The organism is Serratia sp. PL17, assembly GCF_017832355.1.
Classification (GTDB): domain Bacteria; phylum Pseudomonadota; class Gammaproteobacteria; order Enterobacterales; family Enterobacteriaceae; genus Serratia.
In genome coordinates this window covers 56,292-104,764 of record NZ_JAFIBY010000012.1, presented here as the reverse complement: position 1 = coordinate 104,764, position 48,473 = coordinate 56,292, and the positions used below count along the sequence as shown (strand labels likewise).

Below are 48,473 nucleotides of genomic sequence, written 5' to 3'. Positions count from 1 at the left end.
TCCAGTTCAAGATGAAGGTGCTTCCATGACCTCCCAGGTGACCGACGTTCTAGAAGCAGTCCAGTCATTCATCGCCAAAGGCTATGACCGCGAATACCGCGTCAAGGACGGCAATCTCGTCGATCTCGAACTAGGGTCAACCCTCGATGCAGGGGTTTGAGAGCCAATGGAACGAAAACGTACGCTAAGAAGTTAATTCATTGTTTAAATTGAAATTTAGTTCTCTCAGTTCCCCCTTCAAAATATCCTCCGGTAGCGTAAACGTATAATGCCCCAGCATATTGATATGCCCGTGCATCAGTGGGGACAACCGGGCGATATCTTCAACCCCGATTTCTTCTCCATTACTGCGTATCCAGCTCAGGGCTTCCTGCATATAAAGTGTGTTCCACAGTACCACTGCGTTAGTGACCAGGCCCAGTGCCCCCAGCTGATCTTCCTGACCTTCACGATAGCGCTTTCTGATCTCACCGCGCTGCCCGTAGCAGATCGCCCTCGCCACAGCATGGCGGCCTTCCCCCCGGTTTAGCTGCGTCAGGATCCGCCGACGATAATCCTCATCATCAATATAATTAAGAAGGTACAGCGTCTTGTTGACGCGCCCCACTTCCATGATCGCCTGTGCCAGCCCTGATGGGCGCGAGCTTTTCAGCAAAGAGCGAATGAGTTCTGAAGCATGAATGGTGCCCAGTTTCAGCGAACCGGCGGTTCGCATCATCTCATCCCACTGATCCTCGGCTTTCGACAGATCGGCACAACCACGTGCCAGTTCGTCCAGTGCACCGTAATTTGCCGATTTATCCACTCGCCAGAATACCGCTTCACCGGCATCGGCAAGCCGGGGGGAAAACTGGTATCCCAGCAGCCAGAAGAGGCCAAAAATAATGTCGCTGGTACCGGCTGTGTCTGTCATGATCTCAACCGGATTCAGCCCTGTCTGCTGCTCCAGAAGGCCTTCCAGCACAAAAATGGAATCTCGTAATGTGCCGGGGACAACGATGCCGTGGAATCCAGAGTACTGATCAGAGACGAAGTTGTACCAGGTGATGCCACGTCCGGAACCAAAATATTTTCTGTTAGGTCCTGAATTGACGGTTTTCACCGGCGTGACAAAGCGCATGCCATCAGCTGAAGCCACTTCGCCACCACCCCAGCGGCCAGCAAGCTCCAGTGTGGACTGAAAATCAACCAGGCGGGCATTGGCGCTGACCAGCGTTTCTGCCCGGAGGTAATTCTGTTTTACCCAGCTAAGCCGGTGGCGCGTCAGCGCCGGTATATTGTGCTTTATCAGCGGTTCCAGCCCGATATTGCAGGCCTCTGCCATCAGGACCGCGCACAGGCTGATGTGCAGATCCTGTGCCCGGGCCCCGGATTCACTGACATGCGTAAACTCACGTGTAAATCCCGTTCTGGCATCTATTTCAAGCAACAGTTCCGTCAAATCTACTGGCGGGAGTAGCAGCCTTACCCGACTGTTGAGACGATGCAACGATGTTGGCTCCTCCAGTTTCTCCAGGCTGCTGATAGTCAGGGAAGGATGTTTACCGTCATGGCAAATATGAACCTCCGCATTTCCTTCAAAGCGGGATGCGACGGTTTTCCAGGTTTCATCTAGCTGGACCGCCAACTGTTGCACGCCTTTATGGGGTCGGTTCCGGCTGAGGGCGAAATGACACCCTAAGCTTTCGGTTCCTTGGGCCAAAGATATTCGCCAGTCAGTAGAATGTGCGCCCAGCCCAATGGGGATATGTGGGGAAGACATTCAGGGGGAACATCCAACCCTTCGTTCCGCCGCTCCGTGACGGCATGACCAAGATGGACGGTATTCCAGTAAATGATCACCGCAGTCAATAAATTGAGCCCAGCGATTCGGTAGTGCTGCCCCTCTGTCGTGCGATCGCGAATTTCCCCCTGCCTCCCGATACGGAGCGCATTTTTGAGCGCATGGTGGGCCTCTCCCTTGTTAAGACCGATCTGAGCACGCCGCTGCATGTCCGTATCCAGGATCCACTCAATAATGAAAAGGGTCCGTTCAATACGACCAACTTCACGAAGCGCAACTGCAAGGTTGTTTTGTCGTGGGTAAGAAGCGAGCTTGCGCAGGAGTTGGCTGGGCCTGATTTTGCCAGCGGTCATCGTCGCGGCACAACGGAAAATATCAGGCCAGTTCGCAACGATAAGATCCTCCCGGGCTTTTCCACCTACCAACTTGCGTAACTCCCTGGGGGTCGTATCGGGATTAAATACGTACAACCGCTTCAATGGCAGATCCCTGATTCGCAGAACGAGATTGTAGCCGAGCAGGCTACTGGCTCCGAACAAATGGTCGGTGAATCCTGCTGTATCGGCATACTGTTCGCGAACATGGCGACCGACCTCGTTCATCAGTAGTCCATCGAGAATATACGGTGCCTCGCTCACGGTCGCCGGGATCGACTGACAAGCGAATGGCGCGAACTGGTCGCTTACGTGAGTATACGCTTTGAGGCCGGGAACAGAACCATATTTGGCATTGACCATGTTCATGGCTTCGCCATGCCGCGCTGTCGGGAAAAACTGACCATCGCTCGATGCTGACGTGCCCATCCCCCAGACGCGTGACATCGGCAGTTTACCCTGCGCGGCCACCACAATTGCCAATGCCTGGTTCATGGCTTCGCTTTCAACATGCCAGCGGGCAAGGCGTGAGAGCTGCCAGTAATCATGCGTGTTTGTAGCTTCCGCCATCTTACGCAGGCCCAGATTGAGCCCTTCAGCGAGCAGGACGTTGAGCAGACCGATCCGGTCGCGACATGGAGCCCCGGTTCTCAGATGGGTAAACGCATCTGTGAAACCAAGGGCTGCATCAACTTCAAGCAGCATGTCGGTAATCCGAACGGACGGCATTCGGCGATACAGATCCAGTATGAGTGCCTCGGCACCATCCGGCACGTCTGCTGTCAACCTGTCGATCCGCAACGTTCCATCTTCTATGCTACCGTGCGGAATAGTGCCGTTACGGGCAGCCCGGGCCAGCCGCTTAAGAGCGATCGTGAGTCGCGCCTTTCTGTCTGCCAGCCAATCCTGTGGGTTGGAAGGCACGGCCAGTTTTGCATTTTCCTGCGCCGCGATCATCGGCACCAGTACCTGCTTGAGGTCACCATAGCGGCGCGAATGAGCGAGCCAGACATCTCCGGAACGAAAAGCATCCCGGAGGTGAAAGAGTACCGCCACTTCCCAAAGACGGGTATCTCCTTTTTCCTGAGCTCGTAAATGACGGTTCCATTTGGAGCTGGGCCGCAGGAAACGCCTTTCTGGCGATGCAACACCTTTCATCTCTCCGATCGACAAAGCTGCTGCTACCAATGGTCCGGCGACCGGCGCGGCTTCGAGCTTCAGACAGCGCAACATGCGGGGCGCATAACGACGAAAGCGATGGTATCCCTGCCCGACATATGCAAGAGGCTCATCGGCTAGCGTGTTGCTGAGTTGAGTCCCTGTCGCTACCAGTTGAGCGAGCCGGTCCCATGCAACCGAACTGGCGACAGCCATCTCCAGCGGGGTTCCGTCACTGCGGGCCTCAAGCAACGAAGCTCCCAGCGCGGTGAAGGTACGGATCGTATCCGTGAGTGTGGCTTTAGAGCCGGAAATTGTTTCGTCATGCTGGCGCTTCGCTTCCCGCCAGGTTTTTCCTACGATCCTGTCATGGGTTTCGACTATGGCATCAGCAATCGCCGCTTCCCACTCCACAACACAGACGGCAAGGATCGCCCAGCGGCGGTCCGAAGTGATGTCACGCAAACCGTCGGTGAAGTAGCGTTCACCCTGCCGACGCAGCCGGGCAATGCGATGGGCAGGTATGCTGGCCAAAGCACTATGATTGATATTCAGGGTACGCAGAAATTCGAGCCTGTCGAGCAAACGGTTAGCAGCAGCCGAGTTGTTACCAACCTCGAAGTTGCGAAGCCAGATGAAACGACTGATATTGCCGGCGAGCATTTCACTCAGAAGTTTGTCCAGGTGATCGCGAACATCCGCTGTTAAATTTTCCGCAATCCGCGTTTCAATCCGCCGCTCAGCGGCGACCAGAGCATCCGCGCACAAGCGCTCGATTGTCGATACTGCGGGCAGAATGGTGGAAGTTTCCCGACACCGCACAATAAAACGATGAGCAAGATCCTCGTTTGATCTGGCATCTTCGGCCTGGCCGAAAGTCCACTCCCGCAGATCACGGGCACCACGGCCCGTGAAGGTCTTGTAGCCGTAAATTTCGCGCAGCGTGTCCATGTGCTGCTGACGGGTTTGGCGCCGTGTGGCATAAGTGAGAAGCGCATCAGCCGGAACTCCAAGCTGAGCACCGACGAAGGAAAGGACTTCACGCGGGATCATCTCACCAGGAGCCAGTGCACGGCCCGGATATCGTAAGGCACAAAGTTGCAGGGCAAAGCCAATCCTGTTTTCCGGTCTGCGGCGCTGCCTAATGTTTTCCAGGTCATCATCGCCCAGCGTGTAGAACTTCAGTAGCGACAGTTCGTCCGTGGGCAGATCGAACAGCGCTGCTCGCTGCCGTTCGGTGAAAATATGGCGTCGTGACATACAAATTCGTCCCTTTTGAAGTATAGTCTGTTTTGGACAACAGCCAGCCCATATAAATCAGGGCGTTCCGATACAAAAATCCAGGAGGGTTCAATTGGGACATCGTGCCGCCATTTACTGCCGGGTTTCAACAGCGGATCAGTCTTGTGAACGCCAGGAATTTGATCTGCGAGCCTTCGCCGGCCGTGCCGGCTACGACGTGGTGGGAATATTTAAGGAAACAGGTTCAGGAACTAAACTCGACCGGGCCGAGCGAAAGAAAGTCCTGGCGCTTGCCCAGTCCAGACAAATTGATGCAATCCTGGTCACTGAGCTTTCCCGGTGGGGGCGCTCGACGCTCGATCTGCTCAATACGCTACGTGAACTGGAGAACTGGAAGGTTTCCGTGATAGCCATGAATGGAATGGCGTTCGATCTTTCGTCGCCGTATGGACGAATGCTGGCGACGTTTCTTTCCGGCATTGCGGAGTTTGAGCGGGATCTCATCAGCGGGCACTGTTGCAAAGTTAGCGATGAGGCAGCCTTTTGTCTTATTCAAAGGCCTTACATTTCAAAAACTCTGCTTACCAGGCGCATTTCGCCCAGGGGATCACCATAATAAAATGCTGAGCCCTGGCCTTTGCGTAGTGCACGCATCACCTCAATACCTTTGATGGTGGCGTAAGCCGTCTTCATGGATTTAAATCCCAGCGTGGCGCCGATTATCCGTTTCAGTTTGCCATGATCGCATTCAATCACGTTGTTCCGGTACTTAATCTGTCGGTGTTCAACGTCAGACGGGCACCGGCCTTCGCGTTTGAGCAGAGCAAGCGCGCGACCATAGGCGGGCGCTTTATCCGTGTTGATGAATCGCGGGATCTGCCACTTCTTCACGTTGTTGAGGATTTTACCCAGAAACCGGTATGCAGCTTTGCTGTTACGACGGGAGGAGAGATAAAAATCGACAGTGCGGCCCCGGCTGTCGACGGCCCGGTACAGATACGCCCAGCGGCCATTGACCTTCACGTAGGTTTCATCCATGTGCCACGGGCAAAGATCGGAAGGGTTACGCCAGTACCAGCGCAGCCGTTTTTCCATTTCAGGCGCATAACGCTGAACCCAGCGGTAAATCGTGGAGTGATCGACATTCACTCCGCGTTCAGCCAGCATCTCCTGCAGCTCACGGTAACTGATGCCGTATTTGCAGTACCAGCGTACGGCCCACAGAATGATGTCACGCTGAAAATGCCGGCCTTTGAATGGGTTCATGTGCAGCTCCATCAGCAAAAGGGGATGATAAGTTTATCACCACCGACTATTTGCAACAGTGCCTTTTTAAGTGGGAAAATGGTGAAACCGAGCCAAGGGGAAAGAACCTCTTTTCTCTCGGCCAAGTTCTTCGATGCTCTCCAACCTGGCTGCTTTACGGTGATGATTCCCAGCGCCCAATCCCCGTAGATGAGTTGCCCCTCCAGCTTGACGATCGGCAATCAAGGTTAATATCGCTCTTCAACTCCTTGCCTGAGTCCGAAAAATCACGCCATATCTCTGCACTTGAAGAACGCGTTAAGCACTACAGCGCATTGTTTGATGAGCTGAATGCTGCGAGAAAAGCCGCGAAGAAAAAGTAACCAGGCTTGAATTGGGGGAGTAAAGAAAAAAATGTTTTGTTAAACTAATATAGTGTTAGATGTATAATGATCATCGTAAATCATCGGGGGTTATTGTGTCTCAAATCCATACCTGCAAGGTTTTTAATTTGAACGGTCGCCGTATCTCATTAACGGCCGGCGTCAAGGCAGGAACCCCCGTGGTTGTATTAGGCGTAGAGCTATCCAATCACCCGGCCCTGCGTGATCTAGCGATCGATTACATCATGTCAAATATCGACCGTGCCATAGCATTTGTCGAGCTGGCAACTGAAGAGGTCGCGGCTCGGGGCATGGCCGATTGTGATGCAAGATTTGGGGCATTCATTTCCAGCGTGGCTGCTTCTTTTGAAGACCAATGCAGCCCCGTAGCCCCTTCCCGATTGAATTTATTTAAGGAACGTCAATGAAATACCGCTTGAATGAACACCTCACACTGACCACTACCGAACAAGGGTTGAATCATCTGGAAGCCTCAAACGCGCTGGCACTGATCGCCGGACTGACACACGACCATGTTGCAAGCCAAGGGCCAGCTAATGTGTTCGTTGCAAGTGATGGTTCACGTGCATGGATTCGCAAGCAGGTTGCTGATGGCACCGAGCCTGACTATTCGGCATTCCAAAATATGCCAGAACTGAACCCCTTCACTAATATGGCATTCTGCCAGAGTTTAATCCGCTCATTGGGCTTGGTTGTATCACCTATTCTCTTTGAGAATGGCAACCTGGTAGGCCAATGGCGTGTAGAACTAAACACCAATTATGGCGCCAACGACATGGCGAATAGTGGACTGAAAGTTGGTGTGAATGAGCCAGTTTCCGAAATGTCACACTCCATTATGCAGGCTGTGTGCTTTGCTGCTCTACGTGTTGCCGGCATCGGCCGTAAAGCGTACCTGCTTCGTCCTGAAGTTGAAGGGGAGCGGCCGTCGCTACAGTGGATGGGTGATCATACCTATGCTTGGATGCTGGCTAATACCGACATGGGCGACGACGTTGTTCCTGTACCTGAACTCGATGAATATGCAGTGACCGGCATTTCCCCAGAAGATGCAGCTACCAAAATTGAAGCCGCCCTGGCAGCATTGACCGAAGACTCCGCACCAAAACCGGAAACCCCAGCAGTGGCTGAAAACGCCGATGCTAACGGTGTTGAAAGCGCCCTCCCGAACGCTGCAAACGCAGAGTAATCCACAATGGTGGGCGATGGTAAATAACATTGTTATCGTCCATCTAATAAACTAATTATTGTGTAAACATTGAAAAACTACGGTCGTACACCTACAGCCGAAGAACGGCGGTTCATGGACAAAATGGGGAAGTTGCCTTGCATCGCCTGCTTACTTCACGGACAAAAATCATACGAGATCAGTCTTCATCACATAGATGGACGTGTAAAGCCCGGCGCCCACAAGCGAATACTTCCCCTTTGCGTTTGGCACCACCAGCATGCTGCTCCATTGGAATCCCGCCGGCGTTTCCCTTGGTTAATTCCGGTGCATGCCTGCGGTACAGTTGGCGGCAAAGCTGATTTTGAAAGGCGCAACAACACACAGGACTTTCTCTTAGAGTTGGCTATATCGCTGGCGGACAAAATCGAGTCCGACCAGTTGGTGATTTAAGTGCTTTACTTTTTAGTTGCGTAAAACTAATATAATTTTCGCTTAGGGCGGTTCGGTTTTGGGGTTTTGCTTTTCGACACGAAACCACAATTTCAGCGCGACAGCCGAATGCCCATGCAGAAATGAGCCGCCTCCGGGCGGTTTTTTTCTTTCTGCAAAAGGTGAATTATGGTTTTACCGATCTGCGTCGCCACTCTCTCAGGCCCAAGTGCCCAAATGCTTAGGGCTGTTTATAAAGATAACGTCCTGGTTATGGGAAACGTGACGAAATACTCCCCTAACCTAGCCGATATCAACGGTCAACTTGTCCCTTCTCTATCGGCTTACGTCAACAAAGGTATGGTTTCGCTCGTAGACGAAGTATCCGGTGACGTATCGAAAGCCACCGGCGCCAATCGCGTTCGACTCAGCGATAAGCATAACGGCGGTCACCCCGTAATATCTGTCGCTCTCGACCGGTACAACGAGCTAAAGCGCACCAATGCCATTATCACACCGAAAGATGGTGCCAGTCGGTTCGATATCCCTCACTCCATCGTCGACGTGTCCTACAACTCTAATGGGGAGCCAGTCTACAACATCGCATGGGCGGAGCTGCGGCCAGAACATATCCTGACGATCCTTTGTTGTTACGGCACTTTCTACCAACCGGTCGGCAGCGCCGGCTATTTCAAACGCATGATGAGTGCGCTCCATTCTGACAGGAGTGAAGCAAGACACGGCCCAGATTGGATCACCCAGTCAGTCCAGGCGAAGCATGAGCCGGCTAAAACCTTGGCAGGTCAAAGAATGGATGACAAGGACACGATTATCTTATGAGCACTTACAACCGATTGGATGATCGCTGCATCGAAGACCCTATCATCAGGGCTTATCTTCACAATGAAGTGATCCGCAAATCCACCAGCCAGGATATCGACCTACAGCGTTACGATATTAAACCCGATGAAGAATACCGCCCCGACCTTATCGCCCACCGTATTTGGGGTACTCATGAGCTACGGTGGTGTGTAAGACTATTGGCCGGAACTGAAGCTGAATACGAGGCACTACCAATCGGCGCCACACTGGCCGTACCGTCAATTGCGTGGCTTCGTGACCGGATTCGCCATTACGTGGATTCCGGCGAATTACCCGTAACCCAAACGTTATAGCAGGGGGAAACGGTGGCCGATTTCAAGAAAGACGACAACGGGCGATACATCACTGATGGCTTATCGCCGAAACAATTTACCCGCCTATTTGACCAGATCCAGAAAGAACGTGCACAGGCGCGCCGGCGGAGAAATGGGAGCAAGCACCTCACACCATCCTTACTGAAGAACAAACACTTAGAGGACGTCATCGGGCTTGGAAAAAAGAAGGACGGCACTTTCTTCACCCTGGATGATTTGAAAGGATTTGAGGCTAGTCGGGGCGAGGCTAAGAAAAAGTTCACCAATACTCAGCCTGGTATCACATATGGGCAGCTGGTGGCCCACTCCCAGGCGATCGACGTTAAGAGGGCAAATAACAATGTTGATGATGGCTCAGGCATTTCGTCTGCCTCCTTCATTGGCTTGAAACATAACATAGCCCAAATTCGCGTGACCGCTTCCAATCGTTCTTTGGACTCCAGCCACCTGGTGCAGCTTAGATTTGAAGAATGGGAGGATGCACTCGAAAACGTAACCAATGATCGGGCCACCTTAATGCGCCTGGTTCGGAAATTGGTGGCCGGCCGTGCCTCCGTTAACTGTGACTGCGGCCGCTACATGTATTGGTATCGCTATATTGCCACGGCCGGCAACTTCACTATCGCGCCTCCTAAAGAATACGTCTTCCCCAAAATTAAGAACCCGAACCTGCGTGGGGTAGCTTGTAAGCACATCATTCACGCATTCACCCGTATGCAAGGTGCTGGTTGGCAAACACGCATTATCGAATCCCTGATCAAGGCATCAAAGGGCCACCACTTCGGTGACGATAGCAAAAAGACCCACGAATACTTTAGCGAGAGCGAAATTAAGCAACTCAATCGCAATAGGAAAGGTAAAACCAACCAAGCCGCTGTCCGCGCTGAATACCAGCGTTATCAGAAGCGCATTGACGCACTGCAAAGCAAGCTCACCGACAAAGACAAAGCCACCCTCAGCAATGCCCGGACAAAGCTGGCACGTGCCCGCCAGGTAACTGCGCAAGAACGCGCTCGCAGGAAGGTAGCCGAAGCCAAGGCGAAGCAGCGCTCGGACGAATTGGAGCAATACAAGCGCCAGGTAACTGACCTACTAAAGCTGCAACGACAGATTTTTATCGACGCCCAGGTAATGGCAGGCAAAACACCAGAGGCAGCCGCCAAAGCCTTCGAGCACCACATTAAGACCACATTGGGGAATAAGCATTGAGCCGCTTTAGTGAATTTTTCGAACCAGAAAATGAAGAAGAATTGCCAGAGAATCTGCCGATCGAGGCAAATCCTATTCCCGAGGCGCCCACCAGTGCGCCAGAACCAGAACAGCAGGCCTACACGGACATCAGTGATGCTGCTGGCGGCATTGATGACAGCGGCCCCACAGCGGCGGCTGAGGGCGCAGATTTGCCATCTGCTGCCACTATCCCCAATAGCATTTCTACACGCCCAGCCCAGGCATTAAAAAGTCGCTACTCCGGCCACGCTGCGTTTAACGACATGGTGCGACGAGACTGGCAACGGGCCATTGCGGCCGACCCTTTCGCTTTTGATGCATTGTTGTTCGTTCCAAGTGATGCCGAAGAGGTTGAGCTTGACGATGAAGGTCAGCCATTAGAGCCGAGTTTTACCGAGTTAAATAACAACCAGAAGACGCTGACCTATGGCGATCCCGTAGCCGTGGCTGTATTGGATTGTCCCGATGAACGTGCAGGCCTGAATGCAATGGATAACGACGGCGAGCAAGACGGCGGTGTTGATGACGTTCTACTGCTCCGTATAGCGCCACAAATGGAGGCTATCGATACCGGCGAAGATGAAAACGGTAAACCCCACCCTGCGGCCCGCGCCTTTGTGCCTGTAGGTTCTATCCTCGAATGGAACGAGTCGCTGTCTGAAGGAACCACAGTACGCTGCTGGTGGTATGTCCACCGAATATTCACATACGGAACCGCAGCTGTCGGTTCGTTGTATTACTGTATCCCTGCCCGCAACTTTGAGGGAACGCCGGAGGTGGCCCAATGATGGAACAACTTATCTCCCGCTTTCGCGAACTGAGACTGGAGCCAACGGGCGAATTTGAAATTTCAGGCTTCCAATCAGCTGATAACGCTATCGCTACCTACATTAGCCGCATGTTTGACGGCGCCTCGATTAACACAGAAACCCTTGAGAACGCGGCCTTTGTTCGGTTCATAGAAAGTCCACCAGCTGATCGCGTCGTTCTCGGTAAGTTTGACGATATAGTCGAATTTTTGCGTGCCCTCCGCAAAGCCGACAGCTGGAAAAATGCGCCAAATAAACCGGTTATGAATAAGCAGGCCTTACCGGTGATTAACGTTTCACGCTCTTTTGACACTGCATTTATGCCTATAGAGCAAAAACGGGATCTCAAGCATTCATACGGCTTTAACATCGTTGAGGATAAGGACGGTCAGCCTTACGCCGCGATCGATACCACAAACGCTTCTCTTACATACACAATTACTCTGCTGGCGGCGGAAAAGGAAACGCTATCCCTTCTGATCAACACGATAGGCGTACAGCTGCGCTTCTCTGAACACCGTTCATTATCGGCGCCGGTTAAACTGGCCCTCGTGGAGCTGGATCTGGATGTAACGCTTATCGATAGCCGCGATTTATCCTTTACCGATATTTCGGCGCCGATCGGTGACGACCGTATTTTCGCAGTACAGACGACACTAACAGCCTCGGTCGACGTGATACGGGCACTTGCCGTTGTCCCCCACCGTGCGCTAACTAACGTAATTGCCGCCGTGAAGGAGAACTGAGATGGCCGGACAGCTTAACCAGTTTTTCCTTCAGTCCGTTGTGATCGATGGTGCTGAAGTTCCCAGGGAAATGGTCACTACTTCGGCTTATGTTGAACACATGAATATGCAGTCGCCGGCGTTGGAATTGCATGTTCGTGACGTCAACAACCAGCTTATGAATGAGAAAAAAATGAAGGAGGGATCTCTGCTGGTGGCCGTCATGGGAGACAGCGATGGTGGTATGAGCTGGAGCGATGAAATGACCATCGTTTCCTGCCCTTACGCGAACGATACGGTACGCATTGTTGCGATTCCAAAGGCTTTGCATCAGCTCCATCAGAAAACGGTATCGCCTCGGTTCTTTGTCGACCAAAACCCTAAAGATATGTTAAGCGCGCTATCTGGTGAAAAACTGAAGTTGGTCGCAGATCCTTTTAACCGGATGACCACCTATCACCTTGTGCCTGGCGCCAAACCTTCGGCATTAATCGATAAGATAGCCCGCGACCACGGCGCCCGTGCCTGGATTGCTCGGGGTACCCTGAGTGTTAGAACATTGTCGGCACTGCAAAAACTGAAGCCAGTAGCCAAGTACGAAACCAACAACCCATCTGCGGAGAACCTTTTCACCAAGGCACGACATCTAACTCAGGATGAGGCCTATCTGAGTAAGGTTCGTTATCGATTTTCTGCATACAGTGAGACAGAGGGGTATATCGCGATTGGTAAAAAGGAGTTCCCAATCAAGATGATTTCCGATGCCAACCGTGAAGTTCTGATGAACCTATCTCTGACAATTATCCCGAAGCTCGATGTGGAATGTGAGGGTAATGCCAGTTTGGCTGTAGGCCAACAGATCACGGTGCTTATTCAGCGCTATGACACTGATAGCTCACTCGATGAGTCAGTAGAAAGCAGCATGGTGATAATGGGGGTGACACACTATGAAGACCGCCGCTCTTACGTTTGTCGGATGATATTGGGAGTAGTGAAAGGTGCATAACAAAATCATTGGAAAACGCCGAGCTAAAATCGTCAGTACCGTGCACCAGGGCGGGATGATGAAAGCACAGATACGCCTAATGCATGAGTGGGATGATATGCCCGATTCGGCGCTGCCTTGGGCTGAATACTTACTACCCATTGGGGGCGGTTTTGTCCCTACCATTGCAGGCGATCTAGTATGGGTAGAGTTTCCGTATGAAGGCGACTCACGACGGCCCATGATTATAGGTGCGGCACAAGACTGGCCCGGTGGTGTGCCTAACGTTCCTCCCGAGGCTTCGGGCCAGGGCGGCCAGTACACGCCCCCAGACGTTGAAGGCGCTCCACCAGCTCCAAAGCTCAACTCAACAAAGGACGCGGTACTGAAACGCAACGGCCTGCTTGAGGTGCGCTCTGTTGGTGGTGGTTATGCCATTACTCGTATCGATGATGGCTCTACCATTGGAATGAATGAGGCTGGTCAATCCTATATGATCAGCAGTAGCGATGCGTTTATCAGTGCGGGTGGCAAAGTGACGTTGGTCGCTGCCAGTGATGTGGACGTGAAGGCGGCTGGCAATATGGATTTTACCGCTGGTGGGAAGATTAGCTTCAAAAGTGCTCAGATAGCCTTTGACAAAGCTTGAGTACGATAAACCGCCGGCGTCCGGCGGTTATCAACAGAATTTGTGGATAACTTCTGTTCAGTCATGTGCCTGGATTTACAAATCAACCATTCCATCGTTAGGTTCGTATGGCGCCTTAACTTCCTCCTCAAAGGATTTTAGTTTTACAACAAGATGATGATTTTTAGTTATATTATCGTTTTCATTTTGAAGTATTTCTCGTTTGCGACTTGCTGCATGCATCGTTCCCTTGATCTGCTTCCTTTCGAAATCATATGTATCGCTCGGTTTTTCAACGGCGTCATATTCACTTTTTGCTCTGTCTTCCACGCTTTTCAAATGCTCAATTTCCTCGTTTATTGCTGAAATTTCTTTCCAAAGAGTTTGAATTTGCTCCGGCGTGTACAAAGCAGCTGCGAGCTGGATGATCATCATCTTCTCCTCGCTGGTATAGTTTCTTGGTTCGTTTTGCTGTGAGATGTAGTTATTTTGTTCCGCAGCCATAAAACCTTCCTTAAGTCTAAAAATTGCAGTTGTCCATTTAACTATCTATTTTAAAAGCCATTATAGGATAGTCCCTTTACTATCTTTGGCAAATTGCTTTGCCTCACCCCAAGCGCCCTTCTCCCAAATATGACCGTCGCATACCTGGTGACTTTTCACAGATCCACCAGCGCCACCCGCATAAAAATTGACGTGAACGAGCATTAACTCTGTTAAACTAATTTGAAATTAGTTTTACAAAACATCAAGGAGAAACCTTTGTTTACCCTGTTCAAAAATGCGGTGGTGTATCTGCATCGCTCCGGGGCAATAGCGCCGGAAAATCTCAATGAGCAGCTGAAAGCAATGGCATTCACGCCGTGCGGAGCACACGACATGAGCCGGAGCGGGTGGAAGGCTCTCGATGGCAAAGAACAATTCTCGCTTCAGATGAAGAACCACATCCTGATCACTATGCTGACCGAGAAAAAGGTCATTCCACCCGACTTCCTAAAATCCGAAGTTAACGAACGTGTTAACCAGTTAGAGCAAGAGCAACACCGCAGGCTAAAGCACGCAGAGCGCGCGACAATTAAAGATGAAGTCCTTCAAAACCTACTCCCTCGAGCATTCACCCGAAAGGTAGAGACACAGCTCTGGATTGACCAGGATAAGGGGAGAATCATCGTTGATACCACTAATGCTAAGCGCGCTGAAGATGTGCTGGCATTGCTTCGAAAAACGCTGGGTTCTTTGCCGGTAGTGCCAATCACCACCAAAGAACCTATCGAGCTGGTAATGACCGAATGGATGAAGGTAGGGGAAGCGCCTGCGCCGCTACACATGCAGGGGGAGTGCGATGCCCGCATGGTAAGCATTCTCTCTGAAGGTGGAACAACATCATTCCGAAATGAGCCATTGGGTAGCGACACCATCGAGTCCACAGTATCGAGCGGCAAACTGGTCACAAACCTCAGCATGTTCCACGCCACTAAATTCCACGTCAATTTCATGATGACCGATGACTGCTCGTTCAAGCGGCTGAAGTTCTCCGACTTGTTCTTGGAAATGAACGATGAAATGCAGGAGGAGGACGAGAGCGGCTCTGACGTTCGTAAACGCGCCGATTTCCTGTTGATGGCAGAAACAGTGGCAGAGGTAATCAACGACACATTAGCGGCGTTTGGGGGGGAATCGGAATGGAAGTAACCTACCCTTCTGCCATTACGTTGCCTGCACGCGCCCCACTCAGGGAAAAGCCTGTACGCTCTGTTTTTAAATGGGCCGGGGGCAAATCCTCGGTGTTACCAACCATCGCCCAATTCCTTCCAGCCGGCAAGCGCCTGATTGAACCGTTTGTTGGCGGGGGATCGGTGTTCATGAACTTCGATTTCCCTGAATATCTATGCGGCGATATAAACAATGACCTAATCACAGCCTACCATGTGATCCAGTCTTCGCCCGACGCGTTAATTACGGCGTTGATGGAGCTATTTGGTACCAAGAACACCGCAGAGGGATTCGCCGCAGTACGCCAGCAGTTCAATATTGAAAAGCTCAGCATGCCGCTGGTGGCCCGTGCTGCGCACTTTATCTTTATCAACCGACACTGCTTTAACGGGCTGATGCGTTACAACCTCGCTGGCGCCATTAACACAAGCTACGGCAAGTATAAGTCCCCTTATCTGCCGGTAGACGAGATAAAGGCGTGTCATTCAGTTTCAACGCGCTGCAAATTCTCACATCAAAACTTTCAGAGCACGATAGCCCAAGCTGGCGCCGGTGATGTGGTCTTTTGCGATCCACCTTACGAACCATTGCCCGGAAAGGAAGGGTTTACCACTTACTCATCGGGTGGATTTAGCTTCGCAGATCAAGAAGCATTGATGAATCACCTAGCAGCCGCCCACCAGCGCGGCGCAGCCGTCATTATCACGAATAGCCGTGCGCCGAACGTCATTGAGCTGTACGTCAAGCATGGAATGACCATCCACCAGCTTGATGCCCCACGTTCACTTAGCTGCAAAGGTGATACCAGGAAGAATGCCGCCGATCTGATTGCTACCTTCTAACCGCATGGAGGCACTGTGACTATTGAAATGGAACACTATTTAATCTGTATTTCGATTGCAGGCAGCACACTGGCCCCCGGCTTCCTTTTAGCCATTTATCTGATTGTTCGAGGGGCACTACCATTGGCTCCTAACGAACGGAAAATAATAGGAAATTAGAACATGCATACTAAAAACGGTTTGGACGTCATTGGGGAAGCTGTTGGCATCTCCGGGGATGAGATGCGGCAAATAGCCGCTCAAGTAAAAGCAAATTTCGATAAGCTCAAGTCTTGTCCCTACCATGAGTTTCAAGAAGACTCGCTTAAGGGAGGGCTTGGTCGTAAGCAGTATCGCTGCAAACATTGTCAGGGCACCGTAAGCAGTTCCTCATACATCTGGCATGAGATCGGTCGGCGACCAAGAGCGTGATGCCACCAGCTATGCAAGCCCACCAAGTGGGCTTTTTCTACGCAGCCATAAGATTGAGCCTCTATCGCGCGCCTGAGCTATAAAGCCAACCATCACTTCCCTTGCAGTTGCTGCCCCCGCACAACCAACATAAGATTAATATAAGCATTAACATAAGATAATGCTTGTATATCCTTATACAAAACCTTATATTGGTCGCATATCGCAAGGCGATGCTCTTTAAGAACGGGAAAGGTAAGGCGTATGGAGATAGTTTGGTCACGCCGCGCTGAGAAGCAGTTGGATAGCATCGATGTGCGGTATAGGCGAAAAATCTTTGAGAAGGTCGACCAGTTGACAGGGTTTCCCACCGTTAACCTCGATATCAAAAAGATGAAAGATGGCGATAACGAATACAGGATGCGGGTTGGTGATTACCGGGTGTTGTTTGAAGTTATCGACGGGGTGCCAACGGTCATCAAAATACTGATGGTCAAGCGCCGGACAACAAACACATATAGCTAAGCGAGTGAGGGGGATTCTCCCCCTCAATACCGTTAAATTAATACTTAATAAGTATGAAGTATGATTTATTAAGTTAGAATTATGAACTGTTCCTGAAGTCGAGGATTTAAATATGTCCGTCCAATTTCTGAAAGATAGCAACGACAACGTTGCTTACGCCGTAATACCGATCGATGACTATAAGCGCCTTATGGCAGCGGCCGAAAATGATGATGATGCGTTTGAAGATGTCCCATACTCAGCAGATAGCAGTGACGATGACGTAGTTCCTCATGCTGTCGTTGGGATCAAAGTCAGAGAAGACGTGAGCCTGCTGGCTGCATGGCGCATCTATCGCAACTTATCCCAAGCGGATGTTGCCGCAAAACTGGGGGTAAGTCAGGCTTCCGTGTCTCAATTGGAAAGCTCTAAGCGCCCACAGGCCGCCACACTAGCCAAGCTGGCGGAAATCTACAACTGCACCCCTGCTATGCTCCGATAAGACTTGTCTAACGCCCTCCTTAGTGAGGGCGTTTTCTATGGTGGTCTGCTGTATTTGTATAATTCGCTCCCGGCAATATATACTGTATATGCATACAGCATTACGGAAGCAATCATGAAACTAATCGAAGCCCCTTTCCCATTCCTGCGCCCCAACACCAGCGCGCCACAAATGCAAACGCCTCTTTTCGCGGAGCGCATACCTGCTGGGTTCCCATCCCCCGCACAAGGGTACGAAGATGCGACCCTGGATCTAAACGAGTATTGCATCGCCAAGAAGCACTCAACGTTTTTTGGCTGGGCTGAAGGTGACTCCATGATTGAGGCCGGCATTCATGATGGTGATCTGCTAATCGTGGATCGCGATCTGCGAGCAAAGCATGGTTCAATCATCATTGCGAAAGTCGACAGCGAATTTACAGTGAAAATGCTCCATACACGCCCTCGCCTGTGCCTCATGCCAATGAATGCTGCATACAGTCCAATTTACCCAGACCCAGACACTTTCGAAGTATGGGGGGTTGTCACGTTCTGGTTGCATAAGGCGCAGAAGTGATGTTCGCGCTGGCAGACGTAAATTCGATGTATGCCTCCTGTGAGCAGGTCTTTAGGCCCGATCTTGATAACCGCGCAGTTGCTGTGACGTCCAATAATGATGGGAATATCGTTGCCAGGAATCGACTCGCAAAGCTGGCCGGTCTGAAAATGGGAGATCCATTATTCAAAGTGAAGCACATCATTGAACGGCATCAAGTGGCTGTATTTTCTTCTAATTATGCCCTCTACGCGGACATGTCGGCACGGTTTGTCGCTACAGTGGAATCTCTCTCAGCTCAAGTGGAACAATACAGTATTGATGAGCTATTCATTGAGTGTGCAGGGATGGGGCAGGCTATGACCTACGAAGAGTTTGGCCACCAGCTGCGCGACACTGTTTACCGGGCCACAGGGCTAACAATAGGAGTTGGATTTGGCCCCTCGAAAACCCTTGCCAAGATAGCCAATCACGCAGCGAAAACATGGCGTAAAACCGGCGGCGTGGTCGTACTGGATGACGCCGCACGTCGTTATAAATTACTGTCTTTGTTGCCGGTCAGTGAGGTATGGGGGGTGGGCCGTCAGCTAACGAAGAAATTAACTGTGATGGGTTATAAAACAGCGCTGGATCTGGCCCTTGCCGATACCAAATATATACGGAAAAACTTTGGTGTTGTCATGGAGAGAACCGTGCGCGAATTACGCGGTGAACCCTGCTTATCGCTCGAGGAGCATCCGCCAACAAAACAACAGATCATCAGTTCCAGATCATTCGGTCAGAGAGTCACTGAGCTGGTGGATATGCAACAAGCTATCTGCGGCCACGCATCAATAGCAGCCGGCAAGCTGAGGCAGGAAAAACAGTATTGCAAAGCTATATCGGTGTTTATCCGTACCAGCCCATTCTCAAATGACGTGCAATACAGCAATCAACATTGCGAAATTCTCATCACACCTACGCAGGATACGCGGGATATTGTGGCGGCGGCCCAGCGGGCGCTTCTTCGAATTTGGCGCCCTGGGATCAGGTATGCTAAAGCGGGCATTATGCTGGCGGATTTTAGTGGCCGTGAAGCGCAGCTGGTACTCTTTGACGATGCTCCGCCACGGCCGAACAGTGAAAAGTTAATGGCTGTTATGGACAGGTTAAACAAAGACGCTCGAGGCACGCTATTTTTAGCAGGCCAAGGCATCGACACAGGCTTCCAGATGAAGCGGCAATGGCTTTCACCTGCCTATACAACACGGTGGTCAGATCTGCCTAAGTTTAAGGTGCGGTAAGCGCTTAGCTCCGGGCGTCCATCGCTTCAGCGTTTCTGCGCGCTTCCCAGGCTGTAAATTGTGCTGGCGTTGCCGCGTCAATCTCACCTTTGTAATCGCACTGATACACCTTGGCTTCCCGCTTAGGCTTATCATCAGCATCCAGCCAATCATTTGTTAAGTACACGCCTTCAGCCCGAATGATATACAGATTATACAGCCCATAAGAGCCACCAGCTTGGGCGCGTTCTACAAACGAAACCGTACTAACCTTTTTTCCTGAACGAGTTGAGAGCGACGTCTTTACATCATCTTGCCTAGTGCCGTTCAGTGTCACCACTTTGCGTCCTTTGGCGTCGTTCTGTTTGTACACCAGAATATTCAGCTGATCGCATTTGAATGACATTGCAGGTTCCTGTGCAAATGCCTGGGGCGCCAATAGAGCGATCGATGCCGATAACAGCAACGTTTTAAGTTTCAAACTAATTCCCTTTTCCTTCGATTATGGCGGCTACGTGCCGCCGGCGAAGCCATTGTACGTGTCTAATTTGCCAGGCATAAAGGCCAGGACGGCCATTAGCCCAAACTTCACCCGATCTTCCGCTAAAGAATGAAAACTCAGTTCGGATACGGTTAGCCCTCCCTTCATCCATTCAAACTCATTTCACGCTTTAGCTGAGAGGTATAAGCAATGGCAATTAGCTCCGGTATTTTTTCAAATCCTCACCTCATGGTGAAACTCACGTCTCAACAGCAGGATACGGTCGATGCCTTCTTCGCCCCCGGCAAAGATAAGCGCTTAATGCTGCTTGCCGGCCCCGTGTGTGGCTTAACGAATAACGTCACGAACATTGCAGTGGCTAACCTGATCGATAAGCGTCGATCAACACTCGTAGTTAGCCAAAACGCCGCAAAATACGCCCCATTCGTCATTTCAGCGGTTAACGAAATGCTCCCCCGCGATCAGCCCCTCGTAATTACTGGTAATCGCATTTATCAGCGCCATGAAGCCCGCACGTTTGTCGAATTCGTTGACCATAGCGCTTTCACTCCAGATTTCGTAGCGCTAAGGGCTGAGTTACCGATCGATATCATCATCGAGGGTTTGGCGCCATTCGCCTCAACCCAGGATTGGCAACAGTCAGCAGCTGCGATTAACCCTGATACGATCCTCATTTGCGATGAGCCTTTGGTAATGAATGGCGAAAAGCCATTGTGCTATGAATTAGCCACCAGCGAGCAGTACCAGGTAATGCACCACTCAACGTTGAAATCGTCATTAGTGAAGTCACGCTTCAATATCAGCTCACTGCGCAAGCCTGAAGAAACAGAAGAGGATTTTCAGGCCAGATTGGAAGGGGTGTTCCGTTAATGGCAAATATCTCTGTCAAAGGGGCTGTTTGCTCTGGACACGAGGGTTTCCCCCCTCGCCCATGTGTCGACGGTGACCCTTTGGTTACTATCAACGGTATACCGGTAATGGTCGATGGTAGCGCCTTTAGCGAACACACAGACGGTAACACAGTGCATAGCGGCACTGCGGTTTCAACCCGGCCTTGGATAACCGTCAATGGTAAAGGGATCGTCTGCAAAGACGATCCTGTTTCTTGTGGCTCCGTCGTAGCATCCGGTGACCCGCTGGTGGAGGTGGCTTGATGTTGGATAACCCGAAACAGGTCAATGCTTTCCGAGAGCTAAATAAATCAGGCTTCACACCGGCCGCCTCAGTAACCCTGGCTACAGCAGTAAGCGATCAGTCGAAGGATAAAGCCGATTCTCTGCTGGCTTTACTGCTCCCTGGTATCGCTTATCCCGCGAGTATCTCAGCACCGATCGGCCAAATTAAAGAAGTAGCCAGGGCGCTGGAGTCTGCCGAATCGAGCGGACGGGGTTTTGTAGCCGCCTTCGCCACCTACCAATCACCGTCGGAGCTGATCACCGTAAATATTGGTTGGGATTGTTACCTAAAGGGAGAAAGCAAGCCGGCCGGCTCGGCACCCGCGCTGGTAACAGCACTTGCCGACACGGTAATCGTCAAGGCGATGTCAAACGCAGTGACGAAAGTAAATCCGCAACCCGTGATCAAAGTAATGAACGACATTAACAAAATCCTGAACATCCCGCCGCCGGCTAGTGGGGCAAATGCACCAACGGCGCCACCAGCACCAACGCTAAGCGATGAATTGGTTAAAAGATTAATCACCGCATGCGGTGACATGAAAAACGCCACCAGCGGGCTTACAGGAGCTTATGAGGCAGTAAGTAAATTAACAGCTGATGGCGTTACTTCTGTTGCCCTGGCGGCTAAGGCGTTCAAAAACGCCGTAGGGATTGCAGTTCTGGACTCAATGGGCATGCGTTCACCTATGCATGGAGCCATAACGGCGATCACGCCCACCAGCGTTATTAATGCCCTATTTGGAGAAAAGTAATGTTCCCCCTATCCCTGTTATTCGAGGCCTTTAGCTTTTTGAAAATACCCAATATCCGTCAAGCGGCGTTAATCGGTGGTGCGGGGCTACTTATCATTGGAGGGGGGTGGCTTGCTTATACAGTCATACAGGAGAAATTTACGAGCCAGGCATCCGCGATAGAAACAGCAAGTCAAAAGCTAAAGGAAGCCAATGGACTAAATAAAAACCTGAGTCTGTCATTGGCTCAAACAGCAGAGGAGCGAGATGACGCAGAGCGCCGTCTGGTTCAACTCAACAACAAACACCTTCAAGAAGCCAAAGAATTAGAGGTATTCAAACGTGAGAACGCAGAACTACAACACAAACTCACTGAAGCAATGGCCAATGATCCTTGCTCTACTCAGCCTCTCCCTGATGCTGCTATCCGGCTGCACAGCGAAAGCATCAAGTCCTTCAATGCCAGATACAGTGCTGAAGGAGAAACACAGCAAGCCAATACTTCCAGCGGAAATGTGCCTGTTGCCAGAGGAACTTATAACTAAGTACGGAGATTACCCGATGGTGTTTCTACCTTTGGTACTCGCAAGCTTGGCTAAAACCAATAATCATAACCTAACGGTTAACCAAGTGAATGGGGCCAGTGAAAAGTGACAAGGTAACAACCTGAATTCCAAGGGACTAAATACACGAAAGCCCCGCCTTATAGGCAGGGCTTCTAATTTTTAGCGTGCTAAGCCGCTAAGATATGCTGAATCGCCAAGAACATCGGCACAGCCCCAAAGCTATTTGGTGGCATATTCAGTTGAACAAACCCAAGGCGAGCATAGAAACTCACTACGCTTGGGTCGGCATCAAGATAGACACCTTTGACAGGCAACGCCTGGTGGATAATCTTTACCTGCTCGAAGAAGTCGCGTAACAGATCCAGACCGTAGCCTTGTTTTTGATACTTAGTGGCTACCCCAAGCATTACCAATCTCACAGCCCCAACTTCTCGAGGAAGAGAGCCTGTGATCACCCCGTTCAATGCCTGTTTGGCTAGGCTGTATGCAGTAAAGCTGCATACCCCTATCAGTTCGCCAGTTTTCGCATCGATTAGAGATTTTGCAGCACAATTCCCATCAGCAACGCTTTTCTTTAGGGAATTACGAACAAAACTGTTCACAACGTCGTTTCCACAGTCAAATTTCTTCTGGCCGGGATACGTGATATCCGCCTGATAAGTACAGGCCATTACTGCTGAACTACTTACATTGCTGGTGTTCCAAGTCCCCATGATTTTTCCTCCTCATCAAGGCTTGCAGGGCAAGCGTTGGTGCGGCCGGTTCAGATAGGAGCTGATTCAACTGGTGCCACGACTCTTCTGATAGCTCACGGCGACGCTGGTTATCCAGTACGCTTTCAGCTCTCTCTAAAGCCGCATTCAGTATAAATGCAGTCAAATCTAAACCAGCGACAGCCGCCGCTTCACGAAGTACATCTTTCAGATTGGCAGTAGTCTTCAACTCGACTCTTGCATTTTTGAAACCTTTAACCGCATCCACAGACATTTGGGTTACAGTAGTCATAGTTACCTCTCTATTTTTTCCCTTAAAATCTCCTATGTTAGGCAAAGTTACCTTTTTCCAGTAAAAGGTATTCCTTTGAAATTGTTTAAATTTTGTATTTTTTTAAGCGACATAATTGGATTCTCCAGGATAAATTTCTATTTAAATTGATGTTCGCATACGCGTTAGTTGGTACGGATATCATCCGTACTACAATGCAATAGTACACATCCTCGCCACAACCGTCAATGTGTACGGCTATTATCCGTATGCAACCCTTTCGTTGTAGATAGTCTCAGCAACTTTAGAGCCTAACTCAGTCAGAGTCAGATACAGACGTAGACTCTCATCCCTTTCAAGGATTACTAGCCCATTTTTTGCCATCGTTCGACACGATAGGCTGTAGTTATTGGGGTAAAGCTCTTCCGAACGGTTCGATCTGACGATGTTAAACAATGCTGTTTGACGGATACCGCCGGCGCGGCCTTTTAGCCGAAAAGCATGCAGAAGAAACAGGGTATCTTTTTGAATTGCCGATAATCTCATGTGTACAGCTCATGCTGGTGGAGAGGCATTAATCATATCATGTATGAATAGTGGATTTGTGGAAATGTGTTTATAAACGGGATGGATTACGAGGGCAGAGAAAGAGTGTGTATGCAAACTGGATACATAACCGTTAGAAGCAGGCGGTGTGTTTATAAACTGGATAAATTATGTCGGATGGCGCCCATAACGGGCAAAATGTGTTTGTAAACTGGATAAAAGGCAGGTTCTAACCCCAAGCACTTCAGAAATGACTCATGCTATCCAGTAAGCAAACACATTTTTGGGATTGCTTATCTGTGTTTCCAGTTTTCAAACACAAATTTAATCGTCGTCCAAACCTTCAATTAAGCTGGCGCCAACCGGTAGGTGACATTTTGGATTGCGTCCGTGGATAAGCACGTGCCAATCCTTATCGCGCTTTTGTATGGTTGCATCGAGATAGCCTGTCTCGATCAACTCCTCGACAGCCTTCTTGATAATTCGGTTTTGCTGGTTCTGCGGCGATGTCAGCACCAGACGCTGCTTAATTCTTTCAAAAGACAATGGGATAGGTTTGCGTGGAAGGCTTTCAATGAAAGTGTAAAGCGCTTGCGCAGTCCCTTTATTTGCCAACTTTCTCAACACGAACATTTGGAGAAGAACCTGGTTATCTACCTGGTAAAGCTCCCATAATGATTCGTCAGCTGTTAGTTTGATAACGTCAGCCTTCACATCCCAGTTCCCTTTTTGGAGAAGGCCTGTAACACTAAGCTTATCCTTGTTTTTAGAGGAAAGGCTCAGCGTGGTGCTACGAATCCGGGTTAGTGAACCGGAGATACGTTCGCGCAGGACACGAGTTTTTTCCTTGTCCGGGTAACCGGCAAAGCTCGCAAACTCAGAAAACGGTAATTCGATCGTGTTGGTGTCTCGGCCGTACTTTGAAAAAGATAAAATGACTGCGACCCAAACCTTGAAATCCGTCTCCATAGACAGCCGAGGGCCGCTTATCGTAATGTTCGAATAGCCCTCAGCCTGTGCTATTTCGAGCTTAGACAGCTCCTCAGACGCATCTATGGTGACGCTCTCAACGTTCTTCCCCTTGCGTTTCAGACTTGGCACGAACAGGCCGAGCCGCATTAACGCAACGGGCTGAACAGTGCTGTTGGAGTTGGGGGTAAGTTTTTTTTCACCTTTCGACGCCAGTACATCAATAAGACTTAATACGTTGTTTTTCATAGTCATAATTGGTTTCTTTTGATGGCCTGAGTTATGTGGACAAAAAGATCCTTTTTCCAGTTTATAAACACACTTAATCCAGTTTGCAAACACATTTATCCAGTAAGCAAACACAGATATCCAGTTTATAAACACACTTTTCCAGTTTATAAACACACGAACAGGGCTACAGGCCGCGTCATGACTGGCTTAAAGGGTTCCGGGATCTTTTAGGTTATTTCTGGATCTAATGGTTAATTTATTGGATCTACTCAGTTGATATGTGGATAACTTTTACTTCTTCGCTCGAATTGATGACCGGTTATCACCACTTGCCTCTTTTTTACCCATTCAATTCACGCCTAACAAATTCAACTCATTAACGACATCTCCAATCAACTCTACAGCTGAACCCAACTCAGCAAGCTTCATTTCAGGACGCTCAATCGTCAGAAGTAGCAACAAAGTCAGGATGCAATCGCAGGAACGAGGATTAATGAAATGTCTGTGTATAGCCGATATAACATCATGGTTACTTAGCTGTTTCGAGATCTCTTTACCCACTTCGGTTGCTCTCGGCTGATCCGTAGGATACGTCACGGGCCTCTTTACTATCACTAAGCCGAATAATTGATTATTATTCAAAATATTAACCTCCATTTGGTAGTATTGATGCATGCAGCTTTTTCCCGTTTCTAACCACATATACAACAGGCTTACCTACACCAAATCCCCATAACCGATAGTCCATTAAAAAAAATGGCCGATCAATTGATCGGCCTTTCCCAGGTGTTGCTTCGTGGTCTTTATGATGTTCTGTAATTCTGAACAACGTTGATGTTATGCAATGTTACACATGTCGTCAATCAATATGACGGCAATAATATGATCACTAAACGGCTGAAATCTGCGCGAACCCGCGCCGGGCTTACACAAGAGCAACTCGGCGTTTTAGCCGGCATTGACGAAAGCACGGCACGCGGCCGTATCTCATCGTATGAGACTGGAGCATATAGACCTGTCTTCGAGACAATGTGCCTGTTCGCTAAAGTGTTAAACGTCCCTGAGTGTTATTTTTATATCGTTGACGATCAGTTTGCTGAAGAAGTGTTACAACTCCACCTGCAACGAACTGAGCACGCCAAGTTATAAAAAAAGCCCCAATAAGGGGCATTAAGCGGGTGTTATGCTGTTGCGTTGGTCGCTCTTTCTTTGAGAGCCTTCAATTTTTCCTGTTCGAGTAGGTTTAACATCGAAACCGCTTTACGGATACCGTGTGTGAGACTTCCCTCTCCTAACGACTTCAAAAAGTCCTCTTCATTTGAAGCTAAAAATGCTGATACCGTCTTTCCATTTTTAACCTGGCGACGAGCACCACGCCGAGGCCATTGGATATCTTTAAATTCCGGTATTGGTTGGGCCGTGCGTAAGTCAAAGCGAAGTATCTCGCTGGTGGAGGATTTGATAACGCAGGCGGCTGCCGTGAGCAGGAGATCTTTATCTGCGACTAACTCAACAAAATTCCGATACGCAACTTCCTTAACGCCAGAGTGGGCTGGCGTGTTGATCGCGCCGTTCCGATATTCCACATAAACTGTATAACGCATTACTAATCCTGTATTAGTTTAATAGAACCAGTCTAACAAACCTCCATTAACAACCCCACACTTTTATCGTGACTCTCAATAACTCACTTTCGTTAATATCCCGCTTGTCGAGAAGCAAACCCCTGTCTGTGCAAATAGATAGGACGAAAAAGTGTCTGATACCAAAGCATTTCATGAACGTCAAAGAGACGTAAATTGTCGCGCTGGCCGAGTGCTGGCGTTTACCAGTAATGCACCTATCAACGCCGCAATGAGTGTTGAACAACAAGCAGAAACCATTTTCCAGACAGCGGCCCAAGATCCGATGTTTGAAGGTGTCGATCCAAAGGCAGTGCGCCAAATCGCCACCGCTTGGGCTGCTAGCGTTGCCGATTACCGTCGTATTAACGGATGTAACCCACCAGCCGATTTGCTGGCAAACGCCCAAAATGCCTGTGAAAACCTGATCTTGGAATCAGCCCCTAGCGCTAAGCGCAGCGGTGATGGCTCAGCAATGTTGGAGTCAGTATCCAGCGACATGCGCACGTCAGAAGGTGTTATGCGCCAGGCTATTTTCATGGCAATGATCCTACCTTCCGCCCTCGGCGCCGCTACGAGCGACATGTGTACTTTCATGCCTGCAACACGTGATGAGTCAGACTTCTATGAGGTTTACAACATCGCCGGTGTGAAAATGGGTTCGTTCGAACGTGGTGAACAAATGGATCACCTCAGCGCTGGCGTATTCTCGCAAATGGGCCGCATTTTCATGTTGAAAGACGATGTCGACGGCAAAACGAAAGAATTCACCATTTCGATCAAGGATGATGAAGGTCGCGACATGCCTGTTCGTCGTTCTCGCGTGCGTATCATTGTGAACCGCCGTCTTGGCAAACATTACGATGATGGCGAAAGCAACATCAACTACAACGAAAAAGACTCCAAAGGCAACAGCTTCCAAGTCACTGGCAACATCGATTACACCAAGGGTATTGTGAAGCTGAAGTTCGATGCCGAACCACCAGCAGGTACTCACATCGCAATGCAGGCAGAGCTGGACGTAGAGAATGCTCCAGACCTGATCCCCGTTATTAACCAGGCAATGCGTAAATGGACGATGAAGCCATCGCAATACATCCTGGCCGCAGAACATACTGTGCAATCTATGATGGATCTGCAACGTGAGTTCGGCCTTAACCTGGCATCAATGCAGTTTACCAGCCTCACTCAATGGTGCTCGCATGAGCAAGATATGAAACGTCTGCGTAAGCTCGCGTTCCATACTGTTCACGAATACAAATTCGACACTGCCTTACCGGAAGGTCAGCAATGGGAGCCTTGGTGCGCCTTGTTCCGTGGTGTTGTAAACCGTATCTCCACCGAGATGCGTGACCGTACTAAAAAATACGGAATCCGTGGTGGTTTTGCTGGTGGTGATGCTGCGGGCTACATCAAATCTCTGCCGGAAAGCATGTTCCAGTTGGCGCCGAACTACGTGCAAACGTCTTACGTTCACTTCATTGGTATCTTGTTCGGCTCAATCCGCATTTATGAAGTGCCTAACCCTGTATGCGAGCAGTTTAACAAAGAGGGTTACCCGTACTCTCCTAGCGACATTCTCTTCTACTCCCGTGGTGAAAACCTGGGTGAAGCGGGCATGGTCGCTGGTGATGCCGTTCCTGCTATCCCGTTTGTCCATCCAACTACTACAGCCCTGGTGAACCGTCAGACTCTGTGGGGTTCTGCAATCAATGAGATCCACCCACGTAATGGCGAAGACTATTTCTCTCGCCTGACGTTGGTTAACGAGAAAGTTGGTGCTATCGACCCAGGCACTGGGAAGTTCATCGAAAAAAAGCCTGAAGCCGGCGGCGAAGATACAGAAGCACCAGTCGTAGGTGTTGAGAGCGTTACGTTGACGCCGAAAACTTTGAGCGTCTCCGTCGGTGAAAAATTCAAGCTGACTCCTGCTGTTCTGCCTGAAAACTCAACCAACAAGACGTTTACGCTGACTTCTAGCGATGAATCGTTGGCAGTTGTTGATCAGAACGGCGACGGCGAAGCGAAAGCTGTAGGTGTCGTCAACATCACAATGACAAGTGAAGACGGTGCAAAAACCGCAGTTGCGAAGGTGACTGTGAAGGCCGCCGGCTAATCCTTTGATAAGGCGCCCCTCATGGGGCGCTGTTAGGAACAAAAATGAATAAAATCCCTTTTGCTCTTGGTACGGCTGCCGGCACGGCAGTTGCGCCAATCGATGCATCAGCAACAACCGGATCTACTTCTGGCGGTGCCTCAGTATTTGCGGGCCTGGTAATTGCTCGGAAAGGCAAGCCAAATAAAGTCCTGAAAATCACACAGAACAACGTCAAATCTGTACTGGGTGAAGCTCCAAGACCACAAGAAGGCCAGTTTTTTGAGCCTCTACGTCATGTGAATCAGGCTTTGGCTGGCGGTGACGGTTATGTAGTACGCATTCCTTTGCCTGGTATGTTGATCCCCGCAATCAACCTGACGGTAGAGACGGCCGGAACGCCGGCGGTTACCACGGTTAAGGCAACCACCAGCACAAGCGCATTTGGTGCCGATATCACTTTGCCTGCTAAGGCCGCTCTCACTTTCTTTGTCGAAGATGGCGATAAGTCTACCAACCGAAAGTTGAGTTTTGAGCCTGTCAAAACCAAGCCTGGCCTCTTCTCTTTGAAACTGGTGGCAACTGACTCGTTAGGTGCAGAAACCACGCTGGAAAATTACGACGTATCGCTTAATTCAGACGTGTTGGATGATATGGGGCTGTCCGCGTATATCCCTGATGTCCTCGAACGTAACGATTCACGGTTGCGTGTGCTGATCTCCGATACTCTCGCTCTGCCGGCGTCATTTACAGGTATCACCGGTCAAGCATTTGTCGGTGGCTCTGACGGCGATTTTAAGAAACTAACGTCGAAAGACTATGCAGCATCAATAGCGGTGTTAGATGGTTCGCTGGTGGAGTACACCGCTATCCTGTCTTTGGGAATTTATGACGCGACGGCGATCGGCAAACTTGCCGAACTGGCAAAGGCTGTTCGTGTTGATATGTTCGCAGATGTTGATCCCCGTTTAGCCGCTGATAAGGCGCTGGAGCAACTAACCGGGCTTGGCTTGGGTGGTAATGAAAATGTCACCGCCTATTACTTCCCATTCTCCTGTCGCGATCCATTGAGCCAATCGAATGTTGTATTCGGTTTATCTGGCGACGCTTTCACGGCTAAAGCGAAAGGTGTAGCCCTGGTACCTGATGTCGGCGGATGGCATTACTCCCCTGCCGGCGTGTCACGCGGCGTGGTTAATCGTCAAAACATTCAGCCTCTGCCTGCTGCTGCCAACATTGACCGTGAAGTCTTTGCAAAAGCCCATCTAAACGTAGTGACCAGTGTAAATGGCGCGATCGTTATTGATGATGCCCTAACTACGTGTGTCGAAAATAACTACAAGCAATATCAGCATGTTATTTCAGTGATGAACTCTATCGCGCGCGATTATTACTCCTTAGCTGCTGCCCTCAAACATGAACCTGATGGTTTAACCCGTGAAGGGCTTGAAAAGGGCATTCCCCGCCTTCTCGATCGCTATGTAGCAGCTGAGGCCTTGGTCAAGCCACGCGATGTCAGCCAGGGTGAGGCGCCTTATATCGTGACAGTTACCAATACAAGTTTCGATAGCTGGGAAGTGCGCTGGGAAGTGTGTGTGACGGGAGTATCCCGCCGCATTGTTGGTGTTCCTGTTCTAATGCGTTAATGGAGCCATAAGTGGATATTTTCAAACAAAACCAAGTTAACCCTTTGCTAGAAGCTGCGTTTGGCACAGTTGCGGTTGTATCGGCCTCTGACGCGTTGTTGGAGTCGAATAAGGGTAAGGACGAGCCTAAGAAAGAAAAAGGCAAGAAGGCACTGTCTGACGCCATTTTCGAGGCGGTATCTAAACGCTCTCGTCAGGATGAACGTTCGGTAGCTGCATCGTTCCTGATTGATTGGGCACGTTCCTCTAGTCCGACTAGTGAAGACATTGACGGTATCGCTATGGTCATTGCCGGCATTAGCGATGATGAAGAGGACGACGAAATCACCGATGCCCAAACTGATGAATACAACCGTGTGCTCTCCGTTCTGGCTGATGCAGCGGTTTCATTGGGCGCAGATCAAGACTCTGTCACTCAGATGATCGATGAAGAAGATGACGATGCCGCAATCATCGTAGCGGATGCCATTTCTGCCGCCAACGAAGACGATGACGAAGCAATCGCAATCTATGGCGTGTCTGGTGATAGCGATGATGACGCTATGTTGGAAGCAAACAAAAAAGTTGTTCGCAACGGTGAAGTTAAGCTGATCCGTAAGCGCCCTCGCCCTAAACGCATCACTGCATTGCAGCGTGCCTCAATCAAAAAAGCACAACGCAAATCTCACACTGCGTCGGCGAACATATCTCGTCGGAAATCGTTGAAAGTACGCAAAAAACGCGGCCTGTAAATCAATACGCCCATCCTGTCGGATGGGCCTTTAAGGGGGTTCTGTGATTTGTGGCGCAATAATGCCTGATGGCGTGAGTCCTTTCCTGAAGGCGTACATCACATCAGGTACCAACATGGTCGTTGGGTACATCGGGGAAGGCAGCGTTGCGATGCTCGAAAGCCTGTGGTCGTCGCCTTTTGAAAACAACTCCGTTGGCTCTATGGCCGGTGTGAGTACCCTCTCAAATGCGACTCAAGCGGCATCGACCACGACGTCAAAAGCGAAAATTAACAGCATGTTGGTGTGGGAAGGTCAAAAGCCACCTGAGTTTAATTTGTCGCTGCATTTCATGGCGAAAGTGGATGCCCAGATCGAGGTCAACTCCGCAATTATGGCGTTGCAGCAAATGGCGTCACCTGATTTGAAAAACTTCCTGCCTGGTGGCCGCCGGCCGAAGCCTGTTGTCCTGGATATTGGGCGCCGGCAAAAAATTATGCATGCCGTGATTCAGTCAGTTCAATACGAGTTGGACGCACCGCGCACGATAACGGGTATGTATGCCCACAACACAGTGTCCCTACACATCTCAGGTATGACGGCTTACAACGAGTCGGAAATACCACTTATGTACATTTGAGGTAGTTATGAGTGGATTTGGTAATACGAAGGCGGACGTTGGTTTCATGAAGAAGCGTTTCAACCAGAACCTAGCGGCCGGCGAAAAGCTGATTGGCTCGGAATACTGGATGGTAATTAAGGGGTATGAAAACCTCTCGATCTTGATCCGAACAGCTCAGCTTCCAGAAATGACCCGTGAGGACATGGAAGACGTGGCGCCTGGCGGCATGAAGTTCAACCAGCACGGTGCACTACGAAATAGTGGGGAAACACAGGTGCAGTGCGTCGAAACCATTACAGGCGACGTTCTGGCAGCTGTGAAAGATATGGTGTTCGGCAAAAAATACGTCGATATCACCATTAGTGCAGCGGCCGAGTCGAACGGCGGTGATCACAAAGGGCTGACCCGCTCATTGCTTCACTGCAAAGTCTACTCTGAAGCTGTGGATCTCTCATCTGAAGACGTCACTGTAGCCGTCCGCCCAAGCCTGCGCATCGTCTACAACTGGGTGGAGTAATTCGATGACACCTAACGAGCTGCTTGAGGGCGTTAAATCTCGGTTTACGCCCCTGCTGGTGGTTGAGTCAAAAGTGCTTGAAAGCCTATTGATTCAGGCTTTGGCGGCTTATCAGGATCGGGCTGGCTTGGTGCGTCGTATCAAGATAGAAAAAGAGGCAGGGATTTCCCTGCCTTATCCTGAAGATTATCTGGCTCTGGTACATGTAGTCGATAAGCGCGAAGTATTGGTTTATAGCGACGATTATGGCTCGTCGGTAGATCTCGAGCTAACTGGAAGAGAACTATACCCCCTAACCCTTTCCTACCTAGTCAACTTGCGCGACCGCCCATTAAGTGAATGGACGGTTCCCCCAACGATTGTCGGCCTTATTCAAGATTACCTTGAAGTATTAATCGCCATTCCTAATACCGAGCGTCAACGGCGCGTATCAATCGCAGGGAAACTTGATACATCTGCCCTTCCCGACGAAAACACGCTGACTCAGCGCAAGTTAGACCTGGAAGCCCAGATGTCGTCAAACCGGGCAATCATTGCCGGCGCAACACTATTTTAAACGGGGGGTGTCATGGGTATTTTTGATGGATTATCCAGCAGATCCAGCCTAAAAAATGCTGTAAACGGCATGTTTAATGACGCGATGGACTCTGCTACAAACCGCTTCCTCCAGGGGACAAATGATGTCGTAAAAGAAGCATTGAATTATGCACTGGGCGGCGGTTCATCCAGTGGTTTTGCCGGCGGTGGGATGGTTAACGGGAAAGCCGGGCACTCTGGTGAAGTTGCCTATGCCAAAAGCATTTTAGAAATGGCGATGCGAATCCAGTACGCACAGGGGTGGCAATGGGTTGTTGAAGCCGACGGGATGAAAGACCTTTTTATGTTTGTTCGCGATGTTTCGTACAGCGAAGGGACTATTGAAACAGATGCCAAAATTATTGGCGGTATCCAGTTTAATAAACCAACTCATATAACACCCGGCACCGTAACAATCACCGTTCGCGATGACCAGACCGGGCGTATTGCTAAATGGTTCGATGCCAGGAAGCGCCGCGTGATAAACCGTGATGGCACTATTAACCTCTCCCCCTACTACGTGATGAACATCCGTGTTTATCGCGTAGGTTTTAACGGCAGTAAAACGTTGGATGCTGAATATCCCGTGATCCCAACGGAGCGTGGCGCCACGACGCGTTCATATGACCAGGTTGGTGAATTCCTTTCATACCCGCTGACATTTGTATGCCACACATCAGCTGATGCCAGTTTAACTGGGCTTGCGTCATCGATGGCAACCGGCATGGCCGGTGATGCACTAAGCAAGGCCACCAGCATAATCAAATTTTAAGGCGAAATATGTTTATCCCTACCCTCTACCAACCCTCAAATCCAAAGAACGAAATCCAGTTTCGGGCGCCGGCGGTTAATGATGCTCTGGAGTTTTGCGGGACGGCGCCGGAACAAGAAGAACAGGCTACGACGCGATACCTCAATACAATGCAGATCGGAGATGTGCAGGATAGTGCTCGATGGACGGCTCAAGACCGCCGCACGGCGTTGTGGTGGATTCATACACATTCGCAACCAAACGGTGCAGAACAGACCGTAAGTTATCAATGTGGCCATTGTGGGGAGCTGCATCACTATGACTTTGACCTGTGCGATTTGGCTGAGGATTTAGAGCTGCTGACAATCCCCCCCTATGTCGAAGTAACCATTCCGGTTAAAGGTGTGCCACATCAATGGCACTTGAAACCTATCGATGGTCTGGGTATGGAGCATTTAGAAATGATGTATTCGAACCTACCGGCTCCAGGTGCACCTAATTATGAAACGGAATTAGCGAATTTACGGCTGGTGGAGATCACCTTGCAGGCTCATTTGGCCGAACAGCCCCAGGAGTTCCAAGAGGCAGCGGAAATGCGATACGAGCTGATTCGTAGCATGGAAGTCAATTCGGAGTTTGTGCCGCTGGCAGCCGGCGTAAGGAAGATGCAAGAAACCTTACGCCACGGGCTACCAATTACGATCCACAAGGGAAAAGCCCAGCTATATATCAAGCCGCATAACTGCCCAACTTTGGCTAAGGAGGGACAGGCGATTTCTACACGCCTTTTCTTTCAGTTTCGGGGTGTCAACTACCTTCCAGGCCATGTCGTTAAATTCCTGGGTGACCCTGATTCATGACCTTGCCTTATACGGAAAGCAGTCGATCGGTGATATAGAGCGCCTGCCCCAGTGGCGTGCTTTCAAGATGGTTGATGACCTGGTTCAAATGATTAAAAACTCGTCAGGTAAACGATAATGCCGGCACAAACTAAGCCAACAGAAATACTGTCTATCATCGAGGCGATTGAGAACGCCAGTGCGAAAGAACTCGATGTACTTACTGATATACACCGAGCAATCGTAAGCCGCTCACCAACAGGCCGCTCGAACGACGTTAAGTTACAGAAGTCTAATGCTTCTATCATTGCCCAGATCACTCGGCGTCAAGAGCCAGCTAATGACTCCTATCCCACTCATGGGCGCAATCAGTTACATGATATTCGCAATAGTAACGGCCGCGTTGAGCTATCTGTATCAGGCGAAAGATTTCAAATTGGTGATAATAAAAATCAAAAATCATCTTTTATCGGTAATTTTCCGCCAAAAAACGTCGCCATTGATAAAAGTCATGCTACTGGCAGTAAATTGCAATCAATTGACATGTTATCGCATGCGCATGACGGTAATCGGCCTTCTGAACTGGCTGGCGGCCCAATTAATGCAAGCGAAAACATTTATTCTGCAATCGGTAATACAGCTAGAAAATTGCATTTGCTAGATGATGGCGACTCATCAAAAACACAAGCAATACAAAGAAGTGAGGGAAAACTCGGTGCACGGGGAGAGAATGGACGATTTATATCAAAGGACACGGTTGAGTCTGACATTGAGGACGAAAAGGACAAGGATGAAAAAAGCCTACTAAAACGCTTGGCGTCATTTTTCTCCAGTAAGAATGGTGATGGGGAGGCTGCGGAGGTTGCTGGGATGGCAGCTGGAGGCGTTCTGTTTAGCGCAGGTAAAGAAGCGGCTGATCTGATCGGTGGCATTAACGACAAGGTGATAAGTCTCAAAGAGTGGCGGGATAAACGCAAAGACCTTCCAAATGCTACAACCCAGGCGCCGATAAAATTCCCGGATGTCAGTGCACCGACTAAATCGCAACAAGCCTACAGTGCGAGCACCACCGGTAAAGTGATCTCCGTTATGGAATCGCAGCAGGAACAGTTAGCAAAATCCGATGAAGAGATTATCCGCGTTCTGGGTGAAATCAGAGACAAGGACTCCAAGGGTAGCAAAGGTGGGCGCGGTATCCTTGGCGGGATTTTAGCGGGCCTGGGCGGGAAGGCTATCGGAAAGGCCTTGGGATCTCGAATTCTGGGGGGGCTATCGTTAGCGTTGGGCGGCGGGGTACTCGTAAAACTATTTAAACGCTTGGCTGGTGCAGGTGATATCAACGATATCATGCCGCGCCCTGGGCGTGGGCCGGTTACTACTGGTGGTATGCATGGGAAGCATATTCCATCCGCCGGATCGCCAAAGGGGAAAGGAGGCAGGCTGACGAAAGTGGCCGCTGGTGCAGGAGCTGTAGCTGTTGGTGCATATGGAGCTATTAAGGGGGTATTTGGCAGTAGTAGCGAAGTTACTGAGGCTGTTGGCGCCAATATCGAAAATCCAGCAGGAAAGAAGGGCGTTGAGGTACCAAAACAACCAGAGGACGTCAAAGCACAGCAAAAATCGCGTAAATCTCGCTCCAAGTCTAAGCGCGGCCGGAAAATGGCTCGCAATAGAGTTTCAGCTAAACCACCAGCAACGAACGCAGAAACCATTACGGCGTCTACTGGGAAGAACGCGAGTAAAAAGGGGGTAGAGAAAGCTTCTGTCACTACGGCAGAACATGCAGCAGAAAAAGCTGTAGGTGAAAAGGTTGCGGAAAAAGCCGCTGGCAAGCTGGCTGCAAAAGGTGCTCTGAAGGCGATTCCAATTGTAGGGACGATTATAGGCGCCGGCATCGATGCGATCGATGGCTTCAGTGATAGTGAAGCACAGAGAGGGGCGTTTAAATTGGCTGAAGGTCAGGATGTTTCCGGCCGTCATAAAAGCGAATATGCTGCCGCCAATATAATCGACATGGGTGGATTGGTGTCCGGTGGTGCCGGCTTCATGGCTGACGGCGCTCGCTGGCTCGGTATGGATGGTGTGGCGGATGGCCTAACATTTAGTACCAGTGATATTGCACAGTCCTTAGACAATGGCGTCAGCAGTGTAAAAGAGTTTTTTGACTCGGGTAGCGATAGCCAGGTCGACGCAATACGCGCAGGTGCGAAACAAACTACAGAAGCAATTAAAGACCTGGATAGTTCTCTTCAGTCCGTAATGCCTGGCATGGCCGACCCATCACTCGCATCTGGCATATCTGCAACTGATGGATCAGCTCCGGCGTTTAATAATGTTTCGAATGAATTAAATATAGGTGGCGCTAATGCGCATACCAGGGCGTTTAGGAATAACAACTTTGGCAACCTGGAGTATGCGGGCCAAGCCGGTGCTGAGTTAGAGAAAGCCAATGCAAAAGGTGAACGTCGTTTTGCTAAATTTGACTCTCCTGAAGAGGGATTTCGTGCGCTAGCGAATCAGCTTAGCAGTTATGCAGAAGGAACATCAAAAGCAATTGGATATCAAAAAGTAGACACCGTAAGGGGGATTATCTCTAAATATGCCCCAAGTGGCGAGAATGATACCGAGGGCTATATTGCTCAGCTGTCGAAGTCCTTGGGCGTGAGGGAGAGCGATCGGCTTGATCTGCGCAATGCGGACGTCATGACAAAAGTAATGCGGCAGATAGCTACTATCGAAGGTGGGGCGCCGCAGGTTTCTGATCAATTTATAAAAACAGCAATTGGCGAACGTTCCGGTAAAAAGTGGGTTGGTCAATTTAACCCAGAAACGCTGTCAATCATTAATCAGCAGCGCCAGGCTGATGGCCTTGAAGCCATTTCCAGCAGCGCGCAATTCTCTCGTCCGGAAAAGCAATCTATGGGCGCGCGCGTCACCGAGGCAGCCACCGAAGCATATGACACTGCCGCGACGTATTTGGGCGAACTTGGAGGTAAAAGCGACGCTGCATTGACTGGAATGTTTGATGTAGAAGGCCTGACTGTACCCGCGCCAGATCGTGGCCTAACAGTGCCGATAAACGACAAGTTACCGGGTGCCTTACAACAGGCATCAAATTCACCGGATGCTATTGCCGCACTCCAGCGGAGGGCCACCAGCAGGATCGGGAGTGGAGTCGAACAAGGTGCTGAATCTGGCGCAATTATGCCTCCCCCCGTTAATGGCGCTCAAGAGCAACCGATGCAGATTGTACCCGCCAGCGAAGTAAAAAAAGCCCGCAAAGTTCTACCTGGCTCGAGTCCGTCACAGCAGGATAACGCTGCTAATGGGGATACCAGCTGGTGGGATGAGACAAAAGATATGGCTTCAGGTATTGGCAGCGTAGCTATGGAGTCGGGGAAAGGGGTGATGGAAGATGCTGCACGTAGTGCCCTCCAGTCGATTGGGGTTGATATTGATAACCCACTATCCTCATTCGCAGTGACGGCCGGTGATACTGTTGGCGGAGGTGTTTCATCAGTCATATCTGGCCTGATGGCCGATACGCCGTTTTCATTCCTGAGCGATACAGTTGCTAACGCTATCGGAGGAAAATCCAACAGCCTTACTCAACAGGCTGTTTCGGCATTTCAAACGTCTCCGCCGCCACCGATCCCAAACCTGGCGGCCAGCGGCGTGGCGCCAGTCTATCAAAGAGATAATGAATCCCGCAGCAGCGATGATGAAACTCTGTCTTGGCTTGAACGTATTGCCAAAGCCGTTGAGAAACAACTCAATGTGAAGCCTGAGCCAAAAGACGCAAATATCAACATGACTACTCACAGCCCGCAACCTGCGCCGCGAACTGAGGTGCCAACTGCGATATCAGATCGCGCCCTCGAAAAACTCTTCGGCTAACGATGAGTGCGGCATCCCTGCCGCACTCATTAACTCACTTCGCCTAAATTATCCTCCTTGCTCCCAGCATAGGTATTCAAATGAACGAGATAGATAGCCTCCTGCGCGTTACCGGGGAAGGCGTGACCATCAAATTGGGTGATGTAGAGGCAATGGAAGCGCGTATAGAGGACTGGTTACACACACCGGAGGGCAGTGTTTATGGCCTTCCAGAGTACGGAAATCCCCTGGCACGCTTTAAACATGAGCCTCTGGACAGCGTGCACACGCTGGTAGCCATTGAAAATGAGATCATCATCAAAATGATGAGCGATATAGCTGATCTGAAGTTGGAGGGGATCAGGATAGAACCAGCTGAGATTGATGTGTTTGTCCTGACTATTGGGATACCTAACCAGGAACTTACCTGGGCAATGAAAAAGGAGTAACGTAATGACCTCGCAAGATATATTGGATAAGTTCACGGCTCTCATTCAGCAAAATGTATGGTGGAGTCGATTTGTAAACAGCCAGTTTATGAAAATGCTGGCGATTATGGTTAGTCAACTCATGTATGCCTGTCAGACTGCCGCCGAGAAGGCATTAACTGAAGGTTTTATTAGTACAGCGACAAAACGTTCATCAATTCTTGCTGCTGCTGAGGATAGAGGCTATGTGACTCGACAGATAACCCCATCATACGGGACTTCCACGGTAATTAATAAAACTCAGAAACCACAATCATTAGCTATCTATACTGATTTGATATCCGACGAGCAAAAACGTTACATGCTTGTTGAACCGGTTATATTGAAGCCTGGCGAAACAAAACATGGTGTTCAAACAAAACAGCTTGAGCGGGAAAGGCTGATATTTGATGTTGAAAACGAAACTGAGTTTTTGTCTTTCACACTAACTAAGGCTATGACAAAAAGATGCGTGAATATTGATGTTTCCGTTACCGATAATGGTGTTGCCCGCCGATGGGAAGAAAACCCTCAGTTTCGACTTTCAAATAAGAATAGCCTTCATTACGTGAAGTTCTATCGGCCAACGGAACAGATTGGTGTTCGCTTTGGTGATGGTTCTATTGGCAAGATGCCGGCCAGCGGTGAACAGGTGATTTTAGATGTTTGGCTGAGTGATGGCGACATAACACTGGTACAAGGCCAGGCATTGACACCGTATGCAGATTCGTCGGAATTATCAGGCCAGATAGAGATCAAGACTGAGACACCAATCACGAACGGCGCCGGGTATGAAACGACAGAGGAAACGAGAAGCAGAGCGCAATATTTTACCGCTTATGACGGCCAGGTAGTGTGGGGGGCGGACTATAAATTTTATCTTCGCACACAGATCCCTAATATTAGCTGGATCAATGCTTGGGGCGAGAAGGAACAGGAGCGTTCAACCGGCGTTAAATCTCTAAAGAATATCAACACTGTATTTTTTTGCGGCCACAAGAAGGGGTTGACGCAGGCACAAATGGAAACGATGGTTTTAGACACTTTCAAAGGGATTCCAAACGAATTAAATAAGAATTTTGTTTACGTTAAAACTAATGAAAGACCATTTACAATTTCCGTTTCCGGTACGGTTAAGAAAAGTGAAATAATTTCAGAAGCTGAGAGAAAAATTCGTGAAGCGTTAGAGGCTAAAGCAGGAAAAGACTCTAGCAACTTCGAACGTGATGAATCAGGGGAGTTCGCACGAGTTTCTCACAATGAAATCTGGGCAATAATTGAGTCAACAGGGCTGCTTTCAAAATTTAATCTTGACATCAAGAATATGAGTGATGCCGCCGCGCTAAACGATTTTATTTTCTTGGATGTAACAAAGTCGATATTTGACCTTAAATACTGAGGCAGGCGATGAAAGATAATTGGTTCAAGGAGCAAATGACGTCTGCCAAGCAAAACTCAGGTTTGTGGGCGGGCTTTGCAGATGTGGTGCAGTCTATGTTGAATAGCATTGTGATGCCATTAATAGAGCGCACCGCCAACAGAAAGTCTCTTTATTCAATGGATAAAGATGATTTGCGAAAACGTATGGGGGAGCTGGGGAAATTCTTTTATATCGATGGGAAGAATAGCGCCTCACTGCCAGTATTGCTTTCCCAGCGCCTGGATGAGATCCATTTCAAGGGGACAAACCGTCCGATCGAGGCAACGCTATGGCGTGAGTTCAAAAACCTTGCTGCCACCTGGGCACCGCTTTATGCACCGGTAGACCAGGCTAAGTTCCCATATGGTTCGTATTTCGTCACCAGGGACGAGCTGGAGACGGCAAAGGGGAAGTATGGTGATTTCTTCCTTACCTCACGCGGACGCATCAGCGTAGCGCTGAACGACGTTTACGACGTATATTCGGATACTGACCCGTCCAAAGTGCTAGACGAGTTCATGCGTCAGTTCAAAATGGTCATTGAGCCATTGATACCGCTTCACATTGTGTTTGACGGCATGGGATATCATTTGCGCTTTGAGCTGGTGGAACGAAAAATCGTATTCACTCTCGCCGGCGCTAGCGCAAAGATCCAAAGCGGTACCTGGTATATCGAATCACTCCAAACAGAGATCTCCGCCGAGTCGGTATCCACTAATCTGAAGGTAACTCAAACGCTCAGCAATATTCCCCGACCCCTCGAGACTGTACTCGTCCAGATGGACGATATGCGGCTCGATGCCTGGGCGCTTGATGTGGTGCCTGTACCAATGATACGCCCGACGCAGGGAGCAGACGCACGACTTGTTGTCGCGGACGGCATAGCCAGTATTCAGACGCTCGGCTTCCGAGGTTGCAATGTAGAATTTACATCTGGCGGGATCATAGGGTACGAGTTCCCTGATGGAATTGACCGCGCGATACTGCCGATTTCAGCCGCCGATGTAGGAAAGATAAACTCTATTATTTATCTAGACACCTTTTAACCGGTTGAACTCTCCACTGACAGGCCCAGCCCCACTGGGCCAGCATGTTCAATTCTAAAACTCACTTTACTTAAACTCACCTGCTAATCAACCACTGCACAGGCGTTCTTCTATGGCAGAAATTAAGGCCGTTCAGACCGGCGGGAAGCTGTTTCGAGCTGCACTGCTGGATTATTTCTACAACCGGCGCGCGGAGTCTGAGATCGGGGCTGGTTCAAGGTTCGTAATGGTGAAGGGATATTTTGGCACGTCGGCGCTGGTAACAGCCAACCCTGCGGGAGGCTGGAATATTGCGAACATACCATCGACGTATTCGCTAAGTGATCTGAAGAACAAATTTGCTGAGTGCAACCTCGTTTGTACAGCAAAAGAAGGATTGATCACCATCAATGCTACGTTGCAGGACTCCTTGCTTCCTGCGGATACACCATACAACTTCAATACAATGATGCTGATTGACGGGGATGGGAAAGCGTTCGCTGTGCTTTGCTGCCAACAGGATACTTTGTATCGTGGGAAAGCCTTCACCGCTGTGTTAACCATCGACCAGAGGGCTGGATAATGACGGCAATAACAACTTCTGGCGGCATCACGATCGTTGCCCCGCAAAAAGCCGGTGGCCTGTTGGCTGACGTTCAGTATCTTGAGCCTTATGCGTCATCAGCATTAAATCGCAAGGCCTATGGAATTTTTGGCGCCGGCGTATACCAGGGATTTTCGGTTGTACCTGGTAAAGGCCTGAATGTGATCGTTAAGCCAAACGGCACTAAGCCTGGTGTCGCATCGGTTGATATCAATGGTTACCAGATCACTGTGCAGCTTCTAACCGAGCAAGCTGTAGCTTTGGTAGCCGGAAAATTGAACATCGTCATTTTGGAGGCGAAGTACGGGCAAGGTATTGTTACTGACCAAGTTGATGCGAATTCCAAAATTAAGGCTGCCAGCCTGCGCGTTGTGAATGATGAGAAAAGTATCCTCGATGGTATGGTCGAAGTTTGCCGTATCAACTTGGCTTCAAATGCCACCAGCGTTCCGGCCGAGAGCATTAATGTAGATAAGCGGTTCTCATTAAAAGTGTCATATGAGCCGACAGATGATATCAACGATGCCCGCACAACCCGACTGTTGACAGTTAAGGCAGGAAAATCGTTCGTTCCACTTGCCGGAGGGGATATGACAGGCCCGCTGGGGGTTACCCGGTTGGTGTTTTCGGACAAAATCACGACACAGGCTAATACAGATATTGACCGGGCTAACGGCTTTACTGTTGAGTCACTCTCCGCTACAAGTCCTGGGTATCCTGTGCAAGGAGGGTTAGGAACGCTGTTAACCTTCAAGGTTAACGAATATCGGAATGTTCAGTTCGCTTTAGGCTCAGGAAATACCGATTTCTATCTCCGCTCGATGCGAAAAGATAACGGTACATCAACGGAAAAATGGGATCGAGTCTACACACAAGCGTTCAAGCCGACTGCTGCGGATGTTGGGGCGCTTACTGATGCGCAAGCTGCCCAAAAATATGCATTACGCTCAATCAAAATTAACGGCAAGCCATTAAGTAGCGATGTGAACTTGCTGGCCGGTGATGTGAATGCTTATAACAAGACTGAAGCGGATGGGCGATATCTTGCGAAGACCAGTAATCTCGCAGACCTTACTGATAAAGCTAAAGCACGCGGCAATCTTGAATTGGGAGATGCCGCCACTCGAAACGTAGGTGTTTCTGGTGGTCAGCTGATGGCTGTTGGTGCGTTTGGCCTGGGTGTTGGTGGTCGCCATTTCGATGATGCATATTGCAATACCGCACAGATTTATCGTTTAAATTCCTCTTCTGCCAATAAGCCGCCTATAACGGGAAATATTGCAGCCGGGGTAATCAGCCTTCCATGCGATGCAGCTCCGTCCTCCGGTTACCTTGCAATTTCAGGGTTGGGAATCGGCTACATAGGTTTTTCGAATAAGCCTGAAAATGGTGTTAAATGGGGGCAAATCTATACCTCTTTAAACAAGCCATCGGCAGCAGATGTTGGAGCTTTGACGGATGCACAGGCTGCACAAAAATATGCACTGCGGTCTATAAAAATAAACGGCAAGCCGCTTTCATCGGATGTGAATTTATTAGCAAGTGACGTTAATGCATGGAATAAAACCGAGTCAGATGGCCGCTATGTAAAACGTGCCGGCGATACAATTAAGGATAGGTTGGTTATCGATGGGGCAACAGTATTGCCTACACAACCATTGCGGCCCTTATCAGATTCCCCAGCTCTTTGGATGCATGGCCTTAGCGTTTCGACGTTTGAATATGATGATCCAAATATCAAGGGTTACCCGACCCAAGCATATTCTACACTGGTTAATTTTAGTGCTACAGAGCATAGAGGCTTACAACTGTTATCAGAAAAAGGGACTAATAATTTTTGGTTGCGTTCTGCTGATGCGGGTAAGTATTCACCGTTTGTTAATCTCTATCATTCAGGAAATAAGCCTAGCGCTGATGATGTATTAGCAGCGGATGCCAGATGTAACTTTGCAGCAAAAAAAGGTGTGTCGAGAGTATTGACTGGCGATGCAAAACCAACATCCCCAGGTATTTGGAGTGTGGAGAATAGTAAATGGACTCCACTGGCCTGGGGTTCTCTATATGTTACAACTAACCTGATTGATTTAACTGCCACTTCAGGTAACCAAAACTTTTTGCACTACTTGTTTATAGGTCATGGCAATGGGAATAAACTATTTGCCGCAACAGATGTAAATGGCTCGTTTAGTGGCTGGTCGCAATACTACTCAACTGCCGGCAAGCCTACAGCCGCAGATGTTGGCGCCCTCACTGATGCCCAAGCGGCGCAAAAATACGCTTTGAGGTCTATTAAGGTTAACGGAAAACCTTTGACATCAGATGTAAACCTGTTAGCCGGGGATGTGGATGCCTATAACAAGGCTGAATCTGACTCGCGATACTTTGCGCGAGGTATGACCGGGACAGCGACTGATGTTGCTTGGAATGCGCCATCGGGTTTCTATAGCACGCAAGCGACGGGTATGACGTCAGTTCTCCACTTCCATTTAGGTGGTACCGGAAGCACTCGAGCTGCTGATTTCCGCTTTAACTATGGTAATGGCGGTATAGCATATCGTTCATCGCGTGATGGGTTTGGGTATGAGAAAGGGTGGACAAAGATCTATACCGAACTGGACAAACCTAAGCCAGCAGATATCGGCACTCTGGACACTTCCGAGATAACAGACAACTATGGGGCCATCGCGAAATTAAGAATTGATACTGGGACTAGCCCTGCATGGGTTCTTATTGGGACGATATCTAACCTGGTTCAATATGGTGGAACTTTAACCATAGATGTCATCGGTGGCTCTGGTTATAACGCTTCAGAGCGAAATAACGCAACCCAGCGAATTATGGTTAGAACAAATAATAACTCGGTGGCAAAAGTTAATGACCCTTATCGTGCCCTTGTGACGAGTCACCATTACGGGAATCCAGCAATAACCGAAGTTAGAGCGGTTGAAGTATCTGCAAATAAATATGAAATATACGCACTGGTAGGTGCTTTTACTAAAAACATTGTCACAACCGTTACCGCATCAGTAAATCTATCAAATTGGGCATATTCCTTTGCCATACAGGAAAAGGTGCCTGTTGCAAGTATTCGCTTTATAGCAAACACGTACTATCACACTGGTAATAAGCCTGCGGCTGAAGATGTTGGAGCATGGAGTAAAGAGGAGTCTGACGCTAGATTCTTGTTGCTGGCGGGGGGCACTGTAAAGACGTTGGCGATAAAGCCTGGAGGTACGGCATCGGAAAGTGAAGCCCTCCGTGTGGAAGGAGCAGCACACACACCTATTGTGATAAGCCGTCCTACATCACAGTCCAACCTATCCATTGGTTTTCAGGTTGCTGATAAATCATTAATGCGCCTTGGTTTAGCGCTGGATAATGAGTTGCATTGGGGGGCAGAAGCTAACCAGGCTTCAAATCCACGTATTTATACCACAGCCAAGCCGCCTACTGCGCAAGAAACAGGAGCATTAACGGACGCACAAGCCGCTCAAAAATATGCTCTTCGCTCTATCAAAGTTAACGGTAAACCTTTAAGCGGCGATGTCAATCTCTTGGCTGGTGATGTTAATGCATGGAGTAAGACCGAGGCTGATGGGCGCTATTTGATGAAGAGTGGCGGGCAACTTACTGGCCTGTTAAAAACTAGCGCTGAAATTCAGTCTACCAGCATGGACAGTTTCCGTATGGTTGGCGGCAAGTTTGGAACATTCTGGCGTAATGACGGCGATAACCTATATTTATTGCTCACAAAGGCTAATGACCAATTTGGCGGATTTAACGACCTAAGGCCGCTAACTGTCAATAATGAAACGGGTTCCATATCGTTAGGCACCCAATTGAATTTAAATAATCCAGATTTTGTTAGAAAATCGGGAATAAATAGTTATCAAAGCGGTGATGTAAAATTTAATCAAACAAACGGCTACATTCTTCAAGGGGCTGGTGACCAATATGCACAATCTTATTTCCTTGAGACTGTAGGGCAATATACGGCTTTGCGGTGGCGGGTGCGCGGCGGTAATTCGGATGGCTGGCCTGAGTTTCGCAATGATGGTTCATTGTATTTGTCTGGTAACTTTCCTTGTGTCAAAAATAGTTTCGGAACCACTTGGCATCCAGACGGAAACATTGAGAGCAATCTGTGGGGTGGCTACCTAAGTAACTGGCTGAACAATAATCTCAATGGCCGTGTCGATTGGGGATCATTTAATAGCCGCAGCCATATTTCCGGGAATAGAAATGCCTGGTGGTACAAGGACGAGCTAACCGGGTATATCCATCAGGGTGGTGTTATCAATCGCGGCGATAACTATCTAAACCGCGTTAATTTTCCTCGCGGGTTTACACAGGACTGTTTCGGGGTTCAATTAACATTGGCGGGTCATTGGGGGGACTCATCCGCAAACATGGAAGCGCTAAACGTGGGGCCGGGAGGATTTGACTCTGGTATGAATGGAAATGAACGCATCGCATTTTGGTGGGCGGTTGGGGTTTAATTATGAATTACGGATACAGTGCGAAAACCAATATTTTCTATGTGTTGGAAGATCAAGAAGCCTACGAAACCAATAAAAACTGGCCTGATGATGTTAAACCAGTTCCTGAAGAGTATTGGGAAAAGTATCGCGAGCAACCCCCTGTAGGAAAAATCCGGGGGGCGGATACCGATGGCCTGCCGTGCTGGATTGACGCCCCGCCGTTGAGTCAAAAGGAACGAGAGGTCGAAGCTGTTCGCAAAAAATACTTGCTGATCACTCGCGCTAGCAATGCAATTGCTCCTTTGCAAGATGCGGTTGAATTAGGGATGGCGACTGAGAAGGAAAAGGAGAAGTTAGTCGCATGGAAAACATACCGTGTCATGCTTAATCGCATTGATACTTCTCAAGAAACTGATATCACCTGGCCTGAAGATCCTAAGTAATTCCCCTTGCCAGTTAAAGCGCCTCCGGGCGCTTTTTTTTTGCCTAAAAAACAACGTGGCAGTTTGAAAAGTCACTTTTGCTAGTCTCGTTTTCGCATCAACAGAGCCGGAGGAATACGTGCCAACAAGCACACAAACGCTCGTTATTGCTGTGCTGTTATCAGTGCTCGGAGGGTTGGCTGTTTTCCTCCAAGGGGTGCGAGAAGAAAGGATTAAGCGGGATTGGTTCAATCTTTTTACTGAGCTGGTAATCAGCTTTGTATCGGGGGCCACCGCTTACTACTCAGCTGAGCACCTTCGCTGGGAAGAACCTCTCTTGCTCCTGGCAGTTCTGGTAGCGAGCAATAACGGACGAGAAACCGTAACCGTGGCTAAAGAGAAGTTTTTAGCCGCACTACAAAGCATTTTTATTAAAAAGGGGATTTAGATGATCAGTGAAACGTGCCTGGCGCTGGTTGTTGCGGCCGCGCTGGCAGACCGCTTTCTGTTTAAGCGTAGAAAGGCAATTGTGCAAGATACCGGATCAGAAGAATACATTGATGAGGTGATCCGTTTTCCGGTGAGTTTCCTTACTACTTGCCGCAATGTGAAGGGGGCACGAGTTGAATACTGCCTTCGAGATAAAAAAGACCCTACTACGGTGATTACCGGCAAAGCCCGGTCATTGTTCATTTCTGATAAGGGTTTAACCCGAGAATTCCTGTTCTTTAATCGTCGTTATCTGAAATCAGGCAATTGGGAGCTGGTTGTGCGAATGACCCACGGCGACAGCCGGATTAATCCACTCTACCGTCTTTTCCCAGTCCAGTCAGTGGTTACGAAAGTGTTCGATATTCCTGCTGATAAGGTGGCGCCATATGCCCGCTAATCTGTTTTCGAAGAACGGGCAGACATACCATGTCCTAGACTTCAATAATCTCAATGAGAAAGGCCTGGAACCACTAAAAAAGGCCGTGACTAAAGCCGGTGCAGAGATCGTTAAGGTTGTCCCTGCCGGCACTGCTCGAAAAAAAGACGGAGTGCGTATACGCACCTTTGCCCTGAAAGCTTTGGACGAGCAAGAGGTGTCCGTTCAGGTTAATGATTCGGGTGATATCTCCTCCATTTCACTGAATAAAAAGACTGTTCCATTTACCGGCGCCAAAGACCTCGATGCACTCGCGAAAATCATCGCCGGCGCCATTTCCTCTAATGCCCAAGCTTTTGCCAAATCACTTGCCCGAAAGCTGGCTAAAGCAGGTCGAGTGGAAACCCCTCGCCAAAAAAGCGGCCTTAAATCTAATGCGCAGCGACTCGCTGAACAAAATGGTCGTATCGATGCCGCCAAGCAAAAGATTGCTTCTGCGCAGGCAGTTACGCTTAAGCGAGGTAATGATTTACAGGTTAAGCGTGCCAGGGCCGAGGCCTTGAAGAACCAACTTCGCGCTGAGCAAGCTCAAGGCCGCAAACTGAAAACTGAATTTGAGACTCTAAAACGTGAGGTAGCGGCATGAGTAATCCATATCATCCAATGAATGGCGTACTGATCGTCGATCGCGGTGACTATGATGTACGGCAAGTAACCGATGCGGAATTTGCTTCTCTGAATGAGGGCGGTGGTGAAGATTTAATGCTTGAAAGCGTTACTGTCGAAGAGGTTGAGTCTGCGTTTATTGGTGATCACCTGGCTGATCCGCACAGAACGGCGATGTTTGAAGCCATTAGCACCACGAAGAACCGTTTGTCACAAACCATGCGCGCCTTTGTTCGTGTGCTCAATTCAGGCTTAAATGGGACGGGGATAAAAGCCGGCACAGATGAGGCAGGAACCGATGATACTGGCGTCAGTACAGCTGGTGGCGCCGAAATAGGGAATGTTCGAAAGGTCGCCGGCATCCCAGTTATGGCCGCAAAGATACCGCTCACTGACGGTCAGAGCGTTTCCCTCTTGTTCCACAGCCCAACCG

At 49.5% G+C, this 48,473-nt stretch carries 49 protein-coding genes and 2 pseudogenes (1 of these 51 only partly in view); 42 read left to right on the top strand and 9 right to left on the bottom strand.

Translation table 11 applies throughout. The features are described 5' to 3' along the window. Positions 1-184: 184 nt before the first annotated feature. Together JOE25_RS25500 and JOE25_RS25495 are read right to left on the bottom strand one after the other, a co-directional pair. Positions 185-1,642: pseudogene (locus JOE25_RS25500) on the bottom strand (Tn3 family transposase); the annotation flags it as partial. A 35-nt stretch (positions 1,643-1,677) separates the two neighbouring features. Continuing rightward, a complete protein-coding gene (locus tag JOE25_RS25495; protein ID WP_129941809.1) occupies positions 1,678-4,575 on the bottom strand; it encodes a Tn3-like element Tn5403 family transposase in 2,898 nt (965 codons plus the stop codon). 94 nt (positions 4,576-4,669) lie between these two features. Between JOE25_RS25495 and JOE25_RS25490 the strand changes: the two genes are divergently transcribed. Beyond that, positions 4,670-5,173 (top strand): recombinase family protein, encoded by a 504-nt coding sequence (locus JOE25_RS25490; protein ID WP_245210102.1) that lies wholly within the window; start codon positions 4,670-4,672, stop codon positions 5,171-5,173. On the opposite strand, the gene JOE25_RS25485 is transcribed toward JOE25_RS25490, so the two are convergent. After that, positions 5,119-5,823: an IS6-like element IS26 family transposase gene (locus JOE25_RS25485; protein ID WP_047389788.1), complete on the bottom strand. Its 705-nt coding sequence runs from the start codon at positions 5,821-5,823 to the stop codon at positions 5,119-5,121. The two genes, JOE25_RS25490 and JOE25_RS25485, sit on opposite strands and share 55 nt — an antisense overlap. On the opposite strand from JOE25_RS25485, the gene JOE25_RS25480 reads away from it, so the two are divergent. From JOE25_RS25480 to JOE25_RS25430, 11 genes and pseudogenes are all read left to right on the top strand, one after another. Beyond that, positions 5,814-6,185 carry a transcriptional regulator gene (locus JOE25_RS25480; protein ID WP_209640245.1) on the top strand — a complete coding sequence of 124 codons (372 nt, stop codon included), beginning with the start codon at positions 5,814-5,816 and terminating at the stop codon, positions 6,183-6,185. The genes JOE25_RS25485 and JOE25_RS25480 overlap by 10 nt on opposite strands. Before the next feature lie 59 nt (positions 6,186-6,244). Beyond that, the gene (locus JOE25_RS25475) at positions 6,245-6,613 is read left to right on the top strand and encodes a hypothetical protein (RefSeq protein ID WP_209640242.1); all 369 of its coding nucleotides are present in this window, start codon (positions 6,245-6,247) and stop codon (positions 6,611-6,613) included. Then, positions 6,610-7,395, top strand: a complete 786-nt coding sequence (locus tag JOE25_RS25470) for a hypothetical protein (RefSeq protein WP_129941826.1) — start codon at positions 6,610-6,612, stop codon at positions 7,393-7,395. Before JOE25_RS25475 ends, JOE25_RS25470 begins: the two co-directional genes overlap by 4 nt. Before the next feature lie 69 nt (positions 7,396-7,464). Then, positions 7,465-7,827: pseudogene (locus JOE25_RS25465) on the top strand (Ref family recombination enhancement nuclease); the annotation flags it as partial. A gap of 168 nt (positions 7,828-7,995) precedes the next feature. Continuing rightward, positions 7,996-8,646 carry a hypothetical protein gene (locus JOE25_RS25460; protein ID WP_129941828.1) on the top strand — a complete coding sequence of 217 codons (651 nt, stop codon included), beginning with the start codon at positions 7,996-7,998 and terminating at the stop codon, positions 8,644-8,646. Further along, complete coding sequence (locus tag JOE25_RS25455; RefSeq protein WP_129941829.1) at positions 8,643-8,981, top strand: baseplate protein; 339 nt, start codon at positions 8,643-8,645, stop codon at positions 8,979-8,981. The genes JOE25_RS25460 and JOE25_RS25455 overlap by 4 nt, the downstream gene beginning before the upstream one ends. Before the next feature lie 12 nt (positions 8,982-8,993). Further along, the gene (locus JOE25_RS25450; RefSeq protein ID WP_129941830.1) at positions 8,994-10,211 is read left to right on the top strand and encodes a phage tail protein; all 1,218 of its coding nucleotides are present in this window, start codon (positions 8,994-8,996) and stop codon (positions 10,209-10,211) included. Next, positions 10,208-11,020 carry a phage tail protein gene (locus JOE25_RS25445; protein ID WP_129941831.1) on the top strand — a complete coding sequence of 271 codons (813 nt, stop codon included), beginning with the start codon at positions 10,208-10,210 and terminating at the stop codon, positions 11,018-11,020. The genes JOE25_RS25450 and JOE25_RS25445 overlap by 4 nt, the downstream gene beginning before the upstream one ends. After that, positions 11,017-11,787 carry a hypothetical protein gene (locus JOE25_RS25440; RefSeq protein WP_129941832.1) on the top strand — a complete coding sequence of 257 codons (771 nt, stop codon included), beginning with the start codon at positions 11,017-11,019 and terminating at the stop codon, positions 11,785-11,787. Before JOE25_RS25445 ends, JOE25_RS25440 begins: the two co-directional genes overlap by 4 nt. Position 11,788: 1 nt before the next feature. Beyond that, entirely contained in the window at positions 11,789-12,772 is a 984-nt protein-coding gene (locus tag JOE25_RS25435) for a hypothetical protein (RefSeq protein WP_129941833.1), read from the top strand. 55 nt (positions 12,773-12,827) lie between these two features. Beyond that, positions 12,828-13,400, top strand: coding sequence for a baseplate protein (locus JOE25_RS25430; RefSeq protein ID WP_129941903.1), 573 nt, complete (start codon positions 12,828-12,830; stop codon positions 13,398-13,400). A gap of 75 nt (positions 13,401-13,475) precedes the next feature. On the opposite strand, the gene JOE25_RS25425 is transcribed toward JOE25_RS25430, so the two are convergent. Further along, positions 13,476-13,883 carry a hypothetical protein gene (locus JOE25_RS25425; protein ID WP_129941834.1) on the bottom strand — a complete coding sequence of 136 codons (408 nt, stop codon included), beginning with the start codon at positions 13,881-13,883 and terminating at the stop codon, positions 13,476-13,478. 258 nt (positions 13,884-14,141) lie between these two features. On the opposite strand from JOE25_RS25425, the gene JOE25_RS25420 reads away from it, so the two are divergent. From JOE25_RS25420 to umuC, 6 genes are all read left to right on the top strand, one after another. Beyond that, the gene (locus tag JOE25_RS25420; protein ID WP_165366464.1) at positions 14,142-15,071 is read left to right on the top strand and encodes a recombination-associated protein RdgC; all 930 of its coding nucleotides are present in this window, start codon (positions 14,142-14,144) and stop codon (positions 15,069-15,071) included. After that, on the top strand, positions 15,062-15,934 hold the full coding sequence (locus tag JOE25_RS25415; RefSeq protein WP_129941836.1) for a Dam family site-specific DNA-(adenine-N6)-methyltransferase: 873 nt from the start codon (positions 15,062-15,064) through the stop codon (positions 15,932-15,934). Before JOE25_RS25420 ends, JOE25_RS25415 begins: the two co-directional genes overlap by 10 nt. Before the next feature lie 654 nt (positions 15,935-16,588). Continuing rightward, positions 16,589-16,849 (top strand): type II toxin-antitoxin system RelE/ParE family toxin, encoded by a 261-nt coding sequence (locus JOE25_RS25410; RefSeq protein ID WP_129941837.1) that lies wholly within the window; start codon positions 16,589-16,591, stop codon positions 16,847-16,849. A 112-nt stretch (positions 16,850-16,961) separates the two neighbouring features. Next, positions 16,962-17,330: a helix-turn-helix domain-containing protein gene (locus JOE25_RS25405; RefSeq protein WP_129941838.1), complete on the top strand. Its 369-nt coding sequence runs from the start codon at positions 16,962-16,964 to the stop codon at positions 17,328-17,330. A 114-nt stretch (positions 17,331-17,444) separates the two neighbouring features. Next, positions 17,445-17,885, top strand: coding sequence for a translesion error-prone DNA polymerase V autoproteolytic subunit (gene umuD, locus JOE25_RS25400; RefSeq protein WP_277986061.1), 441 nt, complete (start codon positions 17,445-17,447; stop codon positions 17,883-17,885). Next, complete coding sequence (umuC, locus tag JOE25_RS25395; protein WP_129941839.1) at positions 17,885-19,147, top strand: translesion error-prone DNA polymerase V subunit UmuC; 1,263 nt, start codon at positions 17,885-17,887, stop codon at positions 19,145-19,147. Before umuD ends, umuC begins: the two co-directional genes overlap by 1 nt. 4 nt (positions 19,148-19,151) lie before the next feature. On the opposite strand, the gene JOE25_RS25390 is transcribed toward umuC, so the two are convergent. Further along, complete coding sequence (locus JOE25_RS25390; RefSeq protein WP_129941840.1) at positions 19,152-19,607, bottom strand: hypothetical protein; 456 nt, start codon at positions 19,605-19,607, stop codon at positions 19,152-19,154. Between the two features lie 210 nt (positions 19,608-19,817). Here JOE25_RS25390 and JOE25_RS25385 point away from each other — a divergent pair, with 210 nt between their 5' ends. From JOE25_RS25385 to JOE25_RS25370, 4 genes are all read left to right on the top strand, one after another. Continuing rightward, complete coding sequence (locus JOE25_RS25385) at positions 19,818-20,498, top strand: hypothetical protein (protein ID WP_129941841.1); 681 nt, start codon at positions 19,818-19,820, stop codon at positions 20,496-20,498. Between the two features lie 80 nt (positions 20,499-20,578). After that, the gene (locus tag JOE25_RS25380; RefSeq protein WP_245210101.1) at positions 20,579-20,782 is read left to right on the top strand and encodes a hypothetical protein; all 204 of its coding nucleotides are present in this window, start codon (positions 20,579-20,581) and stop codon (positions 20,780-20,782) included. Then, positions 20,782-21,558 (top strand): hypothetical protein, encoded by a 777-nt coding sequence (locus JOE25_RS25375; RefSeq protein WP_129941843.1) that lies wholly within the window; start codon positions 20,782-20,784, stop codon positions 21,556-21,558. Before JOE25_RS25380 ends, JOE25_RS25375 begins: the two co-directional genes overlap by 1 nt. Then, positions 21,558-22,082, top strand: coding sequence for a DUF2570 domain-containing protein (locus JOE25_RS25370; protein ID WP_129941844.1), 525 nt, complete (start codon positions 21,558-21,560; stop codon positions 22,080-22,082). Before JOE25_RS25375 ends, JOE25_RS25370 begins: the two co-directional genes overlap by 1 nt. Before the next feature lie 188 nt (positions 22,083-22,270). Here JOE25_RS25370 and JOE25_RS25365 read toward each other — a convergent pair whose 3' ends face one another. From JOE25_RS25365 to JOE25_RS25355, 3 genes are all read right to left on the bottom strand, one after another. Continuing rightward, positions 22,271-22,816, bottom strand: coding sequence for a GNAT family N-acetyltransferase (locus tag JOE25_RS25365; RefSeq protein WP_129941845.1), 546 nt, complete (start codon positions 22,814-22,816; stop codon positions 22,271-22,273). Continuing rightward, positions 22,785-23,108, bottom strand: a complete 324-nt coding sequence (locus JOE25_RS25360) for a DUF1778 domain-containing protein (RefSeq protein WP_129941846.1) — start codon at positions 23,106-23,108, stop codon at positions 22,785-22,787. Before JOE25_RS25360 ends, JOE25_RS25365 begins: the two co-directional genes overlap by 32 nt. Before the next feature lie 849 nt (positions 23,109-23,957). Next, a complete protein-coding gene (locus tag JOE25_RS25355) occupies positions 23,958-24,857 on the bottom strand; it encodes a RepB family plasmid replication initiator protein (protein WP_129941847.1) in 900 nt (299 codons plus the stop codon). Positions 24,858-25,715: 858 nt separating this feature from the next. Here JOE25_RS25355 and JOE25_RS25350 point away from each other — a divergent pair. Further along, positions 25,716-25,982, top strand: coding sequence for a helix-turn-helix transcriptional regulator (locus tag JOE25_RS25350; RefSeq protein ID WP_129941848.1), 267 nt, complete (start codon positions 25,716-25,718; stop codon positions 25,980-25,982). Between the two features lie 32 nt (positions 25,983-26,014). Here the strand turns inward: JOE25_RS25350 and JOE25_RS25345 are convergent, their stop codons facing one another. Beyond that, a complete protein-coding gene (locus JOE25_RS25345; RefSeq protein WP_129941849.1) occupies positions 26,015-26,437 on the bottom strand; it encodes a hypothetical protein in 423 nt (140 codons plus the stop codon). A gap of 151 nt (positions 26,438-26,588) precedes the next feature. On the opposite strand from JOE25_RS25345, the gene JOE25_RS26745 reads away from it, so the two are divergent. The 19 genes from JOE25_RS26745 to JOE25_RS25250 all read left to right on the top strand — a co-directional run. After that, positions 26,589-28,571 carry an Ig-like domain-containing protein gene (locus JOE25_RS26745; protein ID WP_165366465.1) on the top strand — a complete coding sequence of 661 codons (1,983 nt, stop codon included), beginning with the start codon at positions 26,589-26,591 and terminating at the stop codon, positions 28,569-28,571. 44 nt (positions 28,572-28,615) lie between these two features. After that, positions 28,616-30,196, top strand: a complete 1,581-nt coding sequence (locus JOE25_RS25335) for a phage tail protein (protein WP_129941850.1) — start codon at positions 28,616-28,618, stop codon at positions 30,194-30,196. Positions 30,197-30,207: 11 nt separating this feature from the next. Beyond that, a complete protein-coding gene (locus JOE25_RS25330) occupies positions 30,208-30,927 on the top strand; it encodes a hypothetical protein (protein ID WP_129941851.1) in 720 nt (239 codons plus the stop codon). 61 nt (positions 30,928-30,988) lie between these two features. Beyond that, a complete protein-coding gene (locus tag JOE25_RS25325; protein ID WP_129941852.1) occupies positions 30,989-31,546 on the top strand; it encodes a hypothetical protein in 558 nt (185 codons plus the stop codon). Between the two features lie 7 nt (positions 31,547-31,553). Then, a complete protein-coding gene (locus tag JOE25_RS25320) occupies positions 31,554-32,045 on the top strand; it encodes a baseplate protein (protein WP_129941853.1) in 492 nt (163 codons plus the stop codon). A 4-nt stretch (positions 32,046-32,049) separates the two neighbouring features. After that, complete coding sequence (locus tag JOE25_RS25315; RefSeq protein ID WP_129941854.1) at positions 32,050-32,601, top strand: hypothetical protein; 552 nt, start codon at positions 32,050-32,052, stop codon at positions 32,599-32,601. 12 nt (positions 32,602-32,613) lie between these two features. Then, positions 32,614-33,393 carry a phage tail protein gene (locus JOE25_RS25310; RefSeq protein ID WP_230118546.1) on the top strand — a complete coding sequence of 260 codons (780 nt, stop codon included), beginning with the start codon at positions 32,614-32,616 and terminating at the stop codon, positions 33,391-33,393. A gap of 8 nt (positions 33,394-33,401) precedes the next feature. After that, positions 33,402-34,232, top strand: a complete 831-nt coding sequence (locus tag JOE25_RS25305) for a hypothetical protein (RefSeq protein ID WP_129941855.1) — start codon at positions 33,402-33,404, stop codon at positions 34,230-34,232. 117 nt (positions 34,233-34,349) lie between these two features. Further along, complete coding sequence (locus JOE25_RS25300; protein WP_129941856.1) at positions 34,350-38,108, top strand: hypothetical protein; 3,759 nt, start codon at positions 34,350-34,352, stop codon at positions 38,106-38,108. Between the two features lie 80 nt (positions 38,109-38,188). After that, entirely contained in the window at positions 38,189-38,536 is a 348-nt protein-coding gene (locus tag JOE25_RS25295; protein ID WP_129941857.1) for a hypothetical protein, read from the top strand. Between the two features lie 4 nt (positions 38,537-38,540). Then, positions 38,541-39,953, top strand: a complete 1,413-nt coding sequence (locus tag JOE25_RS25290) for a baseplate protein (RefSeq protein ID WP_129941858.1) — start codon at positions 38,541-38,543, stop codon at positions 39,951-39,953. A gap of 8 nt (positions 39,954-39,961) precedes the next feature. Then, on the top strand, positions 39,962-41,020 hold the full coding sequence (locus tag JOE25_RS25285) for a phage tail protein (RefSeq protein ID WP_129941859.1): 1,059 nt from the start codon (positions 39,962-39,964) through the stop codon (positions 41,018-41,020). A 112-nt stretch (positions 41,021-41,132) separates the two neighbouring features. Next, positions 41,133-41,582, top strand: a complete 450-nt coding sequence (locus tag JOE25_RS25280; protein WP_129941860.1) for a phage tail protein — start codon at positions 41,133-41,135, stop codon at positions 41,580-41,582. Positions 41,583-41,644: 62 nt separating this feature from the next. Further along, the gene (locus JOE25_RS25275; RefSeq protein WP_129941861.1) at positions 41,645-46,102 is read left to right on the top strand and encodes a hypothetical protein; all 4,458 of its coding nucleotides are present in this window, start codon (positions 41,645-41,647) and stop codon (positions 46,100-46,102) included. Positions 46,103-46,104: 2 nt separating this feature from the next. Beyond that, positions 46,105-46,527 carry a tail fiber assembly protein gene (locus tag JOE25_RS25270; RefSeq protein WP_129941862.1) on the top strand — a complete coding sequence of 141 codons (423 nt, stop codon included), beginning with the start codon at positions 46,105-46,107 and terminating at the stop codon, positions 46,525-46,527. Between the two features lie 118 nt (positions 46,528-46,645). Then, the gene (locus JOE25_RS25265) at positions 46,646-46,954 is read left to right on the top strand and encodes a phage holin family protein (protein ID WP_129941863.1); all 309 of its coding nucleotides are present in this window, start codon (positions 46,646-46,648) and stop codon (positions 46,952-46,954) included. Beyond that, positions 46,955-47,395, top strand: a complete 441-nt coding sequence (locus JOE25_RS25260) for a hypothetical protein (RefSeq protein WP_129941864.1) — start codon at positions 46,955-46,957, stop codon at positions 47,393-47,395. Further along, entirely contained in the window at positions 47,385-48,020 is a 636-nt protein-coding gene (locus tag JOE25_RS25255; protein ID WP_129941865.1) for a hypothetical protein, read from the top strand. Before JOE25_RS25260 ends, JOE25_RS25255 begins: the two co-directional genes overlap by 11 nt. After that, a protein-coding gene (locus tag JOE25_RS25250; protein ID WP_129941866.1) for a hypothetical protein crosses the window boundary here: on the top strand, positions 48,017-48,473 show its 5' end (the start). The gene runs 1,661 nt beyond the window's last position; only the first 457 of its 2,118 coding nucleotides appear in the window; its start codon is at positions 48,017-48,019; its stop codon lies beyond the right edge, outside the window. The genes JOE25_RS25255 and JOE25_RS25250 overlap by 4 nt, the downstream gene beginning before the upstream one ends.

Bases quoted from the DNA above. Each gene is read 5' to 3' on its own strand.
- JOE25_RS25495 (WP_129941809.1), bottom strand. From the start codon at position 4,575: ATGTCACGACGCCATATTTTCACCGAACGGCAGCGAGCAGCGCTGTTC.
- JOE25_RS25480 (WP_209640245.1), top strand. From the start codon at position 5,814: ATGGGTTCATGTGCAGCTCCATCAGCAAAAGGGGATGATAAGTTTATC.
- JOE25_RS25485 (WP_047389788.1), bottom strand. From the start codon at position 5,823: ATGAACCCATTCAAAGGCCGGCATTTTCAGCGTGACATCATTCTGTGG.
- JOE25_RS25475 (WP_209640242.1), top strand. From the start codon at position 6,245: ATGTATAATGATCATCGTAAATCATCGGGGGTTATTGTGTCTCAAATC.
- JOE25_RS25470 (WP_129941826.1), top strand. From the start codon at position 6,610: ATGAAATACCGCTTGAATGAACACCTCACACTGACCACTACCGAACAA.
- JOE25_RS25460 (WP_129941828.1), top strand. From the start codon at position 7,996: ATGGTTTTACCGATCTGCGTCGCCACTCTCTCAGGCCCAAGTGCCCAA.
- JOE25_RS25455 (WP_129941829.1), top strand. From the start codon at position 8,643: ATGAGCACTTACAACCGATTGGATGATCGCTGCATCGAAGACCCTATC.
- JOE25_RS25440 (WP_129941832.1), top strand. From the start codon at position 11,017: ATGATGGAACAACTTATCTCCCGCTTTCGCGAACTGAGACTGGAGCCA.
- JOE25_RS25435 (WP_129941833.1), top strand. From the start codon at position 11,789: ATGGCCGGACAGCTTAACCAGTTTTTCCTTCAGTCCGTTGTGATCGAT.
- JOE25_RS25430 (WP_129941903.1), top strand. From the start codon at position 12,828: ATGATGAAAGCACAGATACGCCTAATGCATGAGTGGGATGATATGCCC.
- JOE25_RS25425 (WP_129941834.1), bottom strand. From the start codon at position 13,883: ATGGCTGCGGAACAAAATAACTACATCTCACAGCAAAACGAACCAAGA.
- JOE25_RS25415 (WP_129941836.1), top strand. From the start codon at position 15,062: ATGGAAGTAACCTACCCTTCTGCCATTACGTTGCCTGCACGCGCCCCA.
- JOE25_RS25410 (WP_129941837.1), top strand. From the start codon at position 16,589: ATGGAGATAGTTTGGTCACGCCGCGCTGAGAAGCAGTTGGATAGCATC.
- JOE25_RS25405 (WP_129941838.1), top strand. From the start codon at position 16,962: ATGTCCGTCCAATTTCTGAAAGATAGCAACGACAACGTTGCTTACGCC.
- umuD (WP_277986061.1), top strand. From the start codon at position 17,445: ATGAAACTAATCGAAGCCCCTTTCCCATTCCTGCGCCCCAACACCAGC.
- umuC (WP_129941839.1), top strand. From the start codon at position 17,885: ATGTTCGCGCTGGCAGACGTAAATTCGATGTATGCCTCCTGTGAGCAG.
- JOE25_RS25385 (WP_129941841.1), top strand. From the start codon at position 19,818: ATGGCAATTAGCTCCGGTATTTTTTCAAATCCTCACCTCATGGTGAAA.
- JOE25_RS25375 (WP_129941843.1), top strand. From the start codon at position 20,782: ATGTTGGATAACCCGAAACAGGTCAATGCTTTCCGAGAGCTAAATAAA.
- JOE25_RS25370 (WP_129941844.1), top strand. From the start codon at position 21,558: ATGTTCCCCCTATCCCTGTTATTCGAGGCCTTTAGCTTTTTGAAAATA.
- JOE25_RS25365 (WP_129941845.1), bottom strand. From the start codon at position 22,816: ATGGGGACTTGGAACACCAGCAATGTAAGTAGTTCAGCAGTAATGGCC.
- JOE25_RS25360 (WP_129941846.1), bottom strand. From the start codon at position 23,108: ATGACTACTGTAACCCAAATGTCTGTGGATGCGGTTAAAGGTTTCAAA.
- JOE25_RS25355 (WP_129941847.1), bottom strand. From the start codon at position 24,857: ATGACTATGAAAAACAACGTATTAAGTCTTATTGATGTACTGGCGTCG.
- JOE25_RS25350 (WP_129941848.1), top strand. From the start codon at position 25,716: ATGATCACTAAACGGCTGAAATCTGCGCGAACCCGCGCCGGGCTTACA.
- JOE25_RS25345 (WP_129941849.1), bottom strand. From the start codon at position 26,437: ATGCGTTATACAGTTTATGTGGAATATCGGAACGGCGCGATCAACACG.
- JOE25_RS25335 (WP_129941850.1), top strand. From the start codon at position 28,616: ATGAATAAAATCCCTTTTGCTCTTGGTACGGCTGCCGGCACGGCAGTT.
- JOE25_RS25325 (WP_129941852.1), top strand. From the start codon at position 30,989: ATGCCTGATGGCGTGAGTCCTTTCCTGAAGGCGTACATCACATCAGGT.
- JOE25_RS25320 (WP_129941853.1), top strand. From the start codon at position 31,554: ATGAGTGGATTTGGTAATACGAAGGCGGACGTTGGTTTCATGAAGAAG.
- JOE25_RS25315 (WP_129941854.1), top strand. From the start codon at position 32,050: ATGACACCTAACGAGCTGCTTGAGGGCGTTAAATCTCGGTTTACGCCC.
- JOE25_RS25310 (WP_230118546.1), top strand. From the start codon at position 32,614: ATGGGTATTTTTGATGGATTATCCAGCAGATCCAGCCTAAAAAATGCT.
- JOE25_RS25305 (WP_129941855.1), top strand. From the start codon at position 33,402: ATGTTTATCCCTACCCTCTACCAACCCTCAAATCCAAAGAACGAAATC.
- JOE25_RS25300 (WP_129941856.1), top strand. From the start codon at position 34,350: ATGCCGGCACAAACTAAGCCAACAGAAATACTGTCTATCATCGAGGCG.
- JOE25_RS25295 (WP_129941857.1), top strand. From the start codon at position 38,189: ATGAACGAGATAGATAGCCTCCTGCGCGTTACCGGGGAAGGCGTGACC.
- JOE25_RS25290 (WP_129941858.1), top strand. From the start codon at position 38,541: ATGACCTCGCAAGATATATTGGATAAGTTCACGGCTCTCATTCAGCAA.
- JOE25_RS25285 (WP_129941859.1), top strand. From the start codon at position 39,962: ATGAAAGATAATTGGTTCAAGGAGCAAATGACGTCTGCCAAGCAAAAC.
- JOE25_RS25280 (WP_129941860.1), top strand. From the start codon at position 41,133: ATGGCAGAAATTAAGGCCGTTCAGACCGGCGGGAAGCTGTTTCGAGCT.
- JOE25_RS25270 (WP_129941862.1), top strand. From the start codon at position 46,105: ATGAATTACGGATACAGTGCGAAAACCAATATTTTCTATGTGTTGGAA.
- JOE25_RS25260 (WP_129941864.1), top strand. From the start codon at position 46,955: ATGATCAGTGAAACGTGCCTGGCGCTGGTTGTTGCGGCCGCGCTGGCA.
- JOE25_RS25255 (WP_129941865.1), top strand. From the start codon at position 47,385: ATGCCCGCTAATCTGTTTTCGAAGAACGGGCAGACATACCATGTCCTA.